The organism is Shewanella psychropiezotolerans (assembly GCF_007197555.1).
Lineage (GTDB): Bacteria > Pseudomonadota > Gammaproteobacteria > Enterobacterales > Shewanellaceae > Shewanella > Shewanella psychropiezotolerans.
The window spans coordinates 4433745-4491415 of record NZ_CP041614.1 but is presented as its reverse complement, the minus strand read 5'-3'; the positions used below and the strand labels follow the sequence as shown (position 1 = coordinate 4491415).

Here is a 57671-nt window from a genome sequence, read left to right as displayed (position 1 = left end):
TCAGCAGCAGACAACACTTTGGAGCCTAAATCCCTACCACGGTGCTCTTCGCTGACCCATAAGAACTCAACATTAAGCCAATTCCCGAAGATTTTGCCCGTTAAACCGGCAATAATCTCCTCGTTATCATCTCGGATGTAAACAGATACGGGTGACCACTCTTCGCTGACAAACTGAGAGTTATATGCTCTTGTGGCATTGATAACAAATTCGTCGTCGTCTTCTTGCCTTGGCTGAGTGGTAGTTGTTAGTTCCATTTACTTCCCTTGAGTCAGCTAGCATTTATATAGTGCGCATGCTCATATCATAAACCTATTATTTAAACTTCACCTTAGAGAAGGTGTTGATTTATAAACACTCTAACAAAGTTGTACTGAATAAACGATCACAAAAAAATGCAAAGTGAGCATTAATATTGATGCCTAGCCTAAAGTAGCCAGTAACTGTCACTTATTGATTAACCAAAGTAGTTCAATTGGCTCGTCACTATTCTGTCCTGCTCATCGCCTGTAACTCGAAAGGGGGCAGGGATGAGCCAGGTCAGATTCGGCTGGCTCGTGAAACCTTAAACACTTTTTAGTTGAATTATTCTACAGACCTACATTTGGGAAATGCAGAACAACCCCAAAACTGCCTACCTTTATTTTCACCACGCTTTGTTTCACGCATAACCATTACGGAGCCACAACGTGAGCACTGCTTTACGCTGTCTTTCGATGCGACCAACTTAGTAACATGCTGCCGATGTTTAAGGTCTGTAGCAAAGCCTCTCTTTAGCTTGACGTCATTGAGGACTTCAATAATTTGAGTGTACTCAGTCTCTGAGAATACAGGCTGTACGAATTGCTTTATGTAATTCAAGCACCCTCGTGCATCAGTAACATTTTCAGGCATATCCGTTTTGAACGTGCTATCACCGATAAAAACAATTACTGAGTGTAAATTTGATGAATCTATGCCTAACAATGATTCTAGGGTTTTGACGTGTTTATAATTTTGATGGAGAGGATTCTGGAATCTTGAGGTGTGACGATAGATTTTTTGTGTCCACTGTTTTTGATTTTTTGAACCAAAAATCCAGCCTTTCATGTTTTTAGTTTCGATGACGAAAAGACCAAACTGAGACACAATAACATGGTCAATTTGAGTTGTACCATCATCAGTGGGTAATGTTACATCTTTTACCAACGTATAATTTGATTCAGGCAGCCGTGACAATATCTTATTTACCAAAAACTCGCCGAACACACCTTTAAACCAACGACTCTTAAAGATCGATACGATAAATAGTAAAGGTATGATGTACCACACTTGAGCTAAAGCACCTGAAAATAAACCTAATATATCCACGAAACATCCTTGTTCAACTAACTCGACTTTGACGGCTAACGGCTACTTTAAATCATCTAATAATGCTGTCTTTTATTTATCACTTCAATTTACAATTAATGGGTTAGTGACAGTGTTAGGAGATTAGACTGCTCAGTAAAGCATAATTTCTAGATGAGTTGAAGTCGGATAATATTTTGTATGGCAAATGCATATGAATAAGGTATGAATGAGTATTTACTCTGTATGATAATGGGGCAGAAGTGAGCTAGGAAGCCTAGTAATAAAGCTAAATCGAAGAGACCCCATTCTTGTAGAACAGCCAGGTGTAGATGCGGCTACGAGCTTCCAAAACAAGGATGTTTTGGTAGAGCTTCCATGGACGGATTGACGGCGTTTCGTAGAAGTATCTGCACTTAAGCACGCTGCAGGCGATAGATAACCATGAAAGGGGACCTTAAAACACACTCCCAAATTCCTATTCAGCTAGAAGCTAAACCAAAAAATGTAATCAGTCTTCATTCGAAGGCTCGCTAACTTTGGGGCAGAAGTGAGCTAGGAAGCCTAGTAATAAAGCTAAATCGAAGAGACCCCATTCTTGTAGAACAGCCAGGTGTAGATGCGGCTACGAGCTTCCAAAACAGGGCCAAAAATGTTCCCTACATTTTTCGGCATTTCCACCATCCGTGGCGGTCAGATGATTTGGCAGAGCCCACAGGGATGTGCTTGCGGCGTTTCGTAGAAGTATCTGCACTTAAGCACGCTGCAGGCGATAGATTACAATGAAGACTAAACCTTCAAACACACTCCCCAATACCCACTCAGCCAAAAGCTAAACCAGAAAATTTCATTCAGCTTAATTCGAAGCCTGCTCTCTTGGTGGGAATTTAACTGGCCATGGTTACAATATGCCAATGTATGTGGTCTGCTTTAGTTTTAAGCGCATAGTAGAATAATATTTGAGCCAGTCATTTTACAATGGACGTATGGACATCTAGAGGTCTTAATGTATGATTAGGAGAGATACAATGAAAAAATGGTTGAAACTGGTTTTACCTTTGGTCATGGCTGCTGCAACTTTAGTAGGCTGCGCAACACCCAACGCGGTTGTCGAGATACAGGGAGAGATTTGGTACAGGGAGCGCATCGCCTTGCCACAAGATGCTGTGTTGACGGTCCAGGTCAAAGATGTGTCCTTGATGGATGTGCCTGCAGTGGTAATGGCTGAGATTGAGAGAAGTGATGTGACTTCTCCTGCCCCGTTTCACTTTTTGATAAACAGAGATCAATTTGAAGCGGGTCATACCTACTCGATAGGAGCAAGCATTCGCCTCAATGACAAGCTGATGTTTATCAATACTCAAGCGTACAACATAGATTTAGGCTCAACAGTGCCTATGTCTATCATGGTAGAAAAAGTGGGTCGCTAAGCCGGATTACTGATTTAGCCACATTTTTCTACTACTTGGTTAATCAAACGATAGAGGATGAGGCGCTGTATGCCGGTTAAAATTCCCGATAATCTGCCCGCGGCAGGTATTTTAGAGTCAGAAAACATTTTCGTCATGTCCGAGACTCGAGCCGCGAATCAGGACATTCGTCCGATGAAAGTGCTGATCTTGAATCTGATGCCCAATAAGATAGAGACAGAGACTCAGTTACTGCGCTTATTGGGGAACACACCACTACAGGTGGATGTGGATTTGCTGCGGATCCACGATAAAGAATCTAAGCATACCTCTATCGATCATATGAATAATTTCTATCGGGATTTTGAGGCGGTTAGCCATAAAAATTACGATGGCCTGATCATCACGGGGGCTCCTCTGGGGCAGCTCGAGTTTGAAGACGTGACCTATTGGGATCATATACGTGAAATTATCGACTGGTCTCAACGCCATGTTACCTCTGTGCTTTTTCTATGTTGGGCGGCTCATGCGGCACTCTATCACCTGTATGGCTTGAATAGAAAACTGCTCAAGTCTAAACGTTCAGGGGTCTTCCTGCATCAGCGAACCTGTCAACATTACCCTCTGTTACGCGGTTTCGATGATGAATTTTTAGCGCCACATTCCCGGTTTGCTCAGATGGATATTGATGAACTTAAGGCCCACCCCGCTCTGCAGGTGTTAACGGAATCCGATGAGGCTGGGGCTTATATGGTGCTCAGTACCAATAGCCGAAATCTGTTTGTGATGGGTCATCCCGAGTATCAGAAGGCGACGCTTAAAGATGAGTACCTACGGGATCTCGCCGAGGGGCTTGAGCCTGAAACCCCACAGAATTATTTTAGAAATAATGATCCTAAACAGGAGCCTGTCGCTCGCTGGCATGGACATGGCAGCTTGTTGGTCAGTAATTGGCTCAACTATTATGTATATCAGTTAACCCCCTATAATCTGGATGATATGAGTGCCATCACCCCCTGGGAGGAGGAAGTGTAACCTTTCTAATTATAAGGGTATTTTGAAGAATCAATTGAATAACATAAAAGCTACCTAGGTGGCTTTTGTTTTGTCTGCGATCAACCATGATTGAATCGCTGGACTGTGGAATATCAGGTTTACACCTAAGCCTGTTCTAGTTGTAAAGGCTATAACTTCCCGACTTGGCTCAGTCTAAAGTGCTGGCTGACTTGTCTATAAAACACGCTGATTTATATGCGTGTTCATCGTCTTAATTTTTTTAAAATCAAAAGAAACAGTTTGTTAAGACCTTAGCTTAATAACGTCGATTTTCATTCCAGCCAGGTTCTGCGATCTCGTCAATCACTCATCTAGACTAAAGGATTGGTCTAGGGGCGAACGAATACGACTTGTGAATGATATGTTGTTATTTTGTTGTCTCACTTGTCTTCCTTCAGGTAGAGTTTTTTACCTTGCCTCGATTCATAAAAAACTAGCGCAAAACTAGTATCCCGAGGCAGAACTCTATCTCAACAACTGGAAGTTAACGCAGGGGATTCACGTGTTGAATAAAAAACTATTGCCACTAGCCATAGCGCTAGCAGGATTGTCAGGTAATGCGCTCGCAGCAGAGCGTGAACATTCACATCAATCAGGTGCATTCGATCTGGTCATTGCCGACGAGCAAAGACTGATTCAAATGTTAAAAAAATCAGGGAAAATATCTCAAGGGGCTTCATTTAAAGAAGCCGAGGTCGCGCTACGCGGTTTCCTACACACTCGTCAACAGGAAGAGGCGCTGAGAGCTGCAAACTTAGATGCCCAAGCGACGAGTAATTTCGCCATGGATAGCGAAATCAAATCATCTGGCAAGAAAGCCCGCAAGGACAGGGGAAAGAAGCCTGGTAAATTAGGTTCATCGCGTAGAAATCGTCCTGACAATATGATGTTGGAAGACTATAGCGGTGAAACGCGTCAGGGCCGTGTGCTGGCCATCTTGATGGAGTTCCCTGATTTCCCTCATAACTCAATCCTGCCAGAAGATTCCGGCATGTATTATGAAGATTATAATCAAGATCATTATCGTGAAATCTTGTTCGGTGCCAATGGCTGGGTAGCCCCTAACGGGCATCACGCCAACTCATTTACGCAATTTTATGAAAAGCAGTCTGGTGGCAGTTATTCACTCACAGGTGATGTAGCCGGTTGGTATATGGCTACAGAAAACGCGGCTTACTATGGTGGCAATCCTGATGGCGACGCACGTAGCTTAATTCGTGAAGCGTTAGCGGCGGCTTCAGCCGATCCAAGTGTCGATCTTTCTCAGTTCGATATCGAAGATAGATACGATCTTGATGGCGATGGTGATTATTGGGAAGCCGATGGCTTAGTGGATCACGTGATGGTGTTCCATTCCAGTGTGGGTGAAGAAGCCGGCGGTGGTCAACTAGGTGAAGATGCTATCTGGGCACATCGCTGGAATCTAGGTGGTGTCTGGGCGATTCCTGGTGCAACCTCAGATGCTCCTTATTGGGGCGGAGCCATGGTTGCCTATGACTATACTATCGCACCTATCGACAGTGCCGTTGGTGTGATTAGCCATGAATATGGTCATGATCTAGGCCTGCCTGATGAGTACGATACTCAATACACAGGTAAAGGCGAGCCAGTTTCCATGTGGTCTGTGATGTCTTCTGGTAGCTGGGCGGGTCGTCTAGGCGGTACTGAGCCAACAGGTTTCAGTGCCTGGGCCAAGGAGCAGTTACAGGCTTCTCTAGGTGGTAACTGGTTACATGGCGCAACGGTTAACTTCGATGAGATTCCGAGAAGTGGCGTTCAGGGCTTACTCGACCAAGCGTCAAGCAAGGGCACTAACCATGATGCAATTCGCATTAACCTTCCCCAGAAGCAGAGTCTGATCACCACGCCGGTGAGCGGTGAATATGCTTACTTCAGTGGTTCAGGCAATGATCTTGAGAATAGCATGTATGTGACTGTTGATCTGACCGATGCAACGTCAGTCCTAGCTAAGTTTAAGACCTGGTATGACATAGAGGCCGATTGGGATTATGCCTATTTGGCCGTCGTAACTGAAGCTGGCCTGGTGACTATACCTAGTTCATTGACGACAGATACCAACCCAAATGACAATAACTTAGGCAACGGTATAACGGGTACATCAAATGGCTGGATCGATGCTGAGTTCGATCTGACTAGCTTTGCTGGTCAGGTGGTAGATGTCACGGTCATGTATAGCACAGATCCCGGTGTGGCAAATGCGGGTATCTATATCGATGATTTCAGTGTCGAACTAGACAGTGTCGCAGTGGTTACAGCGAATGCCGATGACTCGACTTCTGAGCCATTTAGCTTCGATGGTTTTATGGCTGATACAGGTAGTACCTATACGGATCATTATTACTTGCTTGAATGGCGTACTCACCATGGCGTAGACAGTGGCCTTGCCCACATCAATGTTGCCGGTGAAACCATGAGCTATGCAGAAGGACTTCTCATTTGGTATGTTGATAACAAGTATTCAGATAACTGGGTAGGTATTCACCCTGGAGATGGTTTCTTAGGGGTTGTCGATGCAGATCAGAAGACACTCAAGTGGAGTGACGGTGCACCTGCTTCGACTAAGTATCAGATCCATGATGCGACGTTCAGCATAGATAGAAATGACAAGATGTTCTTAGATCTTGAAGAGCAGTATGGCATAACATTGCGTGATAACCGTGTTCGTGGTCAACGTCTGTTCAATGACCGTAGAAGGTATATCGGCACTGATATTCCTGATGCGGGTCGTAATGTTCCGACCTACGGCCTGAAGGTTCGCTTGATCAATCAGAGTAAAGACAGAAGCGTAGGTTCTGTTTATATTTATCGTTAATTATAAATAGACCAAGCCCTTAAAAAAGCGCTGATTTCAGCGCTTTTTTTATTGTCGAAAATAATCGAGTGAAAGGTGGATAGATGATGAAACCAATAAAACTGATCGCCATATTCTTAGTTAATGCATCTCTGTTAGCCATTACGGCGTCGCCTGCATTGGCTCAACCCAAGCTAACTCAGGCTTGTCAGCAGCCTTCACCTGTTGTCGATATATGGTCATTAGAGCCTATGTTGACTAAAAGCGGAGTGCTGACAGATTCCATGACTCAAACAGAAAAGGAGCGGGCAATTCGGGACTATATCAAGCAGAAAAATGATAAGTACCGTCAATGTCAGGGGAGAGGGAAAACTGTCTCGTCTTGTAAGAAGCCAAAAATGAATGTCCGACAAATTGAAACAAGTTTGCTTAATGAAGGTGTAATTGCACCAGACACCCAGGATGAACAAAAACGACAACTGATAGAAGAGTATCGTCACAAAACTGAGTCTGAGTATAGGCTGTGTCAATTGAAGCAAGGGGCAGCTCTCTAGTGCTGCAAACTTAAATACCAATATGTATAAGGGCTAGTAATTTAAGCTAGCTCGTCAATTTCCTCATATCGGACTAACAGCAAGTGCCTGTGTAAATCTTGAGTGACAATATCACTCTCCTGTTTCCTTTCTTATCTTGCTATTTCCGCTTGCTTTACGTTCGCGTAAACGTCAGAGTGCTATTCTTTAGTTATAGAACTTGAACTAGATCACCTATTTTTGGCTGACGCTAACTAGCTGATAAAAGACGGAGTGGATAATGAGTACAGAGCAATTGAGTCAAGAGATCGTCATTGTGGCAGCCAAGCGCACCCCTATGGGGGGCTTTCAGGGATCCCTATCTACCGTCCCATCGCCTAAACTGGCAGCGACAGCCATCAAGAGTCTGATTGAGCAGACGGGCGTTGCCGCCGATGCTGTCGATGAGGTCTTGATGGGCTGTGTACTTCCTGCGGGTCTAGGCCAGGCGCCGGCTCGTCAAGCGACCCTAGGTGCAGGTTTACCCCTGTCGGTTGGCGCGACGACAGTCAATAAGGTCTGTGGTTCAGGTATGAAGACAGTCATGTTGGCCCATGATCTTATCAAGGCCGGCAGTGCCGATATCGTCATCGCTGGTGGTATGGAAAGCATGAGCCTGGCACCTTATCTGCTCGATAAAGCCCGCGGCGGCATGCGTATGGGTCACGGTAAGATAATGGATCATATGTTCTTAGATGGACTGGAAGATGCCTATACCGGCGGTGCCATGGGCACGTTTGCACAAAACACCGCCGATGAGTTTAAGCTTACTCGCGAACAGATGGACGCTTTCTCTCTGAGCTCATTAGATAAAGCCAACAAGGCCATCGAGTCCGGTGCATTTAAACAAGAGATAGCGCCTGTCACAGTATCGAATCGCCGTGGTGATACCTTAGTCGATACTGATGAGCAGCCGGGTAATGCCCGTCCCGATAAGATCCCCACCCTGCGTCCGGCTTTTGCCAAAGACGGCACCATAACCGCCGCCAACTCGAGTTCAATCTCAGATGGCGCGGCGGCGCTGATGTTGATGACGGCGAAACAGGCCAATATTCAGGGCTTGCCGATACTCGCCACCATCAAGGGACATGCTACTCATGCCCAGGAGCCATCACTGTTTACCACGGCGCCAGTTGGCGCCATGAACAAGCTGTTCGATAAGGTGAACTGGAGTAAGGATGATGTGGATCTGTTTGAGATCAACGAAGCCTTTGCCATGGTGACCATGTTGGCCATCTCTGAGCTCTCTCTTGATGAGTCTAAGGTCAATGTCAATGGCGGCGCCTGTGCACTGGGCCATCCTATTGGCTGTTCAGGTTCGCGTTTGTTAGTGACTCTGATACATGCACTTAAGGCCCGCGGGCTCAAGCGCGGTGTCGCATCGCTCTGTATCGGTGGCGGCGAAGCCACTGCCATGGCAATCGAAGTTTAAGTTGACCATAAGGCTTATCTGAAAAGATAAGCCTTTTTTATTAGTAATGAAAAACCAATGAAAGTTAAAGATAGAGAATAATCAGAGAAGTATACGAATAAATACCAAACACTATGTGAGTAAATAACTAGTCACTCATGTGCCGCAATCAACAAGACAACAGGCTTATGTGGATAAAAAAATAATAAACCACAGCAAACTTGTTCCAAGCAGTCTTAATGGGAAGCAATATGACCACTCAAGTGAAACATTATATCGACGGCCAGTTTATCGATGGTATCGGGAAGCAACAAATCTCGGTAACTAACCCTGCCAACAATGAAACCATCGCCATGATTAATGCCGCTACCGTCCAGGAGGTGGAAACTGCCATAGCCAGTGCCAAATCAGCCTTCAAAACCTGGAAAGAAGTGCCTGTTTCCGAGCGTGCCCGGGTGATGTTCAGATATCAGCATCTGCTGAAAGAGCACCATGATGAGTTGGCGACTATTCTGGCCCAAGAGACGGGTAAGACCTTTGATGATGCTAAAGGCGATGTTTGGCGCGGTATCGAAGTGGCCGAACATGCCTGTAATATCGCGACCCTGATAATGGGGGAAACCGTCGAGAATGTGGCCAGAAGCATAGATACTTATAGCTACAGTCAACCTCTGGGCGTATGTGCCGGTATTACCCCGTTTAATTTCCCTGCCATGATCCCGCTGTGGATGTTCCCCTTGTCTATCGCCTGCGGTAACACCTTCGTACTCAAGCCTTCTGAGCAAGATCCCATGACGCCTCAGCGTTTGGTTGAGCTGTTCGAAGAGGCCGGGGCACCTAAGGGCGTGTTGCAGTTAGTGCATGGTGATAAGACAGCGGTAGATGTGCTGCTGAATCATCAAGACGTTAAGGCTATCTCTTTCGTAGGCTCTGTGGGCGTGGGTCAATATATCTACAAGACAGGCACGGATAACCTCAAGCGTGTACAGGCGTTTGCTGGCGCTAAGAATCACTGCGTTGTCATGCCTGATGCCAATAAGCAGCAAGTGATTAATAACTTAGTCGGAGCCTCGGTTGGCGCGGCAGGTCAACGTTGCATGGCGCTATCTGTGGCGATATTTGTAGGCGCGGCTAAGGAGTGGATCCCTGAACTCAAGGAAGCGATTGCCAAGGTAAAACCCGGTCTGTGGGATGATAAAGGGGCGGGCTATGGCCCACTGATAAGCCCGGCAGCCAAAGCGCGAGTGCTGTCGCTTATCGCGCAAGGTAAGGCGGAAGGTGCCACGTGTCTACTCGACGGTTCTGAATTTACCGTGCCAGGTTATGAATCCGGTAACTGGGTGGGTCCGACTGTGTTTAGCAATGTCACCACCGAGATGACCATCTATAAAGAAGAGATCTTCGGTCCAGTGCTGTGCTGCATGGAGTCCGATACCCTGGAAGAGGCCATCGAGATAGTCAATAACAGCCCCTATGGCAATGGAACCTCAATCTTTACTGCCAGTGGCGCGGTCGCGCGTAAATATCAGCATGAGATAGAAGTGGGTCAGGTGGGGATCAATGTACCCATTCCTGTGCCATTGCCATTTTTCTCTTTCACCGGCTGGAAGGGTAGCTTCTATGGCGATCAGCATGCCTATGGCAAGCAGGCGGTGCGTTTCTACACCGAAACTAAGACCATCACGGCGCGCTGGTTCGAGTCACAGATAACTGACGCCGAGCATGCAGCGCCCAACATGACGATCGAGCTCAAGTAACAGGGCTGACAGTTCGTAACGCTTAAGCACCTTAGGTGGATACGCTATCCACCTAAGGATGATTACAATATCAATGATTCAATAAACAGGCAGGCACACATTAGAACAAAGAGCTTGAGCTCTATTATAAAAGTGCCGTAGGAGACATCGATGGATTTTAACCTCAGTGATGATCAGCGCCAATTTGCCGATCTAGCCCAACAGTTTTCACAAGACGAACTCGCCCCATTTGCTGCTCAATGGGATAGAGAACACCACTTCCCTAAAGATGTCATTCAACGCGCCGGAGAGCTGGGTTTCTGCTCCCTGTATTCGCCGGAAAGTGAAGGTGGCATGGGACTGTCACGTCTCGATTCATCGATTATCTTCGAGCAGCTATCCATGGGTTGTACATCCACCACTGCCATGTTGACCATACATAATATGGCGACCTGGATGGTGACCAGTTTTGGCACCGAAACCTTGAGAAAGGAGTGGTCCGAGTCATTAACCACGGGTCAGAAACTGGCATCTTATTGTTTAACCGAAGCGGGCGCGGGCAGCGATGCTGCATCCCTTAAGACCAAAGCGGTGAGAGAGGGCGATGAGTATGTGATCTCCGGCACTAAGATGTTTATCTCAGGGGCGGGGGCGACCGAGCTATTAGTGGTCATGTGCCGCACCGGACAAGACGGACCTAAAGGCATCTCAGCCATAGTGATCCCCGCCGATGCAAAAGGGGTAACCTATGGCAAGGCGGAAGATAAGATGGGCTGGAACGCTCAACCTACCCGCGAGATCACCTTCAGCCAAGTGCGAGTACCGGTAGCAAATCTATTAGGTGAAGAGGGGCAAGGCTTCACCTTCGCCATGAAGGGGCTAGATGGCGGACGCATCAATATCGCCACCTGCTCAGTGGGGACGGCTCAGGCGGCGCTTGAGCGCGCCACTCAATATATGAAAGAGCGCAAGCAATTTGGCAAACCTATCGCCACGTTTCAGGCGCTGCAATTTAAACTCGCCGACATGGCCACTGAATTAGTGGCGGCAAGACAGCTAGTGCGTTTGGCGGCTTTTAAACTCGATTGTGGCGATCCGGAAGCCTCCGCCTACTGCGCCATGGCGAAACGCTTCGCTACCGATATAGGTTTTCAAGTTTGTGATGCGGCGTTGCAGCTGCACGGCGGCTATGGCTACATACGTGAATATCCCTTAGAACGCCATGTGCGTGATGTGCGCGTACACCAGATATTGGAAGGGACTAACGAGATCATGCGCTTGATTATTGCGAGACGTTTGCTCGATGAGAGCGCCGGACAGATCTTGTAATTAGACTCATAAAAGGAAGTAACAGATGACAGCCCTGATAGAGAAGATTGTAGGCAATACCGCAGTGATCACCATGAGCAATCCGCCGGCCAATACCTGGACAGCCCAGAGCCTGCAGCTGCTGAAGCAGAAGGTGGAGGCACTCAATGATAATCCGGAAATTTATGCCCTGGTTATCACTGGTGAAGGTGACAAGTTTTTCTCCGCCGGAGCCGATCTCAAGTTGTTTGCCGATGGCAATAAAGAGAATGCTGCCAATATGGCCAAGTGTTTCGGTGAAGCGTTCGAAGCCTTGAGTGCATTTCGCGGTGTCTCAATCGCGGCAATCAATGGCTATGCCATGGGCGGCGGTTTAGAAGTGGCTCTGGCCTGTGATCTACGCATCGCCGAATCTCAGGCGGTGATGGCCTTGCCCGAGGCGACCGTGGGTCTGCTTCCTTGTGCGGGGGGACGCAAAATCTGGCGGCGCTCATCGGAGAAGGCTGGGCTAAGCGAATGATCTTATGTGGTGAGCGAGTGGGCGCACAGCAAGCGCTGCAGCTAAAACTGGTCGAGGAGGAGGTAGACACCGGAGCCTCTCTCGATGCGGCCATGCAGCTAGCCGCCAAGGTGGCTAAGCAGAGCCCCAGTAGTATTAAAGCCTGTAAGACTCTGATCCAAGCCGGGCGAAATATGCCGAGAAACCAAGCCTTACCCATAGAGCGAGAGCTGTTTGCGGACCTGTTTGATACCCAAGATCAGGCAGAAGGGGTTGCGGCTTTCTTAGAAAAGCGTAAGGCTAACTGGAAGAACTGCTGATGACGAATTCAACCAATAGTGTGGTATTTCAAACCTTAGGTACAGCCTCTGGCAAGCAGATTGGGGTGATGACCCTGAATATGGAGCAAGCCCTTAATTCCATCAACCTCGAGATGGTGCAGTTGATGTTTGCGCAGCTTACGCGCTGGCAAGATGATGATGCTATCGCCATGGTGATGTTAGATGGTGCAGGTGAGAAAGCCTTCTGCGCCGGCGGCGATGTCAGGGCCATCTATTATGCATCTGTTGCAACGCCGGGTGAACTTACCGAGCAGGCGACAGAGTTCTTTGAGCAGGAATATAGACTCGATTATCTTATCGATACCTATGCTAAACCTATTTTAGTTTGGGGAACGGGTATCGTTATGGGAGGGGGGCTTGGCCTGATGATGGGGGCGAGTCATCGTGTGGTAACCGAGCGTTCACGTATCGCCATGCCTGAGGTGACCATAGGCCTGTATCCCGATGTTGGTGGCAGTTACTTTCTTAATCGCATGCCGGGAAAGCTAGGTTTGTTTCTGGGACTGACGGCTTATAACATGAATGCTGCCGATGCAAAATACGTTGGGATAGCTAATCACTATATTCAAGATGATGATAAACAGCCCTTGCTTGATAGCTTGGCCTGCCTGAATTGGGGAGATGATACCGAGGTTAATCACAGCTTGCTGAGCGATGAACTCAATCGCACCGGAGCCAAAGCGAGCGCAGGGTTAGCCAAGGGGCAGCTCGAGACTCATAAAGATGACATCGATGCACTGATGTCGGGCTCGCTCAACGAGATAATGGCTCGAGTCGGCGAGCTTAAGCTTAAGGAGTCTTGGTTAGCGCGCCCCATCAAGACCATGCTGTCTGGTAGCCCCATCAGCTTGCAACTTATTTATCGCCAGGCGCACTTAGGTATAGACTTTAGTCTGGCTGAGATATTTAGATTTGAGCTTGGCTTGAGTGTGAACTGCTGTGCTCTGGGAGATTTCTCTGAAGGAGTGAGGGCGCTGCTTATCGATAAAGATCGCAATCCTCAGTGGAAATTTAACCAAGTGGCGGATGTGCCCACTAGCTTAATCGAGCAGATGCTGAGTTCACCTTGGTCTTTAGCATCGCACCCCTTAGCTCAGTTGGAGGAGCCTCTGTTGTAAGCGCTATTGAAATGAGTCTCGGGGAATAATTTACTTTAGGTAAGGAGTGTTAGATGACAAGTATCGCATTTATCGGATTGGGACATATGGGCGCGCCTATGGCGGCCAATTTAGTTAAATCAGGCGTGATGGTTAAGGTGTTCGATCTCGTCCCCGAGGCGATGAAGTCTCTTACTGACGTTGGCGCGCTTGCGGCCAAGAGTGCCTGCGGCGCTGCATCTGGTGCAGATGTGGTAATAACCATGCTGCCGGCCGGCAAACATGTTCGCTCGCTCTACTTAGGTGAAGGCAGCTCTGATAAGGGCTTGCTCGATGTGGTGGCCGAGGGGACCTTATTGATCGATTGTTCGACCATAGATGCTCAGAGCGCTAAACATGTCGCCGAAGTTGCAGCGAGTAAAGGATTTGAGTTTGTCGATGCGCCCGTATCGGGTGGCACAGCAGGCGCGGCGGCCGGGACATTAACCTTTATCTGTGGTGGCAGCGACAGCGGGTTTGAGCAAGCCTCTAAGGTGCTGAGTCATATGGGTGCCAATATTTTACACGCTGGTGGACCGGGCGCCGGTCAGGTGGCCAAAATTTGTAATAACATGCTTTTGTCAGTGCTGATGATAGCCACCAGCGAATCTCTGCAGATGGGAATTGACCATGGCTTAGATCCTAAGGTGTTATCTGAGATAATGAAGGTCAGTAGTGGTGGTAATTGGACGCTAGATAAATATAATCCTTGTCCGGGTGTGATGGAGTCTGTACCGTCGTCGAATGATTATCAGGGCGGTTTCATGGTCGATCTTATGGTTAAAGATCTTGGCCTATCCCAAGAGGCGGCATTACTGACTAACTCCTGTACGCCAATGGGCGCGCTTGCACGCAGTTTATATGTGAACCATGCTCGTCAAGGCAATGGCACACGAGATTTTTCTAGTATTTTTGAACAGTTTTCTCATTTACAACAAATTAAAAGCAAAGGGTAACACGATGGATTTAAAAGATAAGGTAGTGGTAATTACTGGCGGTGCTGGTGGACTTGGTTTGGCTATGGCGGTGGATTTAGCCGAAGCTGGCGCTAAATTGGCCCTTATCGATGTCGATCAAGAGAAGCTTGAACGTGCTTGCGCCGATATTGGCGACAGAGCTGAAGTACAAGGTTATGCCTTTGATATTACCTCTGAAGAAGATGTGGTGGCGGGGTTCGGTTTCATTCTGGAAGATTTCGGTCAAGTGAATGTGCTTATCAACAATGCAGGGATCTTATTCGATGGCATGCTAGTCAAAGCCAAAGAGGGTAAGGTGACAGACCGTATGTCCTATGAGCAATTTCAGGCGGTGATTAACGTCAATTTAACCGGCTCATTCCTCTGTGGACGTGAAGCTGCGGTTGCTATGATCGAATCTAAGCAAGAAGGCGTGATCATCAACATCTCCAGCTTAGCCAAGGCAGGCAATATGGGCCAGACTAACTATTCGGCTTCTAAAGCGGGTGTGGCTGCTATGTCTGTTGGCTGGGCGAAAGAGTTGGCAAGATACAATATTCGTAGCGCCGCGGTAGCGCCGGGTGTGATTGAAACTGAAATGACGGCTGCGATGAAGCCTGAAGCGCTAGCACGTATGGAGAAAATGGTGCCAGTTGGCCGTCTGGGTCAACCTAGCGAGATATCATCGACGGTTAAGTTCATCATAGAGAACGATTATGTTAACGGCCGTGTCTTCGAGATTGATGGTGGCATACGTATATAGACTCGAGTGTCTAGAGCCTGGGAACGAGTTCCTAGGCTCTAATTTCTAAGACAAGTATGATAAATAATAAAACGGGCTTAGGCCCGTTTTTTGTTGCTCTCGATTCATTCGTTAAGATCTGTATTTATCCCTGTGACAGGCTTTAACAATTACACTTATACAAGAACTTACATATGTGCTTATGATACGTGATAATGTTCAATGTTAATCTATGGGGGAAAGCTGAGTTGATGTTCGATAAAAAGATGGTCTGGCTGGAAAAAACGGCAAGAAATTTGATGTTGCTGGTGGGGGCGTGGGCTTGATCGTTATCTATTCGGGTTTCTTCTACTTGATGTTCAAGGGCAATGATACATCGGCTTTGCCATGGTACCTTCTCCTGTCTCCCTGGATTTGTATCTATTTTGGCCTGACTCAGACCAGACAGTTAGCGGTTCTTTTATGGTTTAAGCAGAAATTAACTCGAAAATAATGATTACCTATTTATGGAAACAGGAGCCAACAGTGAGACCCCATTTTTATTTTATTCCCTTATTGTCATTGTTACTACTATGTTTTCTAGCAGCATGTGGTAAACCGGATCATGTTGAAAAAGTTGATAAACGAAGTGGCCTTAAAATTGCGGCTTATGGCAGCTGGCTGTCACCGATAACAGCGGAAGATGTTTATGGTTTATCAGATGATTTTGGTGAATTACAGAGCGTCAACGGTGCCCTCTATTTTGTTCAATCGGACTCATCGGCCCAGGGCAAGATTGGCATCAAGCGTTTGGAGACTGGATCAAAGTTGAGCGATGCGGTGAGCTCGGCATTCGATGTCAGATCTACTGTACATGAATATGGCGGCTCGCCATTTCTTGCTATTGGTCAGAGTATTTTTGCCTCCAAAGCAGAAGATCAGCTGCTCTATCGCTTCGCGCCTAACCAAGAGCCCGTCCCTTTAACTATGCCCGGTACTCGTCATGCCGATTGTGTACGGTATTCAAAAGGATCAAGACTCATCTGTGTGCGTGAAGACCACAGAAACAGTGGAGAGCCGACTTCAAGCCTAGTGGCGCTTAATCTTAACTTTGCCGGGGAAGGTGAAATCCTAATCGACGGGGATGATTTCTATTCATCGCCCAGGGTATCACCGGATATGAAGACATTGGCTTGGATTGCCTGGCAACATCCGAATATGCCCTGGGATAATACTGAGCTTTGGATAGGCGAACTCGCTCCTAAAGGTGGGGTGCATAATCCCAAGCGATTATTGTCCGATAAAAATGGCTCCATTACACAAGTATCATTTAGCCCTAGTGGTCAGCTCTACTTCGTGGCCGATTTTGACAATTGGTGGAACTTGTATCGCATCAGTTCCGAGGGCGAGTTGGAGCAAGTGCTGGATAAAGATGCCGAGTTTGCAGTACCTGACTGGAAGCTGGGTAATCATAATTATGCCTTCGAGTCAGAGAATACCATTATCGCCAGTTACAGCGATAAAGGACAAGCTTCACTGATTAGAATTTTTCTCGATACCGGTATCACCGAGCCCATTGCCGTGGATTTCGGCGAGATATCTCAGGTGGTGAAGGGGGAAGACGGTATCTACTTCGTCGGGGCTAAAGTGACTCCGGAAAAAGGGATCTATAAGGTGAAAGGACGAGGGGTGGCGCTTATCTACTCACCGGAACTTGCGACAGTCGATCCTAATTATATCTCCAGAGCCGTAAGTGTCAGCCTGAAATCCAGTGACGGTGTCACTATCTATGGATATTTTTATGGCGCGAGAAATCCTGACTTCATTGGCCTCAGAGACTCTAGGCCCCCCTTGCTGGTCATGTTGCATGGTGGACCAACTGCAAAAGCCAGTTTGGCATTTAGGCGTGATATTCAGTTTTGGACCAGTCGTGGTTTTGCTGTGCTGGATCTCAATTATCGTGGCAGCTCTGGTTTTGGACGAGCCTATCGTCAAAGCCTCTATGGAAAATGGGGCATCGCCGATGTGGAGGACGCCGTGCGGGCGGCCGGATACTTGGTCAACAAGGGCTGGGTTGATGGCACTAAGCTTGCGATTAGAGGCTCTAGCGCCGGAGGACTTACCGTATTTTCGGCACTGGTGTTCTACGATACATTTAAAGCTGGTGTGAGCTATGCTGGCATCAGTGATATGGAAGTATTGAGCCGAGATGCTCATAAGTTTGAGTCCAGTTATTTAGAATTGCTGGTTGGTAAAAATTCAGCCGAAAATAACGTGTATCGTGAACGCTCTCCATTACATCACCTCGACAGGCTAAATGAGCCCTTGTTGTTAATTCAGGGAGGTGATGACCCCGTGGTATTGGCTAAGCAATCCACAGAGGTATTTAACAAACTCAAAGCGCGAGGGGTCCCCGTAGCCTATCTCGAATTCGAGGGCGAGGGGCATAATTTGAGGGATCCGGTAAATCAAATGACCGCTATCGAAGCCGAGCTGTATTTTTATGGCAAGGTATTTGGGTTCACTCCCGCAGGTGATGTTCCTACATTGAAAATTGAGAATGTTCACCGGCTAAAAAAACACTAAATGCCGGCATTAGATTGATCTGTTAGGAATCAGGGGCGAGCTATTTAATAAAACAGGCCATCAAGTTTGTGGGTTAGCCAGACTATTCACTGAGTCCGCTCAGTATGGCACAGTCCGGTTGATGGCCGCCGCGACAATCCTTAATCAGATGCTTTAATTGGCTCTCGAGCTCCTTCAACTTGGTTATTCTATTACTCACCATCTGCAGATGAGTCTTAGCTAAACGTTTTACATCTTCGGCATCTCTGTCTTGATTGAGTTTAAGGTCGAGCAGAGAGCGGCAATCATCTAAAGAGAAACCTAAGTCGCGACTGTGACTGATAAAGTTAAGGGAATCGATCTGAGGTTTATCATATTCTCTGTAGCCATTTTCCCCACGTGCGGCGCAGATAAGACCTATGTCGTGGTAATAACGAATACTCTTAACCGATAGACCAGTCTTTTTTGCTACTTCACCAATTTTCATCATAAGCCTCTTATGTCATTTAATACCAATCACAGTGTGCTCAAAAGTAAACGAGTGAGAGTCAAATTCAACAAAGTGTATTAAATTTACAATAAGGCTTTGACTCTCCCATTAGGGGAGACATTAACCTAAGTGCAGTGAAATGGGAACAACCTATTTTAATAACTTACTTAAATAGCCTTGATCGAGACTCAATTGTTTGAGTATGGGGAATCAATGATTATGAAAAATATCAATAGCATGACTTTATATGTACCTCAAATGAACTGCGCCAGTTGTGTGGCTAAAATTGAAGGTGCGTTCGAAAAATTATCACTCCCAGATGTGTCTGCACGGGTTAACTTGGCCGATAAGCAGGTACAGATTCAAGGGGATATCAGCAGTGAACTCGCTATAGTGACCGTGGCCAGTGTTGGTTACGACAGCGAACTCGTGCTGGATGCCAAGCTAGCCAGTGAGAAGAAAATCCAGGCTGAGCGAGTCGAGTACCGCACCCGTATCATCCAATCTATGTTGGGATTGGGTTTAGGTGTACCTATGATGTTATGGGGGCTATTGGGCGGTGAGATGATGGTGAATAATCCCAGTCAGCAATTGGCTTGGGGAGTTATGGGGATCATCACCTTTATCTTACTCGTGACCACAGGCGGGCACTTCTATAAAGGGATGTGGCGTGCACTTAAGGCGCGCAGCGCCAACATGGACACCTTAATTGTGCTCGGCACTACCACAGCATGGGCCTATTCTATGTTGGTGGTAATTATGCCTTCCTGGTTTCCAGCCGAAACCCGTCATGTGTACTTTGAAGCCAGTGTGATGATTCTGGGTTTGATTAACTTGGGCCATGCGCTGGAACTCAGGGCTAAGGGCAAGACCAGTGAAGCGGTTCAGCGCCTCATAGGATTACAATCCACGACCGCAATAAGGCTGACCGACTCTGGAGATGAGGAGGTCGAAATAGCGCAAATACAGATCGGCGACCAGTTGAGACTACAACCTGGCAGTCGAGTCGCCTTGGACGGCGAAGTATTGAGTGGAGAGTCGAATCTTAATGAGTCCATGTTAACCGGTGAGCCTATTCCTGTGTCTAAAAACATTGGCGATACGCTCAGTGCTGGCACCGTCAACGGCAATGGCAGCATCATCTACCGCGTGACTGCTGGGTTAACCGATACTCGTCTATCGAAAATCATCGACCTGGTTCAGCAGGCACAAACATCAAAAATGCCCATAGGCAGACTCACGGATAAGATATCGGCGTACTTTGTCCCTGTGGTGGTGATTATTGCCCTGGTCGCATCAGTGGTGTGGTATTTAGCGGGACCTGCGCCTCAGATATCACATGCGCTAGTGGTGTTAACAAGCGTGCTTATCATAGCTTGCCCTTGTGCCCTGGGATTAGCGACACCTATGTCTATCATGGTATCTGTCGGACGAGCCGCACAGATGGGCGTCTTGATTAAGAATGGTGAGGCTTTGCAAACTGCGAGTAAGGTGACCTGTGTGGTGCTGGACAAGACTGGCACTATCACATCGGGTAAGCCATCGGTAACCGACATTCGCTTGCTTGATGGTGGCAGTGACGGTGAAAGTGGTGGTGAGTCCTCTGCATCTGAGCAGCTCTTATTCCTGGTGGCGAGTCTGGAACAACATTCTGAGCACCCATTGGCCCAGGCTATGCTGGATGAAGCCAAGACGCGAGAGCTAAGCTTGGTAGAACCCGAACGTTTCAACAATATTCAGGGAAAGGGCATAGTGGGCATAGTCTCTGGCGTCGAGCTGGCCATAGGCAATATGAGCTTGATGGTCATGGAGGGCATATCGGGTGTAGACGCTTTACAAGATGAGGTTCAGACCTTGGCCCAGCTTGGTAAAACTCCGGTTTATGTGGCACAAGGCGGACGCTTAGTCGGTGTTATTGCCATCAGTGATCCGGTGAAACCCGATGCCAAAGAAGCTATTGCCGCGCTCAAGCGTGCCGGTAAACGGGTGATATTACTCAGCGGCGACAAGCAAGAGACGGTGCAGGCCGTTGCCGATGAAGTGGGCATAGATGAAGTCATTGCCGGAGTCTTGCCCGAGCAGAAACAGGCTAAGATTATCGAACTCAAAGAAAGTGGAGAAGTCGTCGCCATGGTAGGAGATGGTATCAATGATGCCCCCGCTTTAATGAGTGCCGATGTGGGTATCGCCATGGGAGATGGCACCGAAGTCGCCATCGAGAGTGCCGATTTGACCTTACTAACTGGACGATTGTCAGTGTTGGCCGATACCTTTGCCTTGGCTAACGCCAGCATGAGGAACATTAAGCAGAATCTGTTCGGCGCGTTTATCTATAACTCTTTAGGCATACCAGTCGCCGCTGGAGTTCTATTCCCTCTAACCGGAATATTACTGAGTCCTGTGATAGCAGGAGCCGCGATGGCTTTATCCTCATTAACAGTAGTGACTAACGCTAACAGGCTAAGACATGTGAAGTTGAACAAGTAATGAGTTAAATGCTTGTTGTCTGAGGAACCCGAATAAAATCTGTTCGGGTTCCTTTCATCATATCTTGCTGTAACGGTAAATTCTCGTCGTAAGCTGGTTCGCTTTTAGTTGATTGTTTGTGGACTGCTGGCTATAATATCGCGCTTAATTTTGCTCGTTTATACATCAAATCGCATAACAAATTTTGGGATCTAACACTTGATTACTACAGCTAATATCACCATGCAGTTTGGCGCTAAGCCACTGTTTGAAAACATCTCAGTTAAATTCGGCGGCGGCAACCGTTATGGTCTGATCGGCGCGAACGGCTGTGGTAAGTCAACCTTTATGAAGATCTTGGGTAGCGATCTTGAGCCGACTGCGGGTAATGTCTCTCTGGATATCAACGAGCGTATCGGTAAACTGAGTCAGAACCAGTTTGGTTATGAAGAGTTCAGCGTGATCGATACCGTTATCATGGGCCACGAACAGCTTTGGGAAGTCAAGAAAGAGCGTGATCGTATCTACTCTCTGCCTGAAATGACAGAAGAAGATGGTATCAAGGTTGCCGATCTAGAGATGGAATTTGCCGAGATGGATGGTTACACAGCCGAATCTCGTGCCGGTGAACTCCTGATGGGAGTGGGTATTCCTGTTGATCAACACTTTGGTCTTATGAGCGCAATTGCGCCGGGTTTCAAACTTCGAATCTTGCTGGCACAAGCCCTGTTCTCTGATCCTGATGTATTGCTACTCGACGAACCAACCAACAACTTGGACATAGATACCATTCGTTGGTTGCAAGAGATGCTGAACCAGCGTAACAGCACTATGATCATCATCTCTCACGATAGATATTTCTTAAACTCAGTCTGTACCCATATGGCGGATCTCGATTACGGTGAGCTGCGTATTTTCCCGGGTAACTATGATGAGTACATGATGGCAGCTCAACAATCCCGTGAACGCTTGATGTCTGATAATGCTAAGAAGAAGGCGCAAATTGCCGAGCTTCAGGGCTTCGTTGCTCGTTTCTCTGCTAACGCATCTAAGGCTAAGCAGGCCACCTCACGTGCAAAGCTTATCGATAAGATCAAGATTGATGAAGTGAAAGCCTCGAGTCGTGTTAATCCGTTTATTCGTTTCGAGCAAGAGAAAAAATTGTTCCGTAATGCTTTGATCGTCGAAGAGCTAAGCAAGGGCTTCGATGAGCCACTGTTCAACAAGCTAAACCTTATGGTTGAAGTGGGTGAGCGTATCGCCATCTTAGGTGAGAACGGTATCGGTAAGACAACCTTACTGCGTACCTTGACCCATGATATTCCTCAGGATAGCGGTACCATTCAATGGTCTGAGAATTCAGCTATCGGTTACTATGCCCAAGATCATGAGTCAGATTTTGAAAATGACATGACCTTGTTTGAGTGGATGAGCCAGTGGCGTAAGCCTGAAGATGACGACCAGTCGGTTCGTGGTTACTTGGGTCGCATGCTGTTCAGCTCTGATGACATCAAGAAGTCGGTTAAGGTACTCTCGGGTGGTGAGAAGGGCCGTATGTTATTCGGCAAGCTTATCATGCAGAAGCCAAATATTTTGGTGATGGATGAGCCAACAAACCACATGGACATGGAATCTATCGAGTCATTGAACAATGCTCTGGAGATTTACCAAGGTACCTTGATTTTTGTCAGTCATGACCGTGCCTTCGTTTCATCGGTTGCTAACCGCATCATAGAAATGACTAAAGATGGCATCAATGACTTCAAGGGAACTTATGATGAGTTCCTCAGAAGCAAAGGTGTTGATGCGTAAGCTGACACCTAAGCCTGACCAGGCTTAAACAGATTGTACAAAAAAGCCCGAACTGAGTTCGGGCTTTTTTGTACAGGGATGTAGTTATCCCCGGACACCAGGGATGGTGTAAGAGGGGATTTGTACATGGATGTCTCATAGTTAAGAGTTATCCCCGGACACCAGGGATGGTGTAAGAGGGATGTCAACAATAGCTCAGCTAGCGCCTAAAAAGTTCCTAGATTCTAGATTCTAGAATCTAGTTCCTAAAGCCATTTTACTTTGAAAAACGTGTCTGCAGGTAATCGAATACGGCGCGGATGCCGAAGGCTTCGCCACCGACTGGACGGCCGGGAAGCTTACGCGTGTTCCAGGCCATCACATCGAAGTGAGACCAGCTAATATTTTCATCGACGAAGGCTTCGAGATAAAGTGCTGCTGTGATGGCACCACCTTGAGGAACACGGCCACAGTTGGCTAAATCGGCAATGTCACTGCCGGTGAGTTCCAGGTATGGCTTGTGCAGTGGCATGCGCCAGATAGGATCTTGTACCTTGAGGCCTGACTGAGTCATATCGGCTGCCACTTGATCATCGTTACTGAAGAAACCGGGAAGCTCGGTGCCTAGGGCGATGCGCATTGCGCCAGTGAGTGTAGCGAAATCTATCATCAGCTCAGGCTTGTCATTGTTGGCTTCGGCTAATGCATCACATAACACTAAGCGGCCTTCGGCATCGGTATTATCAATTTCGACCGTGATGCCTTTGCGGGTCTTAATCACATCACCTGGGCGGAAAGCATTTGCCGATACTGCATTTTCGACTGCCGGTACCAATACGCGTAAACGTATAGGTAAGTTGCTCGCCATGATCTGGTGAGCCAGGCCGATAACGTGAGCGGCACCGCCCATGTCTTTTTTCATCAAACGCATGCCTGCACCGGGTTTCAGATCCAGTCCGCCGGAGTCGAAACACACACCTTTACCGACTAAAGTCACTTTAGGTGCATTTTCATCACCCCAGGTCATATCGATCAGGCGTGGCAGGTTTTCACTTGCACGGCCCACCATGTGGATAGTTGGATAGTTTTGTTCGAGCAGCTCATCGCCAACGATTTGAGTGATGCTTGCACCAAATTCACTGGCCAAATTCTCCATAATCTCACCCAAGTGCTGAGGCATCATATCTGCAGCTGGCGTATTGACTAGATCGCGAACAATAGCAACGGAGCGCACCAGTTTTTTCACTTCGTCAGCCTGAGCCTGAGTTGGCAATACCAGTTGAGGATAAACTTTGTCATTGTGCTTATAACGGTCGAATTTATATGCACCGAGACCCCAGCTAAATGCCGCGACTTTGATTTGCTCTTCACTGCCCTGGATGGTGTAGCGGCCGGCAGGTAGCTGGTTTACCAGATCGCCGCATAACCAATAGGAGTCTAGCTCGGAGCTCACATAAATGGCTTGAGAGAGTTCACCTGCGCCGTTTGGGATCAGGCTCATGCCTTTTCCGTCAAACTGAGTCGTAGCCAGCCAGTTTGTCGTCTGAGTGTCTTGCTCGGCTAGCCAAGTTGAGTATGCATCTGTGTGTAAGATAGTGAGAGGGGTGCCAAGGGCACCTGAGATCAATAATTCAGTCATGTTGGACTCGTGCTCGCTGCTTGTATCAATTTGAGGAGGGTTATTTTTATTGTCTAACAGGGTAACAGGCAATTAAAGCGGGTTAAAGGTCAGTAAGCGTAGAGGTGGGGAATATTGAGGGTTGGGGGATTTAAAACGACGTTAGCTATTTTTCATTTTCAGCCAATTTTTCGGAGCGTTTCTTTCTCTTTCTGGAAAGATTGTTAAATGAACTTGGTAGCACATCTACGCCTACCATCTTTCCAAGTTTGACCACCAGAGGTATGGTCAGCGGGGCGAACGGCAGCACGGCAAACACGCCCAAGCCTAATCCCTTTAACAGATCACCGAATTGCTTATTGGCCTCGGCTAGCTCTTCACGGCTGGCCTGCTTCTTTGTGTAACGTTTATAGGTGACCAACATATCTTTGGTCTCCTGTTTCTCCTGAGACAATGCATCTTTCAAAATAAGCATGTCGCGTTTTAAACGGATCCAGAATCGCTTTCTGCCTATGCGAAAAACGCGTATGGGGGCCTTGTGAATATGGGCATAAATTTTCATGGCCCGATTGTCTCATAGGCGACCCTATAGGCAAAGCCGTGCTTGATGGTTTTATTACAGTCATTTGTAACATCTTTAAGGGGAGTCCTCTGCTTAGGTTGAAAAGTGAGCCGTCTGGACGGGGGGAATGGGATTTTCTGCTAGATGTAAACTTGCTACCACAGATGTTTTGTCGACAATCTACTGGTTTATGTTTGACCAATCCATAAGGTTTGGCTATATTGTCGACAATCCAATGTAAAAGAAGTCCTAGTTAACGTATGACATTTTTCACCGAACAGCCAGTTACTGCGGCAGATAAGACCTTTATTCAGCTAAGGCAAGATATTGTTGAAGGAGAGATCCCTTCGGGGCCAAGCTGAGTGAAACAGAGTTGTCGACAAAATATACCGTCAGCCGTGCCATCATTCGTGAAGCGATCAATCGATTAGCTTCATGTCATATCGTCGAGCGTAAAGCCAACGTTGGCGCCCGAGTGGTTTCATTATCCACCGAGGGTTTGATTGAGTTATACCAGGTTCGCGAATCGCTCGAGGGTATGGCGGCAAGGTTAGCGGCAAAAAACATGAGCACCACTGAGATAGATGATCTCAACCAACTGTTAAATTCCCATTTTGATGAAGTCAAAGGCGGCGAGTCCTATTACCAGGAAGCTGGTGATGTCGATTTTCATTACCGCATCATTCTCGGTAGCAAGAATAAACACCTTATCTCCATGCTCATCAATGGCATTTATCATCTGGTGCGCATGTATCGTGTGCAACTTGGCATGGCGGGACCTAGGGTTACCACGGCATTCGATGAACATAAACATATAGTACAGGCCATTTCCAATCGTGATGAGGAGCTGGCTGAGATCTTGATGCGTCGTCACATCATGTATTCGAAGAACAATATTGAGAAGAATTTAGCCCAAAGTCGTTAATCAAGGCGGCCTCGGGCGTTTTAGGTATTATACCATTCCGCTTAAGTATCTGATCATTCAGCGGGAGTTCAAAGCGCTGTAGGCAAGGCGAATGTTTGAAGCTAATAGTTATTCTATATCGAAAACATTCAACGTAGCATAAAGGGCTTTGAAACCCGCACTGAGAGTCTCTGAACTAACCAGATACTTATATGGAATGGTATTAAGCATTAATAAAGAGAGGAAAGCATGAGCGCAGGTAAAAAGTTTCGCCAGGCATTAGCAGACAACGCCCCCTTGCAGATAGTGGGCACCATCAATGCGTACACGGCCATGATGGCAAAACAGATAGGTCATCAGGCCATCTATCTTTCCGGGGGCGGCGTAGCGAATGCTTCATACGGCTTACCCGACTTAGGCATGACCTCGCTAAATGATGTGATTGTCGATGTACAACGCATCACATCAGCCTGTGACCTGCCTTTAATGGTGGATATCGATACCGGTTGGGGTGGGGCGTTCAACATAGCTAAAACCATACGTGATATGGAGAAGGCGGGAGCGGCAGCCGTGCACATGGAAGATCAGGTTGCCCAGAAGCGCTGTGGTCATAGGCCTAATAAGGAGATTGTCTCGACTGAAGAGATGGTCGATAGAATCAAATCGGCTGTGGATGCTCGCACGGATCCCGATTTCTTCATCATGGCGCGTACCGACTCCTTCGCCCAAGAGGGATTAGCGGCTGCCATCGCGCGTGCTAAAGCCTATGTTGCCGCCGGTGCCGACGGCATCTTCGCCGAGGCGGTGAAAACAGAGGAGCATTATCGCGCCTTTAGCGAGGCATTAGATGTGCCTATCCTGGCCAATATTACCGAGTTTGGTCAGACCGAGTTATGGAATAAAGAGCAGCTGGGTGAGTGGGGTTGTGCCATGGTGCTTTATCCGCTATCGGCATTTAGGGCCATGAATAAGGCGGCTGAAATGGTCTATGAAACGATTCTAAAAGATGGCGATCAGAAGGCGGTTACCGACAAAATGCAGACTCGCATGGAACTCTATGATTATCTGGGGTACCACGCCTATGAGCAGAAGTTAGATGTGCTCTTTAGCGAAGGCAAGAACAAATAGTTTAATAATCGTTAAAAAGAGATAAGCCTGGCGAGTGTTTAGCAATAGTGACCTTGCCAGGGAGAGTGAGCGTCATAAAACCTTACATAAAGCATGATAAAAATAGATGACCCGTTATCAAAACTCTGTGAAGGAAATGCAGAGGCGAGGTCACAAAAACAAATAGAGGAAAGAGCAATGGTAGATAAAAAACTGAGTGGTGCAGGACTACGTGGTCAGAGCGCCGGTGAAACTAGCCTTTGTACCGTGGGTAAATCTGGCAGCGGCTTAACATATTGTGGCTATGATGTGTCAGATTTGGCCGATAATACCAGCTTCGAAGAGGTCGCCTACCTGCTGTTTAATGGCGAACTGCCTACGGTGGATCAACTCGAGACTTACAAGGCCGAGCTTAGTACCCTGCGTGATCTGCCTCAGGCACTTAAAGAGGTGTTGCAGCGCATACCTCAAGATGCACACCCTATGGATGTGATGCGCACCGGTTGTTCTTTCCTAGGTAACTTAGAGCCAGAGAATGACTTTTCTGAGCAAAATCGCGCCGCCAATCGTCTCCTCGCCGCATTTCCGGCCATCATGTGTTATTGGTACAAATTCTCCCATGAAGGCGTCGAGATAGATTGCGTCACCGATGAAGCCTCTATCGGCGGTCATTTCCTCCACCTTCTCAATGGTAAAGCCCCCTCTGAGCAGCATCGCCGCGTGATGGATGTGTCGCTCATCCTCTATGCGGAGCATGAGTTTAATGCTTCGACCTTTACCGCTCGTGTCTGTGCATCGACCCTGTCTGACATGTTCTCTTGTATTACTGGAGCCATAGGCACCTTGCGCGGTCCACTGCATGGCGGCGCGAATGAGGCGGCAATGGACATGATCCAGAGTTTTAGCTCTCCTGCCGATGCCAAGGTGCAGATGGCGGGCATGCTTGAGCGTAAAGAGAAGATCATGGGTTTTGGTCATGCTATTTATCGCACGTCAGATCCACGCAACGTGATCATCAAGGCCTGGTCTGAGAAGCTAGCGCAGGAGAATGGTGATACCAGCCTTTACGATATCTCCGTCGCCTGTGAAGAGTTTATGTGGGACAGCAAGAAGCTGTTTTGTAATGCGGATTTTTTCCATGCATCGGCTTATCACTTCATGGGTATTCCTACTAAATTGTTTACCCCAATCTTTGTCTGTTCACGCTTAACTGGCTGGGCGGCTCATGTGATGGAGCAACGCACCAATAACCGCATCATTCGCCCGAGCGCCGATTACACCGGCAGCGAGCCACGTAAAGTGACGCCAATCGAAACAAGATAAGCGCCAGAAGCTAGGTCCGAGTTCCTAGGTTCTAGGAACTCGGACCTAGCTTCCCGCTAATTGAGTAAATAAAGATGAATACCCAATACCGTAAATCTCTACCCAGCAGTAAACTCGATTACTTCGATACAGAGGCTGCCGTTGATGCTATCAGCCCGGGTGCATACCGCAAGCTGCCTTATTGCTCTCGTGTTTACGCCGAGAATCTGGTTCGTCGCTGCGAGCCTGCTAAGCTGACCGACTCACTCAAACAGATTATCGAGCGTAAGCAAGATCTGGATTTTCCCTGGTATCCGGCCCGTGTGGTGTGCCACGATATTCTTGGCCAGACGGCGCTAGTCGATCTGGCTGGTCTGCGTGATGCCATTGCCGCCAAGGGCGGCGACCCGTCTAAAGTCAATCCCGTGGTGCCGACTCAGCTGATTGTCGACCATTCCTTAGCGGTGGAGCACGCCGGATTTGAGAAAGATGCCTTCGAGAAGAACCGCGCCATCGAAGACAGGCGCAACGATGACAGATTCCACTTTATCAACTGGACTAAAACGGCATTTAAAAATATAGATGTTATTCAGCCCGGTAACGGCATCATGCATCAGATCAACCTAGAAAAGATGTCTCCCGTTATCCAGTCCCGCGATGGGGTGGCATTTCCCGATACCTTAGTCGGCACCGACAGTCACACGCCACATGTAGATGCCCTTGGGGTTATCGCCATAGGCGTGGGCGGCTTAGAAGCTGAAAGTGTCATGCTGGGACGTCCTTCTTACATGCGTGTGCCAGATATTGTCGGAGTCGAGCTGGTGGGTAAACGTCAGAGTGGGATCACCGCGACGGATATCGTGCTGGCGATAACTGAGTTCTTGCGTGGTGAAAAAGTCGTATCGACCTATTTAGAGTTCTATGGCGAAGGCGCCAGGGCGCTGACATTGGGCGATCGCGCCACGATTTCTAACATGACCCCGGAATTTGGCGCCACTGCCGCCATGTTCTATATCGACGAGATGACCATAGATTATCTTAAGCTGACAGGCAGGGATGATAGCCAGGTAAAACTGGTCGAAAACTATGCCAAACATGCTGGTTTGTGGGCCGACACGCTAAAAGATGCCGAGTATGAGCGAGTACTGCATTTTGACTTGTCATCGGTTGGCCGTAACATCGCCGGACCTTCTAATCCCCACCGCCGTGTGTCGACAAGTGATCTTGCCAAGAAGGGGATCAGTGGTCATTTCGATATGAGTCAAGATGCCGATGGCAAAGACTTGATGCCAGATGGTGCCTGTATTATCGCCGCCATCACCAGCTGTACTAACACGTCAAACCCCCGCAATGTTATTGCAGCTGGCCTTATCGCCCGTAATGCCAATGCCAAAGGCTTGACCCGTAAGCCTTGGGTGAAAACCTCGCTGGCACCAGGCTCCAAAGCCGTGCAGTTGTACCTTGAAGATGCCAAGTTGTTGTCAGAGTTGGAGCAATTGGGTTTCGGTATCGTAGGTTTCGCCTGTACCACCTGTAACGGCATGAGCGGCGCGTTAGATCCTGTGATTCAAAAAGAAGTGATCGACAGAGATTTGTACACTACGGCGGTGCTTTCGGGCAATCGAAATTTCGATGGTCGTATCCATCCCTATGCCAAACAAGCCTTCTTAGCGTCACCTCCTCTGGTTGTCGCCTACGCCATTGCCGGTACCATTCGCTTCGATATCGAAAAAGATGTGCTCGGCAAAGATAGTCAGGGCAATGATGTGACCTTGAAAGATATCTGGCCCAGTGATGAAGAGATAGATAAGGTCATTGCTCAAAGTGTTAAACCTGAGCAGTTCCGTAAGGTCTATGAGCCTATGTTCGATATTAAAGTCGAGTACGGCAGTGACAACGATCCGCTATATGATTGGCGTCCACAGAGTACTTATATCCGCAGACCTCCTTATTGGGAAGGCGCACTCGCGGGCGAGCGTACCATGAAGGGCATGCGTCCTCTGGCTGTGCTTGGTGACAACATCACTACCGATCATCTGTCTCCCTCGAACGCCATCATGCTCGAAAGCGCCGCCGGAGCTTATCTGGATAAGATGGGGCTACCGGAAGTTGACTTTAACTCCTATGCGACCCATAGGGGCGATCATTTAACGACCCAACGCGCTACTTTTGCTAACCCTAAGCTGTTTAATGAGATGGTGACTCAGCTGGGTAAAAATGGCAAAGCAGAGGTTAAGCAAGGCTCACTTACGCGTATTGAACCCGAAGGGATTGAGTCTCGCATGTGGGAAGCTATCGAGACCTATATGGCGCGTAAGCAGCCTTTGATCATTATTGCCGGAGCCGACTATGGCCAAGGTTCGAGTCGTGATTGGGCCGCCAAAGGTGTACGTCTTGCCGGCGTCGAAGTGATTGTCGCCGAAGGTTTTGAGCGTATTCATCGCACTAACTTGGTGGGCATGGGGGTATTACCCGTGGAGTTTACCGGTGGAAATAACCGTCACTCCTACGGTATCGACGGCAGCGAAATCTACGATGTGATTGGCGAGCGCACGCCTGGAGCGGTATTGACGCTAATCATCACAGGTAAAAATGGTGAGCAAGTTGAAGTCCCAGTGAAGTGCCGCCTAGATACTGCAGAGGAAGTGACAATCTATGAAGCAGGTGGGATCCTACAGCGCTTCGCCCAAGATTTTCTTGACTCAAATGTGAATTAACATAGTGAATTGTAAGCGGGGTTGATAAAGGCTTTGCGATGACATCTGACCTATATGGATGTAGGGAATGCCGAAAAATGTATGGAACATTTTTGGCCATGTCATCAAAACTCATCTTTGTAACGATATAAAGCCCTAGTCACTGTGCTCTGGCTTTATCTCACCTGTTTCCAATAAGAACCAATTAGCATTGCAATGGTAGAATTTATGACAAGTAACAAAGTACATTTACCACAAATAAAAGTGCCAGCAACCTATATGCGTGGCGGCACCAGTAAGGGCGTGTTCTTCTCGCTAACTGATTTGCCACAGGTGGCGCAGGTAGCTGGGGCGGCCCGTGATGCACTGCTTCTACGTGTTATCGGCAGCCCAGATCCTTACGGTAAACAGACTGATGGCATGGGAGGTGCAACCTCAAGCACCAGCAAAACGGTCATATTATCGAAAAGCACTCAGGCCGATCACGATGTGGATTATCTATTCGGCCAAGTGGCGATTGATAAGGCCTTTGTCGATTGGAGTGGCAACTGCGGAAATTTGTCCGCCGCTGTCGGCGCTTTCGCCATTCATGCAGGCCTTGTTGATGCCAGCCGTATTCCGGAAAACGGTATAGCCGTAATACGAATTTGGCAGACTAATATCAGTAAGACCATTATTGCCCATGTGCCTATCATCAATGGTGAAGTGCAGGAAACGGGTGATTTTGAACTCGATGGTGTGACCTTCCCGGCCGCTGAAATAGGTGTCGATTTTATTGACCCTGCAGATAAGCCCAAAGAAGGGGAGCCTGGCATGTTTCCAACGGGTAATCTAGTCGATGAGATAAGCTTACCTGCTGGTGTTTTTAATAACAGCCCTGAGCTCGATAACAGTCCTGAGCCTAGAAACAGCCTTGAGCCAAAAAAAATAGCTGCCACCATGATCAATGCCGGTATTCCGACCATCTTCGTCAATGCTGAGGATATCGGCTATCGCGGTGATGAGTTGCAAGAAGCAATAAACGGTGATGTTAAAGCTCTGGAGATGTTTGAATCGCTGCGCGCCATAGGTGCAGTCAAAATGGGCCTAATCGCCCATGTTGATGAGGCGCAATCTCGTCAACATACACCCAAGATTGCCTTTGTCTCGCCAGCAAGCAGTTATACCTCATCCAGTGGTAAGCTGGTTGAGTACTCGCACATAGATTTCAATGTACGGGCCCTCTCCATGGGCAAACTGCATCACGCCATGATGGGCACCGCTGCAGTTGCCATAGGCACGGCAGCTGTCATCCCCGGCACCTTAGTAAACCTAGCTGCGAACTCTGGCACTCTTATTAAAACAGAAAGCCAAGCGGACTCAGTATGTTTTGGTCACCCTTCGGGTACATTGAAAGTGGGTGCAGCAGCAGAACAAGTCGATGGTCAATGGACAGTCACTAAGGTATCCATGAGCCGCAGTGCCAGAATATTGATGGAAGGCTGGGTTCGAGTACCAGATGAGAGTTAGCTATTGATGAAGCTTGATTATATTTTTTGTTGATTATCAGTCATTCCCGAATGCTTTTGAGCGGGAATTTACCTTTGATATAGGAGCGGCTTTAGCCGCGAAATTGCAATCCTCATACTCCAACAAAAACCACCTAACGGCCCTGATGCTACATTTCTGGCTATATTTTCACAGTTCTTCTAATGAGTAACCGATTGCCAATAACCGATGTTGCTCTGTTATCTAGCCTGTTCCTCGCCACTCTTAATTCAGGTGTCACTTTTCTTCTAGTCGGTCTAAGTAAGCTGTAGTAGAGGAGGGGCTCACGGTGTAAGGATCGTCGCCAACCCCGAGAAAGCCGTTAGTCTGCTTGGAAAATTAATTATTCTACAGGTTTTGCTACCTCCAATGTTGACCAACATAAATGACTTTCTCGCCATGACGGAATCTCCAGTGAACTGAACCTGAATGCTTGCTGAACACGCCTTAGATTCCCGTTGAATTCATTAGCGTTCTAGGTTGAGTTGCATTAGTCTGCGCGCACTAACGAAACAGATGTTACATCTGTAATTATTTTGGGGTATTTTGTGAACAAACTTTCTATTGTGGCAGCATCATTATTAACTATTTTTGCATCGAGTCATGTGGCGGCAGCCAACGATAACACCGGCTTCTATGTCGGTGGCAGTTTAGGTCAACTTAAAATAAAGGCTAAAGGTAGTGAAACTGGTGTAGGCTTGGGGGCATACGGCGGTTATAACTTTAACGAGTGGTTTGGTTTAGAAGCGAACTTGTTCGTCTCAGGCGATCTGGGTGACAGTAATGAAGACATCGGTGCCGGTACTTTCGCATTGACCCCTAAATTCACCTACCAGATTAATGATACATTTGCAGTATATGGTAAAGTCGGTATTGCTTCTATGGCCGTTGTTTCAAGGCCCGATAACTCAAGAAATGAAGATTTTACTGGCTTCGGCTGGGCCTATGGCGTGGGGGTTAATGCCTCTGTGACTGAGAATCTGAACATTCGTCTTGGCTATGATGTTGTGACCGGTGAGTTGGACTCAGAGTATTCTAACAGCTTTCAAAATGTCGATACCGATATTTCTAACTTCGCGTTAGGTATGCATTACCAGTTCTAATCACATCCCTGTATAGGGTGAGTAGACATGAAAAAGGGATATCTGAGATATCCCTTTTTTCGTTTAAACATGTTAATTAAGTGGAGTCAGGCTCTACCCATCACCCAAGATTGTCAGATGAAGATCACTTTTACTAAGCTTAAGTGAGGGCCGTTGAGGGGGATTAGTTATGCCAACATCACGCTATTGCCCTTTGTCGGCAACGAGCATAAAACAATGCCTAAAGGACTCATGTTCAATACTAAAGATTATCTGCAACTTGTTGATGATACTGGGCGAATAGTCAGAGCCGACAAGCGAGGCTCTATGAGTGAAGAGTCGGCTAATTTAATTAAAACTCTTTAAACGGGTCGAACCACAGGGATTTATCATCCACGGGTACCGTTTCTGGCAAAAAAACATTTTGAATCCGTAAAACCCTGCGCTTACTCATGTTTGCTTTCTTAATCGAGACACTATGATGGCGCAAAAAAACTTTATCAAAAGTACCGTCAGAAATTATTTTTTTTAGACCTGTTTCTATGCGATCAGCCAATACCCAGTCTTTTTTGTTGGTAAAGAAATAATAGGGCCACAGGTAGACAATTAGTAGATTCTCTTCAATAGCTAAACTAGGCGCTTTAACTGCCCGCTCTCGATACTCATCAAAGACCTCATTAATACCCCTGGGGAAAAGATCAAAGCGATTTTGTACCACCATCTTAAACAGAGAGTCGTAGTCAGCCTCTTTCACCTTGATGCCGTTAGATTCATAAATGGCCGAATCTCCCCAGCCATGCCCCTGACCTATGGTAAGCCCTCTTAAGTCATTCAGTGTTTTTACCCGATCAATGTTGTCCTGATTGTTTTTATTGATTAAGGATATTCGATAACCGAGCAACCCCTTACGCAGTGGAATACGAATAGGCAATAAACTTTCCTCTAGCGCTGTAGAAGTAGAGGACCACATAATGTTTAATCTTTCACCTTTACTCAATTCAACACGCTGGCGTTTTTCATTCATAAAATCGCCTGAAGCTTGCAGCTTATAAGCACCATGTGTTTCCTTAGTAACCTCAAGAGAAAGTGTGAGTAGTTCAATAAGGTCATTACTACGAACATCTTGTGCTGATCGCGCCTTAGGGTAGGTAACCACAACTTCTGCATGTAATGCACTTGAGAGAATAATGAGTAAGAATAGAGTATTTATACGCACGATCATGAAGTAACCTAGATTTACAACAATGCTCTCAGTTTAGTTTATCAAAGGCGCTTCAACATTCAAGAACCACTCCATGCTTACTCCGTTACCAAGGGGTAAATATTAAAAGCATCATAATAGAACGAATATGGCGTCAATTACCATTGAGACATGAATGTTGTTACAAACCAACGTACTGAAACCGGCCGAGCTACAGCTGGTATGAACGAAATGAGCGTACAACCGAGTGAGGTCTATCTAGCGCTGAACCAGTAGCTTTGTAAGATTTTGTTCAAGAAACAAGTAAGATACTCAGGATTGACTGATGAAGATCCCCCGACTAAGCATAAGTGGGTGGATTGATACATCGTTAAATTTATCTGGCAGTGATTGGCATCGACCTTAGAATAAGAATGGCTGTCTGGTTATATTTGGTAAAAGAAGATAAAAGTGAAAAGGGTGAATCTTTAATTTTTGAAACAGGGTTCCTGCGAACCCTGTTTTTAATGTGATTTTTGTATATCTATATAGTTAACTTCACTGTCAATCAGACAGAATGAAGTGCCTCTTACATAACGAAGTGGAGCCTAAGGATTGACTGGGACACTGTTAGTATCTAATGGGTTTGAACCACCAAGATATTCTTCAAGTGCGGTATAACTGTCTTGATCTATATCGGATGCAGCATCTACAGCATCATTATCAGATAGGTTATGGAATCTTTCAAACCAAGCCGGCAATCCGTCCTGATCAATGTCATTTTGATTGGCAAAATTAGGCGTCAATATAAGCGAAACTCGCTTACTGGGTTTGGTGAAATCAGCATTGTAAAGCTCAATTTTAGCTCTTAATGAGGTGTTGAAAACCGGCACATTAGGGGTAGTTGGATTCCATTGCTGACTGCGGCGACAATCAATAACCTTAAAAGGCCGTGTATTGTTACCATTAAATAGAGATATTTTACATGACACACTCAATAAATCTCCATAAGAAATAGCAACGAAAGCGGCTAATCGATCATAATCTACAGGTCGTTTAAACGTATTCCAAAGCACCTTTCTTTGGCCTTTATTTAGAAGGAAGGAGCTTCTATAAGTGTCGGTAATAATGGGGTTACTATTTTCCGTAACTTGGAGAGATTCAGCTGTAATTAACCTATCTGGCCCTTGATTCGCATGAGTTGGTAAAGATAATAAACCTGCAGAAAATATGACGCTGGCGATGATAGAACGAGGTAAGGTTTTTTTTTGCATAATAATGTAAGGCGTTACTACTCCCTATATAAAGGGATAATGTACTGCCATCCTTGGTAGTGAGTGTAACTCATGCTTTGTTGCATAATATTACTTAAAGTTGGTTAGTGGTGCATTTGATTAGAATTAAAATAACCGAATGACAATATATAATATTTTCAGACGTTTGACTTGGAAGGTAAAAGACCACCAAGCTAATATCAAGAAAATTTACAATTGAATGTTCAATTCATTGTGATTTTGTTGTCTCTATCCTCACTGGATGTGTTAATCATCAATATTGTTTTTCACTGCTCATTGAGGGCTTACCATTAACCTGAAGCTCGTTTCGACTTGGCCATTTATAACCCAGTAAGTTGTAGGCAGGTTGAAACTATTGTAGCTTTGGTACCCATGTTTAGGTTCGCTAACTTGGAAGATTCGAGAGTATGAGTGCCAGTATCGAAGTTGAGAAAATTGGTCAGATTGCCATAGCTAGTACTGATTTAGATAAGTCGGTGCAATTTTATCGTGAAACCCTCGGATTAGAACTATTGTTCGAAGTACCTCCAGGATTAGCGTTTTTTAATTGTGGGGGAACTCGGCTAATGTTGACGACTCTTCAAGGAAAAGAGGAAGATCATAAGACCTCAGTGATCTATTACAAAGTCAATGATATTCATGCTTCAACTGAGCAACTAAAAGATAAAGGTGTTGAGTTTGAGAGAGAGCCTCAAATGGCCGCCAAGATGGAAGATCATGATCTATGGATCGGTTTCTTACGAGATCCAGATAATAACTTAATAGGTTTAATGGCTGAAATACCATTTTCATGATTTGGTTAACAAGGACTAAGTCATTAATGCACATTAGGGAGCACCCACCCACTCGATCAGTTCCACAAAAATATCACGATAAACTCATGGCCGAGATCACTGCGGATAATGGAAATATCTTAAACATTCCCTTGGTGGATATGCAATTAAATCAGACGCACCATTGTAAATCTCGTTAGAAATAGGCTTTTAAAATTAGCTTAGCAAGTCTTGTTTTAATTTAATAATTTATCCGCCTAAAAGCCTAGTTTCACAGCTTTACAGTCTTCGAATAAGCTTTTTTTAGTCAATTAGCTAATAGGCTAGTCGCCTGTTGATATCTTGAAACAGACTCGGTACGTTATCGATTAACAATGAGTGACTAAATTAAAAAACCGAGTCTTAGTTTCAATAATATCTATGGAGTCACTATTGAGCCTATTTCATGAGTATAAAAAACAGCAGGAGTGGAGAGATTGGGCGCGCTTTGTTGAGATTATTCCGCTAACTGCTAGCGACACTATTGTTGATCTTGGCTGTTCGGTCGGTGGTGTTTCGCGGATACTTTCTAGACAAGTTAAACATGTGGTTGGGGTCGATATAAATGATGAGTTTATTACCTTCTGTGATTCCAGAAAAAGCAGTAACGAAACCTTTGTATTGAGTGACTTTCAGAGTGTCAACTTTGCCTCCTTTGGCGAGGTGAGCGGCATCTGGGCAAGCTACTCTTTATCTTATTTAAGTGATCCAATCAGTTATTTAACGTCATTATATTCGGTGTTAAACGAAGGAGGCTGGATTGCCTTGTTAGATGTGTCGTGCTTTATCTCAGGTAATCTGGCCAAAGAAAGTAAGTATTACACCAGAGTGCTGGCGTTTGAAATTGCGTCATATGGCTCTGGTTTATATGATTTTGACTTCGGCGGTAAGATGCAAGGTATGTTGCAACAGGCAGGATTTGATATCGTTCATGTCGATAGTGATGTATCTGATCCTGAACTTAATTTTTCTGGTGCTGCGTCAGCAGACATTATAGCAGCCTGGTCAGCAAGGCTTGGCAGAATGAAAAAGCTAAGGGAGCTTTTAGGTGAAGAGTACACCGAATTTTGTGATGAATTACTCGCTAATCTTAGTGCTGATACTCACGATAAACGCGGCAATGTCAGGTTTGTAGTGGCTAAAAAGTAAAATAGACCTCACCATTAATCATCAATCCTGGTTTAAGTTTGAGGGGCTGCAATGCCTGTTTAGCCAAGCTAAATGAGCTTAAACAGGTTTGAAAGTTGGGCCGATACCTAGGTGGTCATTCTCTTGCGGAAATTAAAAATATGAATAGAATTTTGATACTCGTTATCGTCACCTATGTTGGATTAGGAGTGATGCTCTATCTGATGCAACGTAGCTTTATCTATTTTCCAACAGGAGCAGTAGAGCACAGGTTCGGTGACATGACATTTGAAAATGATGGTGCATCGACGACTAGTATCGTATTAAACAAGGGTCAGGATAAGGCGATTATCTATTTTGGTGGTAACGCCGAAAATGTTGCTTTTACAGCACCGGAATTTGAACAAGCATTTGAACCAACATTATTAGAGCCAGAGTTATCAGAACTAGAGTCGTCGCCTTATTCGGTATATTTGGTCAATTATCGAGGTTATGGTGGCAGTGAGGGCTCACCTAGCGAAGCTGCATTATTGTCTGATGCCTTGGCGCTGTATGATCGCCTGGTCTTGACCCATGAGAGTGTATTTGTTATCGGTCGGAGCTTAGGTAGCGGTGTCGCAACTTATATCGCATCGGAGCGTCCGCTGAAGAAGTTAGTCTTGGTGACCCCGTTTGACAGCATTCAAAGCATTGCCCAAAAACAATTTCCATTTTACCCCATGTCCATATTACTCAAAGACAAGTTCAATTCGGTAGAGCGCGCCGGGAGTATCTACTCTGATACCCTGATTTTAGTGGCAGAGGATGATAAGGTCGTTCGTCGAATACACACAGACAAGCTAATAGAGTCATTGGTTAACCGCGCTCCTGAGGTGGTCCTTATCGAAGGTGCCGGGCACAATGACATTTCCCAGTATTCTGCATACTATCAGTCAATATCAGTATTTCTTAACTCCCATTAATGAGCCATAACGGCTTCATTATTAAGTTTGCTGTTTAATCCCGTCTATGGAAAGGACACACATGTTATTTGAACCATCTCGTCACGAATTACTTACCGAAACTCTATGGGAACAAGATCGTGTGCAGTCAGAAATTACATCCATAATTGATGATATTGAACAGTCGGTTTTACCTAATGCCAGTTGGCCGACGCATCCCCTCGACGCCGAGAGTTATTCTAATTCCGGGCCTAAATGGTCAGCATACGCAGGAGCGGCGGGATGCATTCATGCCCTACAGATCCTGAAATGCTATGGCTATCAAGTTACTGACTTGTCCCACTTACTGCCTGAAGTTCATCGAGCCTTCTTGAAAGCCCCTGATGTGTCAGTAGAGCCTGGTTTACAACTTGGAGAGATAGGCATAATTATGCCTGGGGTGTTAGCGCAGCCAGACAACTTGGCGTTATCAGACAAGCTTCTACTGTGCATGGAAGCAACGTTAGCGCTGCCTCTGTATGAGATAACATCTGGACAGAGTGGCATGATGCACGCTGCATTGGCTCTTTATCGTAAAACCGGCGACGTTCGTTGGAAGAATGTATACGTTAAAGGCGCCAAGTCACTCATGGATAATTGGAGACAAAACACTGAAACCCGAGAGTGGCTTTGGGAGAGTCAGGTCTTCGGCCCTAAAAGGCACTATTATGGTGCCTGTCATGGCATCACAGGTAATGCCAATATTCTCTTGCAAGGCGTAGATCTGCTCCCGGATGACTTGACTGAATTGATCATAGAACGCACGGCAACCACGCTAACTATCTCGGCTAAAAGAGAAGGATCGGCGAGAAAAGAAGCGGAGCTAGCCAACTGGATCCTGTGCAGTAAACCTAATATTGAAAAGCTGCTGGTGCAATGGTGCCACGGAGCGGCGGGGATTGTCACCGCTATGGCGAGAACGCCTCAAATCGATTCACTTCATGCTAAGCAAGTCGACGAATTACTCGCGCAGACTGGTGAGCTGGTATGGCAAGCCGGCCCTCTGGTGAAGGGCGCTAATATCTGCCACGGCACATCGGGTAATGGTTATGCCTTTCTATATTTATATCTAAGGTGGGGAGATCCTGTTTGGCTAGACAGGGCAAGAAAGTTTGCCATGCACGCTATTGAGCAGTGCCAATCTGCCCGCTCACAATATGGCCAAGGTCGATATTCGCTATGGACGGGGGATGCCGGTCTCGCAATTTACTTACATCACTGTATTCACCCAGAAGCCGCCGCCATACCTGGCTTAGACTTGTTTTAATGCATTTCCAGCGAGACCGAACACACAAGAAACCTCGCTGGCGCTATGGTACTGGTTGAGCCATTAACCTATTAAGGATAAATAATGCTAATCGTGAGAGAAGCCAAAGAGAAAGATATTGATACTATTTATGACTTGATCATCGCTATTGCGAGGCATCACGATCAAGAGGAGTATGTTGTCACTGATAAGAATGAACTGTTGAAATCAGGCTTTAATGAAAATCCAGCGTTTGGGGTTCTGTTGGCAGAAGTCGATGGCGAAGTGGCTGGCTATGCCTCTTATACATGGAATTACTCTATCTGGCTGGGGACTTCATACATGAATATTGATGATGTGTTTGTATGGGAAGTTTATAGAGGCCAAAAGGTGGGTGAGGCCTTGATGAAAAAGGCGAAAAGTGTCTGCAAACTTAAAGGCCTTGAACGAATAAAATGGGAAGTGGAACAAGATAATCATCAGGCGATAAAGTTCTATGAACGCCTGGGGGCCACAGTCGATATCAAAGGTGTCTGCCGTTGGACTGTTATATAGCGCAATTGAAAGGCAGTTTAATGGAATTAGAAATTTTTCAAGTCGATTCATTTACATTAGAGGTGTTTAAAGGCAATCCGGCGGGTGTTTGTATCACGGAAAATGCCTTGGATGAAGCGCTGATGTTCGCGATTGCTGCTGAAATGGCTGTCTCTGAAACCGCCTTCTTATCCTTGAGTGACTTAAGGTTAAGGTGGTTCACGCCTCAAGTGGAAGTAAAGCTTTGCGGCCATGGAACATTGGCAGTCGTTCATGTACTAAAAGAGAAGGGCCTGTTCGGTGTGGGTGATGAACTCGCTTTCAATACGCTATCCGGTGTTTTACGGGTAAAAATTGAGAACAATCACATTGAGATGGACTTCCCTGCTGCTTGCTTAGATTTCGATGTTCCTGTTGATGAGCAGATGTTGGTGTTTCTGGGATTAAGTGCTGTCCAAGTCGTTTCCCATAGCTATTTTGATTCGAAGAACTTCATTGAGATAGACAGTGAACAAACGCTTATCGCCCTCGAGCCTAATTTTGATTGCTTAAAACAGTTACCGGGACGTGGCGTTGTGGTGACGGCTAAGTCTGCTTCAGAAGATGTTGATTTTATCTCCCGTTACTTTGCCCCTTGGGTCGGTATTAACGAAGATCCTGTGACCGGATCAGCCCATTGCGCGCTGGCCGTGTATTGGGGGGATAAGCTACAGAAAACTAAGTTGAATGGATATCAGGCCTCTGAGCGAGGTGGTTTTGTGGATGTTGAGTGCTTGCCAAATCAGCGGGTTAAATTAATTGGTCAAGCCGTGACTGTACTCAAAGGAAGCATGTACGTTTAAGCTTCTAGATAACTTAGGACATTTTGCTGCAGATAACTTGTTGGTAGTTGGAGCAAAATGTTTTCATATCAGGTTAAGGCTTATATTTCCTATTACCTTGATATCTTCTGTTTACATACTGTTAACTCAAGCGTACAGGCCAGCTTTTTTTAATATTTCCCCATGCCTGACTTCAACTTATGTTCATGCTTAAATCTGTCTGACTATTTAAATGCTGACGATGGCTATTTGATAATGGCTGTAATCATTTTATAACAATAATTATAAGATTAACTGGAGCTACGAGTATGAGCTGTCCCCACAATAACTATCGGGCCATGGAAGATGATATCCATACTGATTTTAAAGATGATATGTCCTATGGCGACTATCTGAAATTAAATCAGGTGCTATCGGCGCAGCAGCCTTTATCTAATCAACATGATGAGATGTTGTTTATCATTATTCATCAGGCGAGTGAGCTATGGCTTAAGTTGGCGGGACATGAACTCACTAATGCGGTGAAGAATATTCAGGAGGGAGATTTTGGCCATGCTTTCAAGGTCATCTCTAGGGTGAAGCAGATCCTTAATCAGCTGACTCAGTCCTGGAATATTTTGTCGACCTTGACGCCGGTGGATTATCTTAAATTTCGGGATGCGCTGGGGCATTCTTCCGGTTTTCAGTCCTATGGATATCGTAAAGTCGAATTTTTACTGGGCAATAAAAATGCATCCCTGCTCAAGGTTCACGAAAGCGACCCAGTGGTTCATCAGGAGCTGCAACAGATCCTAGAGGCGCCCAGCCTCTACGATGTCACCATTAAGTTATTGCATGACAATGGCCTAGTCATAGATGAAGACGTGCTAACCAGAGACTTCAGTCAAGCCTATCAGAGCAATGACTCGGTTTTAAATGCTTGGTTAAACGTGTATAGAAATGCCGATGAACATTTTCAACTCTATGAGTTAGCAGAAAAATTAATAGATATAGAAGATAGTTTTCAGCAGTGGCGCTTCAAGCATATGTATACGGTGCAGCGGATCATAGGCAATAAGATGGGCACAGGAGGCTCATCGGGTGTTGGCTTCTTGAAAAAAGCGCTGGATATCAGCTTCTTCCCAGAGCTTTTTGAGCTTAGAACTCATCTATAGGTACTGACTCATACAGATAGAGACGCACTGTTAATCTGTATTAACAATAAAAATAACAGCACCGGCATTTGGAGAAGAAAGCATGACTCAGGATATCGCGTTATCACTGCAGCCTCACTATGAAAATTTTAAGGTTAGCGAACGTATTTTATTGTCGGGACACTCACATCAAGCCTGGCCGGATGTAGCCAAGCAAGGCTTACTTAAGTGCTTCGATGATGCGGCAAAACATATCGATGATAAGTGGCAGGCCGCCTTTGAAAAGGCCGATAGAGTACGAGATTTTTACCGTAGGCTGCTGGGTGAGCGCGATGCTCAGATCGCATTAGGCGCCTCTACCCATGAGCTGTTATTACGCTTCTTGTCGGATCTGAGCTGCTTTAAACGACCGGCTAACAGGCTGATAAAAATCGTTACCACAGATGGTGAGTTTCACTCGCTGCGTAGGCAGCTGAATCGTTTAAAAGCGCTGAATATTGAAATTGAAGTGGTGCCAGTACAGCCAAGCGCTAGCTTAGCCGAACGAATCATCGACAAGCTAGATGACAAAACCGATGCTGTTATGGTTTCTGCGGTATTTTTTGCTACCAGTGAGATTTTCAAAGATGTTGGAGTCGTCGCCAAAGCCGCTGCCAGTTTGAATATTCCCTGTTTAGTGGATGCCTATCATGCACTGAATGTGGTGCCCTTTAATCTCAGTTTATGGCAATTAGACTCGGCATTTGTGGTCGCTGGTGGCTATAAGTACTGCCAAGCAGGTGAAGGTAACTGCATGATGCGGATCCCGCATAACTATCAGGGCAGTCCCATTATTACCGGTTGGTTTGCCGAGTTTGATGTACTTGACCAGGCTCCTGGCAAAGTGGACTTCGGCCCAGGTCAGAGTGCATTTGCGGGTTCAACCTATGATCCTGTGAGTCATTACCGCGGGGCAGAAGTATTCGATTTCTTCGAAGCACAGAACCTTTCAGATACCAAGCTTAGGGAGATCAGTCAGCAACAGATAACACAACTATGGCAAGGTATTGAAGCCATGGGACTTAGTAATGACAGCCTAGCACTGCCATCCCATACTATGGCTAACAATGCCGGCTTCTTATCTTTAACCACTGCCAAAGCGAGCGACTGGGTATCACAACTGGCTGAAAGAGGCATCTTGTGTGACAGTCGCGGCAACCAACTAAGATTTGGACCCGCGCCTTATGTGACCAAGGCTCAGCTGGAACAGGCACTCAATGTGGTTGAAGATCTAGCAAAGCGGATTGGCTAGCTATTGTTAAATGCGCAAAAGTGTGGAAGAAAGAACAAAGCCATGCTCAATATATACAGTGTAGTTTTTTGCTCGCTTAAAAGTGACTCTCCCTTAAGCACAATATTGATGTGATAGTGGGTTATCAGATTCCAATTTTAGATTATTGTAAATGATAGTTTAAGGTATGTATTAATAGCTAGTTTAATCTTGGTTATCGCAAGGGGGATCTGTTTAGATCTCATTTCCAAATTCATTACCGTTACATCGAGAAAGAAACACATTTCCGGACTGGATCTTAGTCATGAGTTTATGCTGGAAGCAAATAAATAATGGTCAGTTGGCTTTGTTGATAAATCTCGATGAGTTCTGTTATTGTTCAGGTATTTTATGTTCTTAGCAATAATCTTGGTTACCTAGAAAGTATCGATAACCAAGACTCTACATGTTAGGCCTGTAGAACGTTAAGAATAATAACCTCAGATTATTCTTTTCAAAGATATAACAAGACTAGCTATAGTATCTACATTAGTCATTGTCTATTATAGTTGTTTCGGCGGTGAAAGAATTTTCTTTATCTCCTGAAATCCAAGCTGAAAAATAAAAAACTTCTTGAGATTCTGGAATGTTATCATCTAAAGTATAGTAAGTTACTTTAACCTTACTTACATCCTTAGGAATGTTTAACACTTTGAAGTTTATTAAGTTAATATCGTATTGATATGTGCTAGTCAAATCTATGTAAATTAACTCTACATCAGCATGGAGGTCCTTCCAGATTTGTGCAGAGTTAGTGATGAGCTGAATGTGTAGAGGCGTATTACGGTAAGTAGCTTGATCAAATATAATTTGACTAGTATTCGAATCCCCTTCAATTAATACTTGTTTGTCCGTAAGCATATCGCTAATCATGATGCTATTTTCAGAGTAAGAGCGACTAATGTCTATACTATAACTCGATTTGTCTTGTTGCATTTCATCTAACCAAGCATTTAATGTTATAAATTTATCTCCATCAATGCTACTGTCAATTAAAGTTAATGCTCTTATGGTTATTTCATTTATGCCCTCAGGTATAAGTAGGTTTTCGGTATTGTCAATGTCTAAAATTATAGGCCAAGTTTGTCCTTTATCATAACTCACATAAGATAAACTACTAAAATCGATATTAATAACACTGTTATTTTCATTGGAGAAATTTAGAGATAAAACTCTCTCGCGACTTGTTGGGGCTGTGAGTTTTACATTAAATGTAGCATCATTACCATTAATTGTTCCTGTTATATAATCGACTTGAGCATCTTCCAATGGTGGGGGAGGGGGAGTTGAAAAGTTAGCGTTAATTACGGCGTTAATCAAATTAACTCCGGGGAAGTCAGAAACAACAATGCCAGTATAGGAAGGTTGATGCTTTACTATCCAATTAGTTGTTAATACATTAGTTCCTTCAAAAGCGATAGTGCAAAAACCTATGAAGCAACTAACCCTTGGGAAGTCTTTATAAGAATGTTTCCACCAAGGAGTCGTTAAGCCAGTCGCCAGTCTAGGGCTATTAGTACCGGGGCTAGAATGACCACTAGCCACAAAATAGGGAAAGCTCCCCCCTGAAGCATTTAAATAGTTCATGGTTTTACTTTTTACTATGTCGGATTTTATGAGTTGAGACTTTACTTTCTCCCATTTGCTATACAGCTTCCAATTTGTGGAAACAAAGTTAGAATCTTGAGTGTCAAACGAAGAGTAGGGTACTCCAAATTTATTATTTTTTACATTTGGCAAGTCTTGAATGAAAACAATTTTCCCTCTTGCACTCTCGATTGTTTGAATAATCCCATCATTACTCCAAATTATATTTGAATATCGATTCACATAGTCATTGAATGTGTCTTTAAAGCTTCTGTCGTTATGTTTATGTTTATGTTTGTCATATCCTGACACATTAATGAATATGAATTCAGAAGGGTTCTGCAGCAAAAACAAAGAAACCTCATCTAGAATTTCACCAAACATAGTTTCATGGAATAGCGTCCCATCAGGAACTACGAACGAACCATATTTATGTATAAGCTCTATATCCAAAAAACGGATTCCTGAATTTAACTGCTGTGTTATTGATAGTGTTTGCGTTTTATTTATTGGGCCACCATAGATATTTCCAGATCTATGAGTTCCTGGGATAGATATTTCATATATTGATTTTGATTCTGGGATGTCAATCATCCATGTCGATTTATACGGCAGGTCTTCTCGACTATGGTGGTAGGCATCATCATAATGTGCCAAAGGTGCAGTGGATATAAAGAATAGAAAGAACAATATTTTCATTTGATGGACTCTGGTTTTAATGGTTTTTTTAAATCGTTATTAGGTTCAGGTATGTGTTTAGTTTCGGTTTTATCGAAAATGTGTAATTCACTATGATAGTTGGCTAGGGGGGATGTTGACAATGTTAATTACATTTGGGAAACAAAAAGGTTAGGTGTAATGAATTATATCTCCTAGTGTCTGCATGGGAATTAATTAATGTTGTAGCTTATTGTAATTCAATAAAAATTAAAGTTTAAACTTTTCATTGTCTCGGAAATGCAATTGGTCAGTATGCTTATACTTCAAAACTCTAACATCGATTCACTTTACAATATTACGCTTCCGTTTCATAATCTCTGTGGATAATTTGAACCTGAGTAGGCTGCAAGTGTTTCGTCATGTACAAGATCCTGAGTTTTGGTTGACACTAAAATTTTTGAATCTCACCTTAAGAAAAGGCGAGTTTTGACCTATGCTGGGGATATTGAAATCAAGCGCTGTGACAGATTTTAGAGGAGTTTCAACATTTGAAGTTGAGGTGTATCTCTGGCTAGTAAGTTATCCTGGACGATTAGATCTGCTGAACCAATATGAATATGACTTGCGCAAAATATGCCAATAAATTTAGTTAAAGATTTTCTGGGTGGCCACTTTAGGTTGATATTCTAGCCTCAGATACCAACTCCCAATTTGTGGGCGAACGTATCTATATAGTTCTTCGATATTCCGAGTAGCATGATGCGCTTATAGTTCGTAAGTTATTTTCGAATGACTCTGTCATGTATGCGTCTGAAAAATATCCTACAAAGCATGATGAGATGCTGTTTATTGTGATCCATCAGGCGAACTGTGGCTCAAGCTGGCGGGATATGAATTGAGTAGCGCGGTAAAGAATATTCAGGAGGGAGAATGCACTGAATATGGTGCCTTTCAATCTCAATGAGTGGCAGTTAGCGTCGGCATCTGTGGTTGCTGGTGGCTATAAGTACTGCCAAGCAGGTGAGGGTAACTGCATGATGCGGATTCCGCAGAACTATCAAGGCAGCCCTATTATTACCGCTTGGTATGCCGAGTTTGATGTACTTGACCAGGCTCCTGGCAAAGTGGGGTTTGGTCCGGGTCAGAGTGCCTTTGCGGGTTCAACCTATGATCCTGTGAGTCATTACCGCGCGGCAGAAGTATTCGATTTCTTCGAAGCTCAGAACCTCACGGATACCAAGCTTAGGGAAATCAGTCAGCAACAGATAACACAACTATGGCAAGGTGAAGCCATGGGACTCAGTAACGGCTGCCTAGCACTGCCATCCCATACTATGGCTAACAATGCCGGCTTCTTATCTTTAACCACTGCCAAAGCGAGCGACTGGGTATAACAACTGGCTGAAAGAGGCATTTTGTGTGACAGTCGCGGCAACCAACTAAGATTTGGACCCGCGTCTTATGTGACCAAGGCTCAGCTGGAATAGGCACTCAATGTAGTTGAAGACCTTGCTAGGCGGATTGGCTAGTGGGTTATCAGCTGTCGACTATCCCCGCTTGGAATGTCGACACTCTAGATCGTTAGGCTAATGTCACGTGATTTAGTTTTAAATGCCTTTAGCTCGGATACGGTTAACATTCGCATTCATCAAATGGCGTAGCAGGTAACGAAATAGGAATTTCTTTATCCCTGATAGGTTACTGCCATAACTCTTGTAGAAATCATCGGGTTGAATATACAAACCAAAATCATCGGCTATCCCCTCGCTTTGAATATAGGTATCCTCACCCCGCCAGTCGATATCCGGGTTTGATAGGCTTTTAGTCGCAATACCAAAGCCGGAAAACTGCTGACACTGCTTACCAAAACTCTGCTGTACTTGGGCAAGGTAGTCACTATCAATAATATAACCCTCTAAGTTTATCCAGCGATTATCTAGCTCTACTTCCACCCAACTATGGATGATCCGTTTTGGTGCTATCCAAAATAGGTAGTTAGGAATAGCGCCGCGCTGGAGCTCGTTAAAGATGGTAAAACCGTGAAAACGGCTGGGAATTCCTACCGCCCGAAACAGCGCCATAAGCAAGGTGCCTTTAGTATTGCACTGGCCGTAGCCATCTTTTAATACTTGGCTGGCAGATAAGCGGTCATCGGCATTATAGCCGAACTGAATCTCATCACGGACATAGGTATATATTGCGCCGATAGCATCATATTGGCTCAGCTGTGCCCAGTCTCGTTTATCGACTAGGCTCTGAATACTCGGATGCTTACAATCTAACATGGCAGTGGTTTGTAGATGCTGTTTAGTTATCTCGTTTTGCTTTGCTGTTGTTGTCATGGGTATCTCCAATATCAAATCTGTACGCTGGGTATGAGTCGATATTAGAAGCTAGTGCTGCAGATAAATTGAATAAACTGGCTAACTTGATCGGATAAGCGGTAGTTTGGGTGATTGGATATTTAGCTTATTTATTTAAGTTGGAATAGGATTTAAGCTGGAGTAGGGCTAATGCTTGGCGAATTGTCATGCCGAAATTATTTTTAAATGTCCGGCTTAAGTGAGCACTGTCGGCAAAGCCTGCTAAGTAAGCGGCCTGAGTTGCATTGCTACCTTGTTTTAAGGCATTAATGGCGCAGAACATTCGACGCCATAGCAAGTAGGGGCGCCAGGCTATGGCCATCTCCTCGCGAAATAGATGGAGAAAACGACTCTCAGATAGAGCTAGTTGCTCTGCAACCTGCGCAGCCCGCCAATTGCTGGGCTTAACGCAATCGCCATTAATGCACTTGTCCAGTTGCGAAACCAGACTCTGTATACGTTTGTCTGTGGGCTGACTGGTGAATGTGTTGGGATAACTGCCTAGACCTAGCTGTTCAAAGAGTGGTGTTAATAGGGGAAAGGGCTGGTCGTCGCTGCCTGCAATTGATGGCATAGTGGATGATTGCTGCTCTATGTCGCATGTAGGGCGGCCAGCAAGCTTCTCTTGCAGGGCTTTCCCCCAATGGCTCAGAGGTTCGATCAGGAGTATCCAGCCAGATGCCATGGAAAGTTGGTGCTCCACGTCGGCATCGATCACCAGCGCACCAGTTCCAGCTGTATTATTTAGCTGATAAGAGGCGTTTGGGCTTGGCAATATCAGTTGAATCGCATGGTGCTTATGGGGGGCAGTATCGAGCGCCGAGCCATAAATGATTAATATGCCGGGTTTGAGCCAAACGCTTGGGTGCATCTGTATCTCCTCTTGTTTCTCAATGAGCCAACTATGTAGATAAAACAGAACCGGGTGATGTTCTGAACATCATTTGAAGAGGTGATTCTATTGAAAATAATTCCAAATCTTAAGGGCGACAGGCCCTAATGCTCTGTTTTTTAGTTTAGAGACATACATAGGAAGTTTGAACTCTCCTAAGGTATCCAGTGTGATCAAGTCCCCGCTTTCCAGCTCTTTCTTAACCAGATGTTCAGGCAGTCGTCCCCAGCCCAGACCTTGAGTGATTAAGGTCTTTTTTGTATGAAGGTCGGTGACATACCACTTAAGAGTAGCATCAATAAAACTGGTATCCGGTGATTTACTGTCGGTCGATTTGACTATCACCTGAGGATAAGCGGCAAGCTCATCTTCTGTCACTTTATTGAGATCTTTAAGGGGGAGCAGCTTAGATATTAGCAGAGGGATATTCATGGTATCGATTAGGTTATAGTCCACCGCTTTATTTTTAAACGGGGCACCATAGATTGCAATATCGACCTTTTCATCCAGTAACATTCTCTCGCCTGATGCGACTTCAATTTCCAGATGAATCGTGGTGCTCGGGAACGTTTGCTTCAATTCGAGCAGCAGCTCAGTGATTCTATCCAGAGGGAAGTTGGAGCTCACCCCAAAGCGTAACTCTGTCTCACACTCACCCTTTAGCTCATTCACGTAGGTTTCAAAATCACTGGCCTGCTTGAGTAGCTGCCTAATTTTTACAATTAAGAGTTTTCCGTCTGCCGTGAGTTCAGGTCGATAGGTTTGACGATTAAAGATCTGAATATCGTAATAAGACTCGACCTGTTTTACTGAGTAGGACACAGCCGAGCGCACCTTATGTAGTTTCTCGCTGGCTTTCTGAAAGCTGCCTTCTGCACAGATGGTATTGATAACCTGAAGATGTTCTAAATTCACCATGGTCTAATAATATGACCATCTTGTGCTAAAAGCTATGCTTTTTTGTGAACAGGTGATGCCTTAAAGTTATCTCATTCGAGCAGCGACATCGATTAAATATGAATTGAAGACTCGCTTGGTGAATGGGTGACAACAAATCGAATTTTAATCTATATACAAGAATTGACTCTAATTAGAAGGAAGCAAAAACAATGAAAATTTTAGCAATTGGTGCGAACGGCATTATCGGTAAGGCAGTGGTTAATTGTTTAGCAAAGGATCATGATGTTATCTCAGTGGGCCATAGCCGAGGTGATATTACTGTCGATACTCAAAGCAAAGACTCGATTCGAGCCTTGTTTGAGCAGGTGGGCATGGTGGATGCCGTAGTGAGCATGGCGGGCAATGGCGCCATGGGGAGTCTTGCGGACATGCCTGATTCTGGTTACCAGACTGTGCTGGACAGTAAGGTGATGGGGCAGGTTAATCTGGTACGAATAGGGCTTGAATATCTTAATTACGGGGGCTCTATTACCTTAACTTCGGGTCAGTCATCTGATAATCCTTCACTAGGGACGGCTGCTATCTCTATGGCGACTGCGGCGGTCAATGGTTTCGTTGGCGCTGCAGCACTTGAGTTAATCGACGGTAAAAGGCTTAACGTCGTGAGCCCAAGCTTTGTTAAAGAGACGATGGAGATGCTGGGTATGGACAGCAGTACAGGTATGCCAGCCGATGAGCTTGCTGCCTATTATGTTGCCAGTGTTAGCGGACAGAAAAATGGTGCTGTATATCAGGCCGTCGCAGGTCTAGAAGAGTAATGCAGCCTCTAAAAGATTGTTTGAATGCGGATGAATAGCAACAGATAAAGCATCTGCGAACCGATATCGTCGAGACTAACTTCTCAGTAGCCGTTAGCTGACGAAATTCGTTATCGATAAGAGTGAAAAGGTCAGTGTATTTGTCACGCTGACCTTTTGTCTTTCTTATGATCATCATCTATTAATAGGCGACCCCGATACGTTGCCGCGGATACTTGCCTGTCTCGACTTCATCGATCATGGCCAGTGCATAATCACTCACCGAAATCTTGCTATTGCCTTCTGCATCTGTGAGTAACTGTTCTCCCCCACACGATATTGAGCTTGTTTTTCTCCTGGGAAAATCAGCGCCGCCGGGCTGATAAAGGTCCAGTTAATTGGACTATTACTCTGGCGAAATACCTCGAGAGCCTTACCCATCTCAATTGACTCTGTGTGATATTCTGCAGGAAATTCAGGGGTATCTACCAGTTGAACATTGGGCGCGACTTCCAGAGAGCCTGCACCGCCAACCCATAATAGTCGCTCAATGTGAGCGTGAGGCAGCTCGGATAGTAACTTCTCAGCCGTTTTAGAGACTATGCCATGGTTACCGGCTGCGCGTCCGCCGATAGCCGAGATGACCACATCGGCGCCTTTTACCGCTGTGGCTAAATCTGCCTGGCTATTGAGTAGATCGAAGCGGCGAGCTTCTATGTCGGTATCTGTGATCTTAGTTGTGTCCCGCACTAAGGCGATAACCTGATGGCCTCGGTTTTTAGCTTCTGTAACGATATGGCTGCCAATCCAACCCGATGCGCCTATGACTGCAATTTTCATTTTAAATCCTCTTATTCGTTTAATACCAATCGAGATCAGTATTTAGTTTTGATAACCATTGCAGTCTACTAGCAGGGGAATATGGGATAAATATCGATTAATGATGTAGATTGTATCTATGTAAGATACTAATGGTGGGTGTGATGGATAGGTTTACTGCAATGCGAAGTTTTGTCGAGGTGGCCAATACTGCCAGTTTCACTCAGGCTGCTGATAATTTGAGCTTGAGCAGACTGCAGGTGTCTCGCCATGTACAAGACCTTGAGTCTTGGTTGAAGCTGAGGCTATTGCATCGCACCACTCGGAAGGTGAGTTTGACCCATGCAGGGGAGGCGGCATTAAAGCGTTGTGAGCGGATCTTAGATGAAACCGCGGCATTGGAGTTCGAGGCCTTGTCTCAGGCAGATAAGTTATCGGGAACGATTCGAATTACAGCGCCAATCGGACTCTCACAAAATATGTTGATTGATTTAGTGGAAGATTTTACCGAGCTTCATCCCTTGGTCAACATAGATATTTTTGCCTCGGATACTTACTCGCAATTAGTGGACGAGCGCATCGATATAGCGCTTAGGTATACTCAGCAACCCGATGAAAGCCTGATAGCACGTAAATTGTTTTCGATTGATTCTGTGCTGTGCGCGTCGGAAGAATACCTCAAATTGCATGGCGAGCCCGTATCGCCAGCTGAACTAACCAAGCATAACTGTTTAGTGCATCTTGGCATGTCTGAGTGGCGCTTTATCCGTGATAATCAACAATTCTCGGTTGAGGTGAAAGGCAATATTCAAGGTAATGATGTGGGTTTATTACTTAGATCTGCTATCCGAGGCAAGGGTGTTGTCAGGTTACCCTGCGATCTCGCTAACCCAATCATTGCCGCTAAACAGCTGCAACCAATACTCTTGGATTATTACTTTCCCAGTAGTCCCCTGTGGGCCGTGTATCTGTCCCGCAGTTATCAACTACCTCTAGTGAGACAGTTTATCGACTTTATTGCTGAGCAATGGCAACAAGACATTAAACGCTTAGAGCCCGTGGATTAGGCCTGTTGGCTAATGCTTGTTGGCTAGGAACAGACAATAAAAAGCCCCTTAGAAAGGGGCTTGTTTACATTAAAATGGTTAATGCAGTGCTGCGGTGAAAGGAATGCTTTCACAAATCTTGGCTTCATCGACAAGCAGTTCTTCTAAACGTGTATCAACCAAGTCTTTATCGAAATACTCATAAGCCAGTTCGACAAACATTTCTTTATGTTTCTCTTCCGACTTAGCAATGGCTTCATAGAAGTCTTTCTCTTTACCTGGCTCGAGTGCTTCGGCAACGAGAGAGAAACGCTCAAAACCTCGGGCTTCGATGACACCGGCGATGAGCATGCGATCTAAAAACAGTTGATCGCTTGGGTGTCTATGAAGTTTGCGTACCTGAGTGATGTACTCATCTTTTTGATCTCGACCCAGTTCATTGTCGCGGCCGTGGATAAGCTTTAATACTTGCTTGAAATGGATCAGCTCTTCGAGGGCCAGATCTGTCATCGCACGGGCTAGCTTTTTATGCTGAGGATAATGGGACAACATAGACATGGCCATGCCCGATGCTTTCTTTTCTGCCGAAGCATGATCTTGTAAAAAGGTATCGAAATCGGCTAATACCTTTTCGGTCCACTTAAACGGCGTGTGGTATTTCAAATCAAACATAAGTGCTCTCGGCGAGAAAAAACGGCATTTTACCTAAGTTAGGCCAAGTAGCAAAGCGTTAACCTAGTGTATGCTTCAGTCGACTCTTGCTTCATCGCTTAATGCTGTCGATTTTACCTTTCTCGGTCGCTTCTATTTTCAACGGATGTTTTATCTTTTTCCAGGCTGTGACCTTACCGCCAATATTGATATGTTCAAAATTCTGCGAGGGGGCGATATCTGTGATGCTTAAAAAGTTGGCTAGCCGTTGAAAGTTTCCAGCATCAGCGACATCTATAATCAGCAGGTCTTGCTCTCGGCCGTTAAAATAGTCTAATGCGCCTTGGTAATGACGCTGATAACACTCAAGCAAGAAGCTGTCTTTGGCAATATTATCTAAAGTCAGCGGTTCAAATACCTCGTTATAGCAACGCTTTAATATCGGGTTAAAACCACCGTCACTGCGTTGTAAGTTGGTAAACATGCGCGCTAACAACTGGCGAATAGAAGGCAGCCACTTATCCGACTCTCGGGTAAGGTAAACGAACTTAGCATTTGGATAGACTTTGTCGAGTTGCTGATAATCACAAAAAATCGGCGTGTCGGCGATGATCTGGGCCTCATCCATGGCTCTTTGGGTGTAGGCGGTGTGCGCGGTTTTAAACCCCAAAGAAAGGGTGGCGACACAGACGCTGGTGGTGGCCGTTCTCGGTAGGCCTATGATAAATACTTTCTGCTCTGTCACTTGATTGTTGCTCTTTAAGATTCGATTGTCGACCTGGCTGTTGGAAAGGGGTATTACCCCGTGCGTAAACTTAAAATCTCAGCAAGCACTATCGGCTTAGGATAGCGGCAAAACTCTGTATCTTTTTTATCTATGGCATAGATAGACATTCTGTCGGCTAACTCGTTACCTTCTATGCCTATATGGGCCGCAACATGGGAGATAACCAGTTTTTCTTTAAGCTCGTCATACAGGGCATGTGATGCCTGAATGACATCCAGGTTTTTGATGTCACCGGCAGTTTTGCGTTTCCAGCCTTTGGTTTTCCAGCCATAGGCCCAATTGGTGATGCAATTTATCGAGTATTGGGAGTCACTGCGAATGTGTGCCGATTTACCTGCTGCCAAGTTCTCTTTTGCGATTAATAGCGCCTGATGCAATGCATTTAACTCGGCTGAGTTGTTGGTGCCATAGCTGTTATATAGCCCGTACCAGAGTTCAGACAACTCATTATCTTTATACACGGCAACGCCAGATCCTGCTTTACCCGGGTTTGGCTCACAGCCACCATCGGTATAGATCACCACATCATAGTCAGCGTTAGAAGCTGATGTTTTAGCTGTCGGAGCTTTTTGACTCTTGCTTGCGCTAGATGAGCTAGCTGGCTTAGCGGCGTAGGCACTCGATGCGCCTCTTGAAAATGCGGCATCGGCCTCGGATTTTGTCTTGAAAGATTTGTATTTGGCCTTAGGGAATTTATCGACCTGACGCTTGGCTTCATCCCAAGTGGTAAAAATCCCTGTTTCGCGCCCGACCCAAACCACATAAAACTTTTTAGCCATTTGATACTCTTAAATTTGCTGTATAGAAGAAAGTATATTCTGGCAAATACTACGGTTACCTAGCGCAAAAGTCACCTAATCAGAGGATAGAAGCGATAAGACTGAGCTCGTTTGTACAATCTTATACCAGTTTTATTTGTAGATAAGGTTAATCCTCTTAAAGAGCTGGATTGACTCTGATGAGAATAGCTGTGAAATTAACCCCGCAGGCTTTTGATATTCAGTTAAAAAACGGTCAACTAAAGGAGAAGCCATGATCACGACACGAGCCGTGACATCACAGGATGTGAGCCGGATTTGGCAGATAAGGACTGATGCCATATTAGAGGGATGCAGTACGCATTATACCCGATACGAGGTGCAAACCTGGGCTGGCTCGCCCATGCCGGAAGCGTTCACTGAGGTCCTGTTATCTCTCGGCGCTATTGTCGCCGTTGAATTGGTCGATGAACTCTCTGTAGAACAAGTCGCTGAAGCTCTGGGAGAATGCGGTAGCAATATCCAGGGGGATACCCCAGAAAAGATTCTGGGTTTTGGCTTTATTGATGCGGCTCAATGTCGTTTAGAGGCCGTCTTTGTTGACCCCGAAGCCGTAGGCATGGGCATAGGTAAGTTGCTTGCAATCGAGCTTGAAGTGCAGGCCAAAAAAGCGGGCGTTAAGACCTTGTCACTGTCATCTTCATTAAATGCCGTCGGTTTTTATAAAAAGTTAGGCTTTAACGCCGGAGATGAGACTCGCTGGCGCCACCCAACGGGTATTGAGCTTATGTGCATCCCCATGTGTAAATTATTATGATTCAATCTGGTTCAGCTAGCTCCAGATTTTCAGCTTGCAGACTGACTCACAGATTTCCCTTTAACCTCAGGTACACTCTTTCATAGCGATTGATATTAATTCAATTAGGTAAATTATTAGGCCACTTAGGTCATTTTTGGTTTTTCAGGAGTAAATAGTATGACGAGTCGTCCCATTATCTGTGATTGTGATCCCGGGCATGATGATGCCATCTCCCTTATTCTTGCCTTTAGCACTAAAGCCTTGGATGTGCTGGCTGTGACCACGAGTGCAGGAAATCAGACTCCGGATAAGACACTGAATAATGCGCTACGCATACTGACCTTGCTGGAGCAATATGACGTGCCCGTTGCCGGTGGCGCCCTTAAGCCTCTGGCTCGAGAGCTGATCATTGCCGATAATGTTCATGGAGAGTCCGGACTGGATGGCCCTAAGCTGCCAGATCCGGCTTTCGCTCCGGTCGAGCTCAGCGCGGTGGAGTTGATGGCGCAGAAAATTCGAGACAGTGAGGTTCCGGTTATTCTTAACCCCACGGGCCCCTTGACCAATATCGCCCTGCTGTTGGCTAGCCATCCCGAGCTGCACACTAAGATAGACAGCATAGTCTTGATGGGAGGCGCCGCGGCTGCGGGCAACTGGACGCCGGCCGCCGAGTTCAATATTTTTGTCGATCCTGAATCGGCCGATATGGTGTTTAAATCAGGTATCCCCATCGTCATGTGCGGATTGGATGTGACTCACCAAGCGTATATTGTGCAGCAAGATATAGAGCGAATTCGCGCCATAGATAATCCGGTTGCTCAGTGCGTCGCAGGTCTGTTGGATTTCTTCATGATCTATCATCAAGACCCTAAGTGGGGACTCAAGGGGGCGCCGCTGCACGATCCGTGCACCATAGCCTGGCTGCTGAAACCTGAGCTGTTTACTGCCCAAGATGTGTGGGTTGGTATCGAGACTAAGGGAGAGCATACCCAAGGCATGACAGTCGTGGACCGCTATCAGCTGTCGGGTAATAAGCCGAATGCCAAGGTGTTGTTCGATGTGGATCGTGAGGGTTTTGTCGATCTTATCGTCGAATGTTTGCAGGCGTATAATAAATAGCCTTCACTCGACTAGCTTTTTAAATCGAGACGTTTTGAGCGCATGTCTTATTATCAGAGAATGCGCTCATTGATGGATATCTGTAAGGCTTATTTCTTCATGCATTGGGAGAGTAGCTTGGCGAAGAAGTCACTGCCTTTACGCTGGGTAAACTCGATATTACGCTCGGGAATGGATTCAGGATCCTTATAGCTGGCTAGTGCTTGCTCCATGCTGGTCTCCCGAATGATATGGAGTAAAGGGTAGGGGGAGCGATTGGTGTAGTTCGATGGTTCATCCATAGGTTCGCCGTCGAAACAGTAATCCGGATGCATACTGGCTAGCTGGTATACGCCTTCATAGCCTTGTTCGATAAGCAGATTGTTGGCGACATCGACCAGATCCAGATAAGGGTAGAAGCCCTCGAAACCACGGGGGACAATAAACAGGGTGGTCTCAACATCTGGATTGTCATCCAACAACTTACACTCTTTTATCAAGGCTTCGAGTACATTATGCATCTTGGACTCATCGATCACCGCGTAGCGTATGCTGCCACGTTCGACTTCCCGGCGAGCGAACGGACAGATGTTGTACTTCATTATCACTTGCTCTACCCAACTTTGAGTCTGCTGCGCGATGAGCTGAAGTTCTTTGTCTTGTTCGTGCTGTGACATGCG

At 45.8% G+C, this 57671-nt stretch carries 47 protein-coding genes and 4 pseudogenes (1 of these 51 only partly in view); 35 read left to right on the top strand and 16 right to left on the bottom strand.

Annotation, left to right across the window (positions count from 1 at the left end; genetic code table 11):
- A protein-coding gene (locus tag FM037_RS19795; protein ID WP_144047410.1) for a GNAT family N-acetyltransferase crosses the window boundary here: on the bottom strand, positions 1–257 show its 5' portion. The gene continues 160 nt to the left of window position 1, outside the view; 257 of the gene's 417 nt are visible here — the first part of the coding sequence; it begins with the start codon at positions 255–257; its stop codon lies off the left edge, out of view.
- A gap of 328 nt (positions 258–585) precedes the next feature.
- The gene (locus tag FM037_RS19790) at positions 586–1350 is read right to left on the bottom strand and encodes a nuclease-related domain-containing protein (protein ID WP_144047409.1); all 765 of its coding nucleotides are present in this window, start codon (positions 1348–1350) and stop codon (positions 586–588) included.
- A gap of 1007 nt (positions 1351–2357) precedes the next feature.
- Here FM037_RS19790 and FM037_RS19785 point away from each other — a divergent pair.
- The 13 genes and pseudogenes from FM037_RS19785 (at position 2358) to FM037_RS19725 (ending at position 17872) form a co-directional block, all read left to right on the top strand.
- Positions 2358–2759, top strand: a complete 402-nt coding sequence (locus FM037_RS19785; protein ID WP_144047408.1) for a YbaY family lipoprotein — start codon at positions 2358–2360, stop codon at positions 2757–2759.
- A gap of 69 nt (positions 2760–2828) precedes the next feature.
- Positions 2829–3773: a homoserine O-acetyltransferase MetA gene (gene metA, locus FM037_RS19780; RefSeq protein ID WP_144047407.1), complete on the top strand. Its 945-nt coding sequence runs from the start codon at positions 2829–2831 to the stop codon at positions 3771–3773.
- Positions 3774–4296: 523 nt separating this feature from the next.
- A complete protein-coding gene (locus FM037_RS19775; RefSeq protein WP_144047406.1) occupies positions 4297–6627 on the top strand; it encodes an immune inhibitor A domain-containing protein in 2331 nt (776 codons plus the stop codon).
- A gap of 83 nt (positions 6628–6710) precedes the next feature.
- The gene (locus FM037_RS19770; protein ID WP_144047405.1) at positions 6711–7160 is read left to right on the top strand and encodes a hypothetical protein; all 450 of its coding nucleotides are present in this window, start codon (positions 6711–6713) and stop codon (positions 7158–7160) included.
- A gap of 259 nt (positions 7161–7419) precedes the next feature.
- Positions 7420–8610: a thiolase family protein gene (locus tag FM037_RS19765; RefSeq protein WP_144047404.1), complete on the top strand. Its 1191-nt coding sequence runs from the start codon at positions 7420–7422 to the stop codon at positions 8608–8610.
- 230 nt (positions 8611–8840) lie between these two features.
- Positions 8841–10346: a CoA-acylating methylmalonate-semialdehyde dehydrogenase gene (locus FM037_RS19760; RefSeq protein WP_144047403.1), complete on the top strand. Its 1506-nt coding sequence runs from the start codon at positions 8841–8843 to the stop codon at positions 10344–10346.
- A 150-nt stretch (positions 10347–10496) separates the two neighbouring features.
- Entirely contained in the window at positions 10497–11654 is a 1158-nt protein-coding gene (locus FM037_RS19755) for an acyl-CoA dehydrogenase family protein (RefSeq protein WP_144047402.1), read from the top strand.
- Positions 11655–11679: 25 nt separating this feature from the next.
- Positions 11680–12452 (top strand): annotated as a pseudogene (locus tag FM037_RS19750) (enoyl-CoA hydratase).
- On the top strand, positions 12452–13591 hold the full coding sequence (locus FM037_RS19745) for an enoyl-CoA hydratase/isomerase family protein (RefSeq protein ID WP_144047401.1): 1140 nt from the start codon (positions 12452–12454) through the stop codon (positions 13589–13591). The pseudogene FM037_RS19750 and the gene FM037_RS19745 overlap by 1 nt, the downstream one beginning before the upstream one ends.
- A gap of 53 nt (positions 13592–13644) precedes the next feature.
- Positions 13645–14565, top strand: coding sequence for a 3-hydroxyisobutyrate dehydrogenase (mmsB, locus tag FM037_RS19740; protein ID WP_144047400.1), 921 nt, complete (start codon positions 13645–13647; stop codon positions 14563–14565).
- A gap of 4 nt (positions 14566–14569) precedes the next feature.
- The gene (locus FM037_RS19735; protein WP_144047399.1) at positions 14570–15328 is read left to right on the top strand and encodes an SDR family oxidoreductase; all 759 of its coding nucleotides are present in this window, start codon (positions 14570–14572) and stop codon (positions 15326–15328) included.
- Positions 15329–15555: 227 nt separating this feature from the next.
- Positions 15556–15800 (top strand): annotated as a pseudogene (locus FM037_RS19730) (hypothetical protein).
- On the top strand, positions 15800–17872 hold the full coding sequence (locus tag FM037_RS19725; protein WP_144047398.1) for a S9 family peptidase: 2073 nt from the start codon (positions 15800–15802) through the stop codon (positions 17870–17872). The pseudogene FM037_RS19730 and the gene FM037_RS19725 overlap by 1 nt, the downstream one beginning before the upstream one ends.
- Before the next feature lie 82 nt (positions 17873–17954).
- Here FM037_RS19725 and FM037_RS19720 read toward each other — a convergent pair whose 3' ends face one another.
- The gene (locus tag FM037_RS19720) at positions 17955–18338 is read right to left on the bottom strand and encodes a MerR family DNA-binding protein (protein ID WP_144049053.1); all 384 of its coding nucleotides are present in this window, start codon (positions 18336–18338) and stop codon (positions 17955–17957) included.
- A 216-nt stretch (positions 18339–18554) separates the two neighbouring features.
- Here FM037_RS19720 and FM037_RS19715 point away from each other — a divergent pair, with 216 nt between their 5' ends.
- Entirely contained in the window at positions 18555–20828 is a 2274-nt protein-coding gene (locus FM037_RS19715) for a heavy metal translocating P-type ATPase (RefSeq protein ID WP_144047397.1), read from the top strand.
- A 198-nt stretch (positions 20829–21026) separates the two neighbouring features.
- Positions 21027–22619: an ABC-F family ATPase gene (locus tag FM037_RS19710; protein ID WP_144047396.1), complete on the top strand. Its 1593-nt coding sequence runs from the start codon at positions 21027–21029 to the stop codon at positions 22617–22619.
- 256 nt (positions 22620–22875) lie between these two features.
- Here FM037_RS19710 and FM037_RS19705 read toward each other — a convergent pair whose 3' ends face one another.
- Positions 22876–24237 carry a leucyl aminopeptidase family protein gene (locus tag FM037_RS19705; RefSeq protein WP_144047395.1) on the bottom strand — a complete coding sequence of 454 codons (1362 nt, stop codon included), beginning with the start codon at positions 24235–24237 and terminating at the stop codon, positions 22876–22878.
- Positions 24238–24382: 145 nt separating this feature from the next.
- On the bottom strand, positions 24383–24778 hold the full coding sequence (locus tag FM037_RS19700) for an LETM1 domain-containing protein (RefSeq protein WP_144047394.1): 396 nt from the start codon (positions 24776–24778) through the stop codon (positions 24383–24385).
- Positions 24779–25038: 260 nt separating this feature from the next.
- Here FM037_RS19700 and FM037_RS19695 point away from each other — a divergent pair.
- The 7 genes and pseudogenes from FM037_RS19695 (at position 25039) to FM037_RS19665 (ending at position 33762) form a co-directional block, all read left to right on the top strand.
- A pseudogene (locus FM037_RS19695) lies at positions 25039–25703 on the top strand (GntR family transcriptional regulator).
- Between the two features lie 228 nt (positions 25704–25931).
- Positions 25932–26810, top strand: a complete 879-nt coding sequence (prpB, locus tag FM037_RS19690) for a methylisocitrate lyase (RefSeq protein ID WP_144047393.1) — start codon at positions 25932–25934, stop codon at positions 26808–26810.
- Positions 26811–26987: 177 nt separating this feature from the next.
- Positions 26988–28112, top strand: coding sequence for a bifunctional 2-methylcitrate synthase/citrate synthase (prpC, locus tag FM037_RS19685; protein WP_144047392.1), 1125 nt, complete (start codon positions 26988–26990; stop codon positions 28110–28112).
- 74 nt (positions 28113–28186) lie between these two features.
- Positions 28187–30808 (top strand): Fe/S-dependent 2-methylisocitrate dehydratase AcnD, encoded by a 2622-nt coding sequence (gene acnD / locus FM037_RS19680; RefSeq protein ID WP_144047391.1) that lies wholly within the window; start codon positions 28187–28189, stop codon positions 30806–30808.
- 207 nt (positions 30809–31015) lie between these two features.
- Positions 31016–32296 (top strand): PrpF domain-containing protein, encoded by a 1281-nt coding sequence (locus tag FM037_RS19675; protein WP_144047390.1) that lies wholly within the window; start codon positions 31016–31018, stop codon positions 32294–32296.
- A 566-nt stretch (positions 32297–32862) separates the two neighbouring features.
- Positions 32863–33417: a porin family protein gene (locus FM037_RS19670; RefSeq protein ID WP_144047389.1), complete on the top strand. Its 555-nt coding sequence runs from the start codon at positions 32863–32865 to the stop codon at positions 33415–33417.
- A 153-nt stretch (positions 33418–33570) separates the two neighbouring features.
- On the top strand, positions 33571–33762 hold the full coding sequence (locus FM037_RS19665; protein WP_144047388.1) for a hypothetical protein: 192 nt from the start codon (positions 33571–33573) through the stop codon (positions 33760–33762).
- Here the strand turns inward: FM037_RS19665 and FM037_RS19660 are convergent.
- Both FM037_RS19660 and FM037_RS19655 read right to left on the bottom strand, forming a co-directional pair.
- On the bottom strand, positions 33749–34618 hold the full coding sequence (locus FM037_RS19660) for a type 2 periplasmic-binding domain-containing protein (protein ID WP_144047387.1): 870 nt from the start codon (positions 34616–34618) through the stop codon (positions 33749–33751). The genes FM037_RS19665 and FM037_RS19660 overlap by 14 nt on opposite strands.
- A 566-nt stretch (positions 34619–35184) precedes the next feature.
- Positions 35185–35850, bottom strand: a complete 666-nt coding sequence (locus FM037_RS19655; protein WP_144047386.1) for a hypothetical protein — start codon at positions 35848–35850, stop codon at positions 35185–35187.
- 428 nt (positions 35851–36278) lie between these two features.
- Between FM037_RS19655 and FM037_RS19650 the strand changes: the two genes are divergently transcribed.
- From FM037_RS19650 to FM037_RS19615, 8 genes are all read left to right on the top strand, one after another.
- Positions 36279–36665 (top strand): VOC family protein, encoded by a 387-nt coding sequence (locus FM037_RS19650; RefSeq protein WP_144047385.1) that lies wholly within the window; start codon positions 36279–36281, stop codon positions 36663–36665.
- Between the two features lie 399 nt (positions 36666–37064).
- The gene (locus FM037_RS19645) at positions 37065–37832 is read left to right on the top strand and encodes a class I SAM-dependent methyltransferase (RefSeq protein WP_227992543.1); all 768 of its coding nucleotides are present in this window, start codon (positions 37065–37067) and stop codon (positions 37830–37832) included.
- Positions 37833–37972: 140 nt separating this feature from the next.
- Positions 37973–38773, top strand: coding sequence for an alpha/beta hydrolase (locus FM037_RS19640; RefSeq protein WP_227992505.1), 801 nt, complete (start codon positions 37973–37975; stop codon positions 38771–38773).
- A gap of 61 nt (positions 38774–38834) precedes the next feature.
- Positions 38835–40058, top strand: a complete 1224-nt coding sequence (locus tag FM037_RS19635; protein WP_185976864.1) for a lanthionine synthetase C family protein — start codon at positions 38835–38837, stop codon at positions 40056–40058.
- Between the two features lie 84 nt (positions 40059–40142).
- Positions 40143–40592: a GNAT family N-acetyltransferase gene (locus FM037_RS19630; protein ID WP_144047382.1), complete on the top strand. Its 450-nt coding sequence runs from the start codon at positions 40143–40145 to the stop codon at positions 40590–40592.
- A gap of 20 nt (positions 40593–40612) precedes the next feature.
- A complete protein-coding gene (locus FM037_RS19625) occupies positions 40613–41413 on the top strand; it encodes a PhzF family phenazine biosynthesis protein (RefSeq protein ID WP_144047381.1) in 801 nt (266 codons plus the stop codon).
- Between the two features lie 287 nt (positions 41414–41700).
- Positions 41701–42546 carry a tryptophan 2,3-dioxygenase gene (gene kynA, locus FM037_RS19620; RefSeq protein ID WP_144047380.1) on the top strand — a complete coding sequence of 282 codons (846 nt, stop codon included), beginning with the start codon at positions 41701–41703 and terminating at the stop codon, positions 42544–42546.
- A gap of 82 nt (positions 42547–42628) precedes the next feature.
- Entirely contained in the window at positions 42629–43816 is a 1188-nt protein-coding gene (locus FM037_RS19615; RefSeq protein ID WP_144047379.1) for an aminotransferase class V-fold PLP-dependent enzyme, read from the top strand.
- A gap of 507 nt (positions 43817–44323) precedes the next feature.
- On the opposite strand, the gene FM037_RS28600 is transcribed toward FM037_RS19615, so the two are convergent.
- Positions 44324–46120, bottom strand: a complete 1797-nt coding sequence (locus FM037_RS28600) for a phosphatidylinositol-specific phospholipase C domain-containing protein (protein WP_185976863.1) — start codon at positions 46118–46120, stop codon at positions 44324–44326.
- Between the two features lie 902 nt (positions 46121–47022).
- Here FM037_RS28600 and FM037_RS19605 point away from each other — a divergent pair.
- Complete coding sequence (locus FM037_RS19605; RefSeq protein WP_144047378.1) at positions 47023–47475, top strand: hypothetical protein; 453 nt, start codon at positions 47023–47025, stop codon at positions 47473–47475.
- Positions 47476–47688: 213 nt separating this feature from the next.
- Here FM037_RS19605 and FM037_RS19600 read toward each other — a convergent pair whose 3' ends face one another.
- From FM037_RS19600 to FM037_RS19590, 3 genes are all read right to left on the bottom strand, one after another.
- Positions 47689–48423, bottom strand: coding sequence for a transglutaminase-like domain-containing protein (locus tag FM037_RS19600; protein WP_144047377.1), 735 nt, complete (start codon positions 48421–48423; stop codon positions 47689–47691).
- Between the two features lie 127 nt (positions 48424–48550).
- A complete protein-coding gene (locus FM037_RS19595; protein ID WP_144047376.1) occupies positions 48551–49315 on the bottom strand; it encodes a helix-turn-helix transcriptional regulator in 765 nt (254 codons plus the stop codon).
- An 87-nt stretch (positions 49316–49402) separates the two neighbouring features.
- Complete coding sequence (locus tag FM037_RS19590; RefSeq protein ID WP_144047375.1) at positions 49403–50254, bottom strand: LysR family transcriptional regulator; 852 nt, start codon at positions 50252–50254, stop codon at positions 49403–49405.
- 191 nt (positions 50255–50445) lie between these two features.
- Between FM037_RS19590 and FM037_RS19585 the strand changes: the two genes are divergently transcribed.
- On the top strand, positions 50446–51054 hold the full coding sequence (locus tag FM037_RS19585) for a short chain dehydrogenase (RefSeq protein WP_144047374.1): 609 nt from the start codon (positions 50446–50448) through the stop codon (positions 51052–51054).
- A gap of 181 nt (positions 51055–51235) precedes the next feature.
- On the opposite strand, the pseudogene FM037_RS19580 reads toward FM037_RS19585, so the two are convergent.
- Positions 51236–51873: pseudogene (locus tag FM037_RS19580) on the bottom strand (NAD(P)-dependent oxidoreductase).
- 143 nt (positions 51874–52016) lie between these two features.
- Here FM037_RS19580 and FM037_RS19575 point away from each other — a divergent pair.
- Positions 52017–52919 carry a LysR family transcriptional regulator gene (locus FM037_RS19575; protein ID WP_144047373.1) on the top strand — a complete coding sequence of 301 codons (903 nt, stop codon included), beginning with the start codon at positions 52017–52019 and terminating at the stop codon, positions 52917–52919.
- A 78-nt stretch (positions 52920–52997) separates the two neighbouring features.
- Here FM037_RS19575 and miaE read toward each other — a convergent pair whose 3' ends face one another.
- The 3 genes from miaE to FM037_RS19560 all read right to left on the bottom strand — a co-directional run bounded on the left by miaE (position 52998) and on the right by FM037_RS19560 (position 55115).
- On the bottom strand, positions 52998–53570 hold the full coding sequence (gene miaE, locus FM037_RS19570) for a tRNA-(ms[2]io[6]A)-hydroxylase (protein ID WP_144047372.1): 573 nt from the start codon (positions 53568–53570) through the stop codon (positions 52998–53000).
- Positions 53571–53661: 91 nt separating this feature from the next.
- Complete coding sequence (locus FM037_RS19565; protein WP_144047371.1) at positions 53662–54294, bottom strand: sulfotransferase family protein; 633 nt, start codon at positions 54292–54294, stop codon at positions 53662–53664.
- Between the two features lie 53 nt (positions 54295–54347).
- Positions 54348–55115 carry a ribonuclease H family protein gene (locus tag FM037_RS19560; RefSeq protein ID WP_144047370.1) on the bottom strand — a complete coding sequence of 256 codons (768 nt, stop codon included), beginning with the start codon at positions 55113–55115 and terminating at the stop codon, positions 54348–54350.
- A 253-nt stretch (positions 55116–55368) separates the two neighbouring features.
- On the opposite strand from FM037_RS19560, the gene FM037_RS19555 reads away from it, so the two are divergent.
- Together FM037_RS19555 and rihA are read left to right on the top strand one after the other, a co-directional pair.
- Positions 55369–55911: a GNAT family N-acetyltransferase gene (locus tag FM037_RS19555; RefSeq protein ID WP_144047369.1), complete on the top strand. Its 543-nt coding sequence runs from the start codon at positions 55369–55371 to the stop codon at positions 55909–55911.
- A 159-nt stretch (positions 55912–56070) separates the two neighbouring features.
- Complete coding sequence (rihA, locus tag FM037_RS19550) at positions 56071–57012, top strand: pyrimidine-specific ribonucleoside hydrolase RihA (RefSeq protein WP_144047368.1); 942 nt, start codon at positions 56071–56073, stop codon at positions 57010–57012.
- 89 nt (positions 57013–57101) lie between these two features.
- Here the strand turns inward: rihA and FM037_RS19545 are convergent, their stop codons facing one another.
- Positions 57102–57668, bottom strand: coding sequence for a DUF1415 domain-containing protein (locus tag FM037_RS19545; RefSeq protein WP_144047367.1), 567 nt, complete (start codon positions 57666–57668; stop codon positions 57102–57104).
- Positions 57669–57671 lie beyond the last annotated feature (3 nt).

Coding starts and splice junctions, on each gene's coding strand:
- FM037_RS19785 (WP_144047408.1), top strand. CDS start 2,358: ATGAAAAAATGGTTGAAACTGGTTTTACCTTTGGTCATGGCTGCTGCA.
- metA (WP_144047407.1), top strand. CDS start 2,829: ATGCCGGTTAAAATTCCCGATAATCTGCCCGCGGCAGGTATTTTAGAG.
- FM037_RS19770 (WP_144047405.1), top strand. CDS start 6,711: ATGATGAAACCAATAAAACTGATCGCCATATTCTTAGTTAATGCATCT.
- FM037_RS19765 (WP_144047404.1), top strand. CDS start 7,420: ATGAGTACAGAGCAATTGAGTCAAGAGATCGTCATTGTGGCAGCCAAG.
- FM037_RS19760 (WP_144047403.1), top strand. CDS start 8,841: ATGACCACTCAAGTGAAACATTATATCGACGGCCAGTTTATCGATGGT.
- FM037_RS19755 (WP_144047402.1), top strand. CDS start 10,497: ATGGATTTTAACCTCAGTGATGATCAGCGCCAATTTGCCGATCTAGCC.
- FM037_RS19745 (WP_144047401.1), top strand. CDS start 12,452: ATGACGAATTCAACCAATAGTGTGGTATTTCAAACCTTAGGTACAGCC.
- mmsB (WP_144047400.1), top strand. CDS start 13,645: ATGACAAGTATCGCATTTATCGGATTGGGACATATGGGCGCGCCTATG.
- FM037_RS19735 (WP_144047399.1), top strand. CDS start 14,570: ATGGATTTAAAAGATAAGGTAGTGGTAATTACTGGCGGTGCTGGTGGA.
- FM037_RS19725 (WP_144047398.1), top strand. CDS start 15,800: ATGATTACCTATTTATGGAAACAGGAGCCAACAGTGAGACCCCATTTT.
- FM037_RS19720 (WP_144049053.1), bottom strand. CDS start 18,338: ATGAAAATTGGTGAAGTAGCAAAAAAGACTGGTCTATCGGTTAAGAGT.
- FM037_RS19715 (WP_144047397.1), top strand. CDS start 18,555: ATGATTATGAAAAATATCAATAGCATGACTTTATATGTACCTCAAATG.
- FM037_RS19705 (WP_144047395.1), bottom strand. CDS start 24,237: ATGACTGAATTATTGATCTCAGGTGCCCTTGGCACCCCTCTCACTATC.
- FM037_RS19700 (WP_144047394.1), bottom strand. CDS start 24,778: ATGAAAATTTATGCCCATATTCACAAGGCCCCCATACGCGTTTTTCGC.
- prpB (WP_144047393.1), top strand. CDS start 25,932: ATGAGCGCAGGTAAAAAGTTTCGCCAGGCATTAGCAGACAACGCCCCC.
- prpC (WP_144047392.1), top strand. CDS start 26,988: ATGGTAGATAAAAAACTGAGTGGTGCAGGACTACGTGGTCAGAGCGCC.
- acnD (WP_144047391.1), top strand. CDS start 28,187: ATGAATACCCAATACCGTAAATCTCTACCCAGCAGTAAACTCGATTAC.
- FM037_RS19675 (WP_144047390.1), top strand. CDS start 31,016: ATGACAAGTAACAAAGTACATTTACCACAAATAAAAGTGCCAGCAACC.
- FM037_RS19660 (WP_144047387.1), bottom strand. CDS start 34,618: ATGATCGTGCGTATAAATACTCTATTCTTACTCATTATTCTCTCAAGT.
- FM037_RS19655 (WP_144047386.1), bottom strand. CDS start 35,850: ATGCAAAAAAAAACCTTACCTCGTTCTATCATCGCCAGCGTCATATTT.
- FM037_RS19650 (WP_144047385.1), top strand. CDS start 36,279: ATGAGTGCCAGTATCGAAGTTGAGAAAATTGGTCAGATTGCCATAGCT.
- FM037_RS19645 (WP_227992543.1), top strand. CDS start 37,065: ATGGAGTCACTATTGAGCCTATTTCATGAGTATAAAAAACAGCAGGAG.
- FM037_RS19640 (WP_227992505.1), top strand. CDS start 37,973: ATGAATAGAATTTTGATACTCGTTATCGTCACCTATGTTGGATTAGGA.
- FM037_RS19635 (WP_185976864.1), top strand. CDS start 38,835: ATGTTATTTGAACCATCTCGTCACGAATTACTTACCGAAACTCTATGG.
- FM037_RS19630 (WP_144047382.1), top strand. CDS start 40,143: ATGCTAATCGTGAGAGAAGCCAAAGAGAAAGATATTGATACTATTTAT.
- FM037_RS19625 (WP_144047381.1), top strand. CDS start 40,613: ATGGAATTAGAAATTTTTCAAGTCGATTCATTTACATTAGAGGTGTTT.
- kynA (WP_144047380.1), top strand. CDS start 41,701: ATGAGCTGTCCCCACAATAACTATCGGGCCATGGAAGATGATATCCAT.
- FM037_RS19615 (WP_144047379.1), top strand. CDS start 42,629: ATGACTCAGGATATCGCGTTATCACTGCAGCCTCACTATGAAAATTTT.
- FM037_RS28600 (WP_185976863.1), bottom strand. CDS start 46,120: ATGAAAATATTGTTCTTTCTATTCTTTATATCCACTGCACCTTTGGCA.
- FM037_RS19605 (WP_144047378.1), top strand. CDS start 47,023: ATGGTGCCTTTCAATCTCAATGAGTGGCAGTTAGCGTCGGCATCTGTG.
- FM037_RS19600 (WP_144047377.1), bottom strand. CDS start 48,423: ATGACAACAACAGCAAAGCAAAACGAGATAACTAAACAGCATCTACAA.
- FM037_RS19595 (WP_144047376.1), bottom strand. CDS start 49,315: ATGCACCCAAGCGTTTGGCTCAAACCCGGCATATTAATCATTTATGGC.
- FM037_RS19590 (WP_144047375.1), bottom strand. CDS start 50,254: ATGGTGAATTTAGAACATCTTCAGGTTATCAATACCATCTGTGCAGAA.
- FM037_RS19585 (WP_144047374.1), top strand. CDS start 50,446: ATGAAAATTTTAGCAATTGGTGCGAACGGCATTATCGGTAAGGCAGTG.
- FM037_RS19575 (WP_144047373.1), top strand. CDS start 52,017: ATGGATAGGTTTACTGCAATGCGAAGTTTTGTCGAGGTGGCCAATACT.
- miaE (WP_144047372.1), bottom strand. CDS start 53,570: ATGTTTGATTTGAAATACCACACGCCGTTTAAGTGGACCGAAAAGGTA.
- FM037_RS19560 (WP_144047370.1), bottom strand. CDS start 55,115: ATGGCTAAAAAGTTTTATGTGGTTTGGGTCGGGCGCGAAACAGGGATT.
- FM037_RS19555 (WP_144047369.1), top strand. CDS start 55,369: ATGATCACGACACGAGCCGTGACATCACAGGATGTGAGCCGGATTTGG.
- rihA (WP_144047368.1), top strand. CDS start 56,071: ATGACGAGTCGTCCCATTATCTGTGATTGTGATCCCGGGCATGATGAT.
- FM037_RS19545 (WP_144047367.1), bottom strand. CDS start 57,668: ATGTCACAGCACGAACAAGACAAAGAACTTCAGCTCATCGCGCAGCAG.